The organism is Acinetobacter sp. V104_13, from assembly GCF_031798995.1.
GTDB classification, from domain to species: Bacteria; Pseudomonadota; Gammaproteobacteria; order Pseudomonadales; family Moraxellaceae; genus Acinetobacter; species Acinetobacter pittii.
Genome location: NZ_JAVQNP010000021.1, coordinates 170,718 through 228,388 on the forward strand (window position 1 = coordinate 170,718; position 57,671 = coordinate 228,388).

Sequence of the window (57,671 nt, forward strand, 5' to 3'; positions counted from 1 at the left end):
AATACCCATTTTATTTGCAAGTTCGCGTAATAACTCAGCTTTACGGGCACCATCAACAATTGCACCTTTTACTTCGCCTGTTACGAAGCCGTCTTGCACATCTAAAATGTTAGCGTGAACTTCATCAATACCGAGTTTGCCTTGTAAATATTCAGCAAAATACTGGAATCCACCAGATAAAATTGCCGTTTTATAGCCAAGTGCCTTTAAGGTCGAGATAAGACGTTCTGCACCTTCGGTAATGGTTAAACGCTCTGCAATTTTAGGTAAAACAGCAGCATCAAGTCCTTTCAACAATGCAACACGTGCACGGAAGCTTTGCTGGAAATCAAGCTCACCTTGCATTGCTCTTTCAGTAATTTCAGCAACTTGTGCACCTACCCCTGCTTCAATCGCCAACTCATCAATCACTTCTTGTTCAATTAATGTTGAGTCCATATCGAAACACACTAAACGGCGGTTGCGTCGATAAGCATTGTCTTCTTGAACAGCAACATCAATATTTAATTCGCTTGAAAGAAGTAAACATGCAGCACGCATGGCTTGTGCATCTAAAGTTGGGCCGCTACTTAGACCAAACTGTACACAGGCACGACGTGGGAATGCGCTATCCTTTTCAAAGTCGACACGACCTGATAAACGCGTTACTGTTTCGATGTTAAAGCCTTGGCTAGACACAATTTTTGTAACTGCTTGTAAGTGTGCCGCAGTGAGTTCTGGGGCTAAAGCCGTGACGATATAGCGAGTCCGACCACCTTCACTTACCCATTGATCGTATTCTGCGCCCGTGATTGGTTTAAAGCGCACTGTTAAGCCAATATCATGTGCTAAAATCAGAATCTCTTTCATTGCCAATGCGGTCGCAGTTTCATTATCAGAAGCGACCACAATGCCTAATGTAAGTTGATTATGAATAACAGCCTGACCTACATCCAGTATTTGCAATGAATGTACGGATAGTACTTGCATTAATCGGGTAAACTGGTTTGGTTGGTCCGGTCCTAAAAAGGATATAAGAATGATTTCTCGCATGAATTGACTCTAGTCTGAGTGACAACTATTGTAAGAATCATAATCGAATTTCAATATAATTGCCTTGGAAGTTTAACTTGATTGCGCCTAGACAAGGGCTATTTGCTAGCCTACTGATCGTTAGTTTTGCATTGCATACCTTTTTATTGGTCATTGCAACGACACACCAGCTTAATGAAAACCGTGCGAGTCAGGGTCAGCTCATGACCAGTCAGCTCGTTGCAGATAGCTTATCTGAGCTTGAACCTGCTAATACGGTGTCTTTAGCTCTGATTGCCAATCGCTATGCGACCAATCCAAGTGTTGCGTCTATTCGCATTCTTGATGCGAACAAACAGGTTCTAGCAACGAGCGGAATTTCAAAAACCCGCCAAGGCGAAATTTTTGCTCGTGATGCCCTTCAAAATGAAAAGAAAGTCGGATCTATCGAAGTTACGTTGATTCAGCCAAGTATAGGAGAAATTCTTCGTACTCAATGGCTTGCAATTTTAGCTTCTCTGTTTTTGCATGTTTTATTATGGCTTGCCTATCGCGCGATTGCTCGTCCAACACGAAGCGAATATTTGGCACGCATTAATGAAGAAAACCGCTTGAAGCATGAAATTCAGCAGTTAACTCAAGCATTGGCTCTAGAAAAACAAAATACGGTAACTTTGGTTGCACAAGCTCAGCAACAAGCTAAAGCGAAACCAGCAGCTCGCCAACAAGCCGAGAAAACTTCAGATTCAGCTGACCAACATACGTTGGCACTCAATATTCAGTTTTATGACCCTAAACAGTTATTAAGCAGTGTTAACCAATCGGTATCTGTTCCTTATTTCAAACTCTGCCAGCTCTTTTTAAACAAGAGTATTGAGTTATGCGTTAAGCACTATCAATTGAAGCTCACAGATATTGAAGTAGTAGATGAGTTTAATGCCGAAGGCGCGACACTTGCGATTTCAACCTCTCATACGCATGCCGTAGAATGTCTGCTTATGATTGGAACCGTATTCCAATTACTTTCAGATGTTTTATATAAACGTTATCGTGAAGATAAACGCTTTGCGCTACAAACTCGTAGTGCAACATGTAATGCTGTAGAAGCTATGCAAATCGATGCAAAAGAAGCTGCTCAACGTTTAGCACAGCATCTTCACGCTAAAGAATCTGCTTTATATCTTGAGAATGAACAGCTCAAAGCAATTCAAGACAGCTACCAACTTGTTGCAATGCCAAACCCAAGCAATGTGATGACACGTCATGCATTTATGATCAATGGTATGAATGCAGAATGTGCTGAACTTGCTCAAAATATCCGGACTGAAATTTTAATGGGGAAAAAATCAATCCCACAAAATGATAGTCCAAGTAGTGCAGCTTCATAAAAAGTAACTACGCGCATCAGAACCTAGCCTTTTGGCTAGGTTTTTTTATTTAAATTCATAGCTTTTATTTAAAACTACTCCTTTTTCTTATGATTTATTTGTATAAATAAATCTCGATCTATTCTTAGATGTCACAAATTTGGATAAATCAGAATCATAGGCAAAATTCTCTAAACAGCGTAAACTATGCAAAATTTATTAAATAGAAATTGTCTTACGACAAAAAAAGGTGAAAGCGAATGCCGCTGAGTCGTGTTGAAGATCTTGTCGCCGATATTCGTGCAGGCAAAATGGTTATCTTGATGGATGACGAAGATCGCGAAAATGAAGGTGATCTTGTCATTGCAGCAACGCATGTTCGTCCTGAAGATATTAACTTCATGATTACCCATGCACGTGGTCTAGTTTGCCTAACGCTAAGCCGTGAGCGCTGTAAACAGTTAAACCTTCCATTGATGGTTGACCAAAACGGTGCTCAGCACAGTACAAACTTTACCTTATCAATCGAAGCCGCTGAAGGGATTACCACAGGTATTTCAGCAGCAGAGCGTGCACATACAATTCAAGCTGCTGTCGCAGCGCATGCAAAACCAACTGATATCGTACAGCCGGGTCATATTTTCCCGTTAATGGCTCAACCAGGCGGTGTTTTACATCGTGCAGGCCATACCGAAGCAGGTTGTGATTTAGCTCGTTTAGCAGGCCTTGAACCGGCTTCTGTCATTTGTGAAATCATCAATGAAGATGGCACAATGGCGCGCCGTGCAGATTTAGAAATTTTTGCCGAGAAGCATGGCTTAAAAATTGGTACAATTGCGGACTTGATTCACTACCGCATGACCAATGAGCAAACGGTTGAACGTCTGGATCAAAAAACGATTCAAACAGAATATGGTTCATTTGAACTCTATCGTTATCGTGAGATTGGTAACCCGGACATCCATTTGGCTTTAGTCAAAGGCGAGCCAAAAGAAGGTGTTACAACAGTACGTGTACATGGTTTCAGTCCAATTCGTGATTTGCTTAAGCTAAATAAAGCTGATGGTGAACCTGCGTGGAATCTAGACCGTGCACTACAGACAATTGCAGCGAGTGATCGCGGTGTTTTAGTCTGGATCGGGCAAGATCATTTGCAAGACTTGGGACCAGCGTTGGATGATTTAAATAAACCAAAACCGGTGAAATCCAATGCAGCACTTTCACATCAATATCAAACCATTGGTGTAGGCGCTCAAATTTTGCGTGACTTAGGTGTTGAAAAAATGAAGCTTCTTAGCTCACCATTACGTTTCAATGCTTTATCTGGCTTTAATTTAGAAGTAGTGGAATATGTCACTGCTGATCAAATCACAACGAAATAATCGAGGTTGCTATGGCAATTCGCCGTATTGAAGGTTTATTACATCTCGCAAGCGAAGGTCGTTATGCGATTTTAGTGGGTCGTTTCAACAGTTTTGTTGTTGAACACTTATTGGATGGTGCAATCGACACATTAAAACGTCATGGTGTAAATGAAGATAACATTACTGTTATTCATGCTCCTGGCGCATGGGAACTCCCGATTGTTGCTAAAAAATTAGCTACATCAAATCAATTTGATGCAATCATCGCACTTGGCGCAGTTATTCGTGGTAGCACACCACACTTTGACTTCGTTGCTGGTGAATGTGCAAAAGGTTTAGGTGTAGTCGCGTTAGAAAGCAGCTTGCCTGTCATCAATGGTGTATTAACTACTGATAGCATCGAGCAAGCCATCGAACGTTCAGGTACAAAAGCAGGAAACAAAGGCAGCGAAGCTGCTTTAACTGCAATTGAAATGGTTAATTTATTAAAGGCAATTTAAAGCATGTCTCAAACACTGCAAGCCGCTTATGCAGCAAAACGCAAAGCACGTCGTTTTGCTGTACAAGGTATTTATGAGTGGCAAATGAGTCACAACCCTGTACATGAAATCGAAGCACGTACCCGTGCGGAAAATGCAATGCACAAGGTAGACTTAAACTACTATCACGAACTGTTAACACAAGTGATTGCACAGCACGAAGATCTTGATGCATTACTTATTCCGGTTCTTGACCGTGAACTTAGTGCACTTGATGGTGTAGAGCTAGCAACATTACGCTTGGGTGCTTACGAGTTACGTGATCATTTAGAAGTACCTTATCGTGTCGTTCTAGATGAAGCTATTGAACTCGCTAAACACTTTGGTGGAGCAGATAGCCATAAATACATTAATGGCGTTCTAGATCGTTTAAGTTCAACACTACGTAGTGCTGAAAAACAACAAGCAAACTAATAGGTTTGAAGTTGATATGGCTGAGTTTTCTATTATTGACCAATACTTTAACAGACAATCTTACACAGATGTCACCTTGGGTATTGGAGATGACTCAGCCTTAATTACCCCTCCCGCAAACCAACAATTAGTGATCTGTGCAGATACGCTAGTTGCTGGACGTCACTTCCCTCTTGATACTTCTGCCCATGCGATTGGCTGGAAAAGTGTGGCTGTCAATCTTTCAGATATTGCTGCCATGGGGGCAAAACCGCATAGTATTTTACTTGCGCTCAGCCTACCTACCATTGACCATGAATGGCTTAAAGGATTCAGTCAGGGAATTTATGACTGCTGTAATCAATTTGGGGTTGCTCTCATTGGTGGAGATACGACCCAAGGCCCTCATCTCACCATTACCGTCACAGCCATGGGCTGGATTGAAACTGGACAAGCTGTGTTACGTTCAGGCGCCAAAGTCGGTGACTATGTTTGTGTGAGTGGTCAAGTTGGTGATGCAGCGTATGGTTTACAGCACCTAGGTCATCCATTACAAAAAAGACTAGACTACCCGACACCACGTTGTCAGCTTGGACAACAGTTGAAGGGATTAGCTTCAAGTATGATTGATATTTCTGATGGATTAGCCCAAGATTTAGGCCATATTTTAAAAGCTTCAAAGGTCGGTGCCCGATTACTTTTAGAAAAGTTACCAATTGATTCAACACTACAAGAACTACCGGAACAGCAGCGCTGGCAATATGCGCTAGCTGGTGGCGATGACTACGAATTATGTTTTACAATAACACCGCAAAATTATGAAAAACTTTTGCAAAAACAACTAGACATTAAGATTACAATGATCGGAGAGATCGTTGAGCAAACACAACTAACTTTTGAGCATTTGGGTTCAGATTACCCATTGCAAATTCATGGATACCAACACTTTGCATAAGCCACCGATTCATTTTAAGGACATGTCTTGGTTCAACCGCTGCATCGTTTTCTGTGGAGTTGGTTTCGGATCTGGTCTCGCACCTAAAGCTCCCGGTACTTTTGGCTCTGCCTTTGCCCTACTTTTCGTTCCAATCTGGTTATCACTTGGCTTTAACTTAAGCTTGATCGCTATCCTCATCATGTCCTTGGTAGGAATTTATATTTGTGGTCAAACAGCAAAAGTTATTGATGTACACGATGATGGTCGAATTGTGTGGGACGAGTTTGCAGGTCAATCTATTACCTTTCTTCCTCTGCTTTATTTACAACAAATGAATTGGATGTGGGTGATTGGGGGATTTATATTATTTCGGATTTTCGATGTTTGGAAACCTTGGCCTATACGCGTTATTGATCGTCAAGTGCATGGTGGTTTTGGTATTATGCTTGACGATATTATTGCCGGTGTATGGGCTGCTCTTTGTACACTAATTATTATCCATTTGAGTTAAATCATTAGAGTTATTCATGTCAACTACCGTCATTATTCTTGCTGCAGGCAAAGGAACGCGTATGCGTTCTCAGCTTCCTAAAGTATTACAACCTTTAGCGGGTCGCCCACTTTTAGGACATGTCATTCAAACAGCAAAAAAAATACACGCAGAAAATATTATTACGATTTATGGACATGGTGGTGACCACGTCAAACAAACTTTTGCACAAGAAAAGATTCAATGGGTTGAACAAGCAGAACAATTAGGTACAGGTCATGCAGTACAAATGACTTTACCCGTACTTCCTAAAGACGGTATTTCATTAATTCTTTATGGTGATGTACCTTTAGTACGTCAAACAACGCTAGAGCAACTTGTTGAAGTTTCAAGTAAAACGGGCATTGGCATGATTACTTTACATGTCGACAACCCAACAGGTTATGGTCGTATCGTTCGTCAAGAAGGTAAGATTCAAGCGATTGTTGAGCATAAAGATGCAACAGAAGCTCAGCGTCAGATTCAAGAAATCAACACAGGCATTTACTGTGTTAGCAACGCAAAACTTCATGAGTGGTTGCCTAAACTTTCAAATGAAAATGCGCAAGGCGAATATTATCTAACTGACATCGTAGCAATGGCTGTTGCAGATGGCCTAGAAATCGCATCTATTCAACCAGAACTCGCTTTTGAAGTTGAAGGCGTCAATGACCGCTTACAACTTGCTGCACTTGAACGTGAGTTCCAGCAACAGCAAGCAAAAGAGCTTATGCAACAAGGCGTAACTTTTGCAGACCCTGCACGCTTTGACTTACGCGGTTCTGTAAAAGTTGGACATGACGTTCGTATTGACGTAAATGTGATTATTGAAGGTGACTGTGAACTTGGCGATTTTGTAGAAATCGGCGCTGGTTGTATTTTAAAGAACACCAAAATTGCAGCAGGCACTAAAGTTCAAGCCTATAGCGTTTTTGATGGCGCAGTTGTAGGCGAAAATGCTCAAATTGGACCATTTGCACGCTTACGCCCAGGCGCTAAATTGGCAAATGAAGTACATATCGGTAACTTTGTTGAAGTTAAAAATACAACGATTGGATTGGGTAGTAAAGCTAACCATTTCACCTATTTAGGTGATGCAGAAATCGGTGCTGAATCGAATATTGGGGCAGGTACGATTACTTGTAATTACGACGGTGCAAATAAACACAAAACCACTATTGGCGATGCCGTTTTTATCGGTTCTAATAGCTCGCTGGTTGCTCCGGTGACCATTGGGAATGGCGCAACAGTTGGTGCGGGTTCTGTGATTACGAAAGATGTAGCCGAACAAAGTCTCTCCTTTGAACGTGCGCAACAAATTTCAAAAGCAAATTATCAACGTCCCCAAAAGGTTAAAAAATAAGAGGATTGAAGTATGTGTGGTATCGTCGGAGGCGTTGCAGAACGTTGTGTAACCGAGATTTTAATTGAAGGTTTAAAACGTCTTGAATACCGCGGTTATGATTCTGCGGGTGTTGCTTTACTGAATAACGAACAAATTTTACGTGAGCGTCGTGTAGGTAAAGTTATCAATCTTGCCGATGCAGTTGCTGAACACCAGCTTACAGGGGCTATCGGGATTGCACATACCCGTTGGGCAACACACGGTAAACCAACTGAAAACAATGCTCACCCGCATATGTCTGGTAAGGTTGCTGTTGTACATAACGGTATCATTGAAAACTACCAAGAATTAAAAGATGACCTTCAAGCTTTAGGTTATGTTTTTACTTCTCAAACAGATACAGAAGTTGTCGCACACTTAGTTGCTGAAGCTCTAAAAAGCACAGATAGCCTTTTAGATGCTGTTGAAACTGTTGTACCTCAGCTTAAAGGTGCTTACGCGCTAGGTATTATCCATAGCGATTATCCGGATGAACTTATTACTGTACGTGAAGGTTCACCACTCGTGATTGGTGTAGGTATTGGTGAAAACTTTATTAGTTCAGACCAACTTGCACTTTTGCCTGTAACTAACCGCTTTATGTACCTAGAAGAAGGCGATATTGCACGTCTTACCCGTACTTCAATTGAAGTATTTGCAAATGGCGAACGCGTTGAGCGTCCAGTGCGAGAGCTTGATGCAACCGTAAGTAGTGCATCAAAAGGTGAATACAAACACTACATGCTCAAAGAAATTTATGAGCAACCAGAAGCAATCAAGCAAACGATTTCTCAAGCGCTTGATGGCAATAGCTTACGTGATGATTTCTTGAAAAATGCTGATGCAGATTTCAACAAAATTCAAAGCGTACAAATCATTGCTTGTGGCACAAGTTACCACTCAGGAATGATTGCGAAATATTGGTTTGAGCAACTGATTGGTGTGCCTTGTCAAGTTGAAATCGCAAGTGAATTCCGCTATCGCACTCCTGTAATTGTTGAAAATACACTTTATATTTGTATTTCACAGTCAGGTGAAACTGCTGATACTTTAGCGGCACTACGTGAAACTCAAAAGCGTGCGAAAGCAAACAATATCGATATTCAGACTTTGACTATCTGTAACGTTGCGACGTCTTCAATGGTTCGTGAAACCGATCATCACTTATTGACGCTTGCTGGTCCTGAAATTGGTGTTGCATCAACTAAAGCGTTCACGACTCAGCTTGCTGCGCTTATGTTGTTAATCTTGAAAATTGGTCAAGTTAAACAACGTATTAGCCCTGCTCTTCTTGAAGAAATTACACGTGAGTTATGGCACAGCCCGAAAGTTATTCTTGATACGCTTAAACATGATCCAGAAATTTTGCGTTTGTCTGAATTATTCGTTGAAAAAAATCACTGCTTATTCTTAGGCCGTGGTACGAATTATCCAATCGCATTAGAAGGCGCATTAAAGCTTAAAGAAATTTCATATATTCACGCAGAAGGTTATGCGGCTGGTGAGTTAAAACACGGCCCATTAGCACTTGTTGATAATGAAATGCCGATCGTCATTCTTGCTCCAAATGATGAAATGCTTGATAAGCTCAAATCAAATATGGAAGAAGTTCAGGCACGTGGTGGTGAATTATTTGTTTTCGCGGATGAAAATAGCGGAATCAGTGAAAAAGACCGTCAACACGTTGTACATATTCCAGCAGTAAACGAATGGTTAGCTCCAATCGTTTATAGCGTACCAGTTCAGTTGTTGTCTTATCACGTTGCTGTATTACGTGGTACAGACGTTGACCAGCCACGTAACTTGGCGAAATCAGTAACTGTAGAATAATAATCAGACATGCTATCTATGCCATAAAGGGTGTAGATCGCTTCTGTTGATTAGAAAGCCCGATATGCATTAATTGCCTATCGGGCTTTTTTATTGCGTTCATACCAGAACATAGAGAACTCCCCCTCAGGCCTCTGCATCTCTGCATCACAACAGAATTTTACTTTTACGCTGATTTAAAGTTTGAGAGATCATTGCGACACAGAGATAAAGGAGCTAAGCGAAATACTTAGCTCATTTCATTTTTGTCGCAGCGTTGAATGCTGCTGAACAAGTTAGGGGCAAAGTCCTGTGGGAGAACAGGACTTTGCAAACTGGTGTGTTTTAAACGTTGCACGATTTGAGGTGAATACACTTGCGCGAGCTGTTGGCAAACACAATTACAACTGGCTTGCATGTGTTCACCTGACAAGCAAATTCTTTTAAATTCCTGCTGAGCATTAGCGTCATCATTTGTAATACCGTAAGCACCGACCACAAGGTTTAAAACTAATATAAATTTATGAAGTTTAATATTATTCTCATGATTATTTATATCTTTAAATAAAATAAAAATATTATTTGTTTAAATATTAAAATAATTTTTTAAATAACAGTTAATCCTCCCATAAAAACAGGAAAATAAAATAATTAAGATTTTAAAATAAAAATAATTTATATATTTAAAAAATCAGGACATAGAAAATCCAAATTTTAAATAAATAAAATAGTTAAATGAGAGAGAAAATGAGTTTAAATTGTGGCATAGCCAACTCCTTAAAAATGGAGTCCTACCACCAAATCACCGTCAATTGATTAGGGTGGCAGAACGAAAGAGGGTTGACAGACTAGACTTAGCGACCAGCACGCGCGAACGCGTCCCCCTTCCGCCCTACCATAGAGAAAAAGGGGGCACAAAGGTTCCACATGGGAAATACTCAGAAAGTATAACCCATTTGCTAAGTACGGTCTGTCAAAACCGTCTGGCAATGTAGGCCAGCAACGAAATATTAATCTGTATAATAAAGAACGTCAATTTATTTTAATGAAAAAGTTTAAATATAATAATTTAATTAATGTTTATATAATATTTTCTTTATTTTATATTTATAGCTTTTAATAAAATTTAAAATATAAACATGAGTTATATATATTTAGTTAATAAAATAGATTAATCGTTAATTCTAATTTAACAGTCTATATAAATATATAGAGAGATATTGCCCGATTATGTAACTTGGCTAAGTCAGTAACTGTAGAATAATTTAAAAATATCGTGTTATGAAAGACACTTTGTTTTGATAATTCATCTATTAAAAAGCCTGATATGTCTTTGAAATACAAACTGGACTTTTTTATTACGTTCATGAAACTTTAGAAAATAGTGGTATCTTCTTCTTAAGATATTCCAATAAATGCAACCAAATCAATATGTTATATACAAAAACCAACAAAAACACTTGGATTTATATGTGAAAAATTATGGTATAAATCACGCTTCGAAATTTGCCTAATAACTATAAATTTCGACTATTACAAAAACTTTCTAATTATAAGGAGCAACTCATCATGGCTAATGGATTTCCAGGTGGAAACTTTAGAATCGTTAACAAAGAAACAGGTGCATGTATCGCAAGCGCATACGGTGGACAAACCCATGGCTTACAAGATGCTGTAAGTTCACTTGGAGAAACGGGTAAGATAGCTTACTCGCATACAAATGACCGACTATTTACAGTACATGACAAGGTTAAAAACATAGAAGAAGAACTTTGGTATTTTGACAGCCGCGACTATCGCAGTGGGCGAGAGAATAAGCTATACAACAAAGTTAAAGATATTCGTTCTAGTTGGGTGCTCGGTGCTTATGTTAAGACAGATGCGATTGCATATAAATTATTAGACAAGGACTTAGAGCATTTCCTTACTCTTTTACCAAAGCAAGATGAAGAAACACTCGCCCACTTAAGAACAAGTGATTGTCTTGATATCGTTAGTCTATTAGATACCTTTATTGATAGTAACGGCGAAGAAACGATTAAATCGGAGCTTGTTGGTAAACTTGATGAGACTAAGCTGAATGACTTTTTAGATGCAGTACTCGCTCATGAATCAATTCGTCGCATCGAACAAAAGTTCCATGAATATGCTTCCTCTCCTTTGCTATTTTTAGATATTCCTGAACTTAAAGATTTGCCTATGAATCCTTTCGCTCAGCATAATGAACAAATCTATAAGATCATTCTTGCCTCTGTGCAATTAGATGTCTTGGATCAAAAAGATTGGACTACAAGGTCAGAGTTCCGATTGCATTTACGCCATGACAATATCGATGCTCTACTAAAAAATATGAAGAAAGAGAGCATGGCGGAGCTTCATGTAAAAGCATATAAAGAATATGAAAATACTCAGGATCTTAAAAAAGAAGCAGTAAAGGTGCTTCTAGAGCTTAGAAAAACTCTAGATTTACATACGAATGAAAAAAATATGGATACGGTCAAAAAGATTTTAAAAGTCAGCTTAAAATCAAATGAATCTTTTGAACAACTGCAAACAGCATTGAACAGTACCAATGGTAAAGAAATAAAACCAGTTAATTGGCATAGTGGCGATGTTTTCTTACAAGGCGCGGGTCGTCAGTACCAAACTAATTGGGCATTTGAAGATGGTTATATCTTTGTAGAAGGCCAACCAGATGCTGTACTGACACATATCTGGGGTTCATCTGTAGGTATTAGTCAACGATCTGATGACCCAAAACAACGCTGGGAACTTAAAAGTGCTTAATTTGAGCTAGAACATAAGATGGTAAGAGAAAACTCTCTTACCATCCTTATAAAATTTATATTGCGATATCTTTTACAGGTAAATGCGTACCTAACAAAGAAAAACTAACATTCGCAACTTCCAACGGGTCTGAACTGGTCCAAATAATATGATTCCCCTCATTTGGGCTTTCAGAACTTAAATGATATTGATTGAGCTGCCGAATTAATTGCGCTGTTACAGCTTCCGAAGGCTCAATAATTTGTATATCACGGCCTACAATTTCCTGAATCGTATCTGAAACAAACGGATAGTGTGTGCATCCTAAAATAATCGTATCGACTTTTTGCTCGACTAACGGCGCCAAAATATTTTTTAAATAATCTTTAACTTCCGCGGTATGTGCTTTGCCCGTTTCGATTTTTTCAGCTAAGCCAATACACGGCACTAAAGAGACTTTAATATCTTGCGCATACGTTTCAATTAAACTCTTTAAGTTTTTGCCCTTCACCGTCGTTGCAGTTGCCAAAACCGCAATATGCTTGCTCATAGTCATTGCCACAGCAGGTTTTACGGCCGGTTCTATTGCAATAAGTGGAACATTAATTTGTGTTCTGATTGTTTCAATCGCTACAGCCGTCATGGTGTTACAAGCAACCACAATCGCTTTGCAATTCCCGTCATTTATAAGATTTGAGATTAAGTGAGTGGTTCTTGAAACAATCCAGTCGCTTTCTCTGTCGCCATAAGGAACATATTTCGAGTCAGCGAAATAGATAATGTCTTCATTCGGAAGAGCCTCCCGAATATGCTTAAAGAGAGACAACCCGCCTAAACCAGAGTCAATCATTCCAATCGGGTTGTTATTGTTATTCATGGTTGGTCCTGCATTTCATATATTTAGAAAAATTCTTTCATGGTTGCTAAGTCTGTTAGCACGACTTTGGGCTGAATGGTTTTTAATTTTTCAGCCGATGTATACCCCCAACCTACCGCAGCAAAATCAATGCCTGCCTTATGTGCAGCTTCGCCATCAGTCGTTTGGTCTCCGACATAAATGGCCTGCTCTTTATTTAAATTCAAAATGTTGAGAACACGCTTAATTCGTTTAGCTTTGCCAAATATAGACGAGCCACCATCAATATGGCTAAAAAGCTCACATAGCTCTGCACCCAAAAGATTTTGACAGTTTTCTTTAGAGTTTGAAGTAATAATTGCGAGCGTATATCCCCGCTTATGCAGTTCAATTAAGTGATCCCGCATGCCTTCAAACATGTAAACGTCTTGATCTCTTTCTTTCATTAAACGAATGAAATCTTTGGCAATCCAAGGCAGTTTCCACCTAGAAACATTCATCTCTTTCATAATTTCTTTTGGTGAAAGATGTTTGTACTGCTCTACTTCATGTAGCTCTACAGATTTAAATTTATACTTCTTGGCAAGCTGATTTAAAGCACCTAAAAAAAAGCTAAAGGAGTCGACTAAAGTACCGTCCATATCAAAAATAATAGCTTGGTATTCTTTTAAAGATTTTTCCATTTTAAAGTTCTGAAATAAAATATATTTTTTATAATTATATTCTGTTTTCTATCAGTTTTTAAATCAGGCCCAACGAGGACCTGACCTAAATTTCGATTTTTGTTTTAAGCTGCCGCTTTTTGTTCCTTAATCCAATTTTTAATACGTGCATCCAGAATATTTAAAGGCAATGTTCCTGCATTTAAAATCATGTCATGGAATGCTTTGATATCAAAACGATCTCCAAGCTCATGTTTCGCGAGCTCCCGTAGCTCTAAGATTTTTAATTGGCCCATTTTATAGGCTAATGCTTGGGCAGGAATAGCAATATAGCGATCTGTCTCTGCCTGAATATCTGGTTCATCTAAAGCAGAATGTTCTCGCATAAAATCAATCATTTGCTGGCGGGTCCATTTTTTATAATGTACCCCAGTGTCAACCACTAAACGACAAGCACGGAACAACTCACTCGAGAGTCTTCCATAATCTGAAAGCGGGTCTTTATAGAAACCAACATCTTTACCCAATTGCTCTGCGTAAAGAGCCCATCCTTCAATATAAGCGGTATGGTTGGGTTGCTTTCGGAACATCGGTAAATTTGGCAAGTTTTGGGCAATATCAATCTGCATATGGTGGCCGGGAATTGCTTCATGATAAGCAGTCGCTTCCATGGATATTTTTGAACGCTCAGAGAAATCCCCTGTATTCACATAAACTTGTCCAGGGCGCGAACCATCAGGCGTGCCTTGGTGATACTCCGCACCTGCCGCTTCTTTTTCTCGATATTGCTCTACAGGTAAAACTTCGACTTTATTTTTGGGTAATAAACCAAAGAGCTTCGGCAACTCTGGTTGCATTTGGGCAATATATCCCCGATAAATCTCTAAAATTTCTTCACGAGATTTTGGGAAAACAGCGGGATTTGTTTTTAAGGATTGTTGGAAACTTTTTAAGTCATTGAAACCTTGCGCTTTGGCAATTTTAAGCATTTCCGCTTCTATACGAGCAACTTCTTTTAACCCGAGCTGATGAATATTTTCAGGGCTTTCAGAGGTTGTCGTATTGTTTTCTACATAAAAGCGATAGAGCTCGTCACCGTTTGGCAAGCTCCATATACCCTCATGTTGTCGGCCATGGGGTAAGTAATCTTTCTGAATAAATGTTCCAAGTTTTTGATAAGCAGGGCGAACATTCTGATCTATGGCCTGTAGTATTTCACGGCTTAAACGTTCTTGTTCTGCTTTCGAAATGTTGTTTGGAAATTGCTTTAATGGAGAAGCAAACACACTGTCTTTCCCTGCTGGAGTTGCAATGCTATCAACCTGCTTCACCACTTTTTCAATTAAATATTTCGGTGGTATCAAACCATCTTTTTGTCCTTGTTTCGCTAACTGAATACCTTGATCAAGAATAAGAGGAATTTGTTTTAAACGAGCAATATAGTCTTGATATTGTTTAGCATTATTAAATGGAATCGAACTAATAAATCCCGGAAATTGTAAATGTAGGCCCCACATTTGATTGAAAGGCATCTCATAGAGTTTCAAATCATAATTTTTAAGAGTCTCTTTCAACTGATAAATCATTAAATCTTTATTTAATTGATCAGTTGCTGAAAATCCTGTGCTATCAATTGCTTCAAAACGTTTTAAAAAATTTTGCGTACTTTTTTTATCTTTCTCAATCTGATTTTTTGAAAGCTCTGTCCATCGATCGTTGTAGCGTAAATCTCCTAAAACGGTTGCAGTTTCAGGACTATTTTTCAAAGTATATTCCCACTGTTCCTGTAAAAGTTGGTTTAAAGCTTTCACCCGAACAGAGATATCACTCTTTTGTTTAGATTGTGATTTTTCGATGGTATTTGTATTTATTTCGGGGGTTGTAGCATTAGAAGAATGAGACATCCAAAATAAAACACTGATACAAGCCAATTGTAAGGTTCTGTTTTTCATTTAATTATCCAGAAATATTTAACAAAGGTTAAAATAAAGACAAAACAAATTACGTGCCAAGCAGTATATAAAATGGTGTAAAAATCGAGTATTTTTTTAACTCAATGATTTTATAAATTAATTTTCTTTTTAATTATATTATTTATAGTTGCTATCTATATTCCACATCTGACTTTAATAGACCAAGAACTTAAAAAAAGTGCACATGAACGATCTCAGTGCACTTTTTCATTTCTACATTAAAAATTGTTTCTCAAGAAAACAAATATTGATAAACAATATATGCAGCCAGTTTTGCTGTTCTATTGTCTAAATCAAATTTTGGATTGCACTCAGCAATATCTAAAAGTTTGATTTTCCCAGTCTCTTGAATATGCTTAAAAATTGCTTCAAAAGTAGCTAAATCAATTCCTTTTACAGCAGGTGCACTGACCCCTGGTGCAACCGCAGCCGTGAAGACATCTAAATCAATCGTAACGTACAAATAGTCTACTTTTTCAATAAAAGCATCAACCGCTGCAAGCACGTTTGATAGGTTAAAAATATTAACCTCATGATCGCGTAAATATGAACAATTCAGCGCATCAGCTGTATCAAACAAAACTTTAGTATTGGCATGGTTGGCGACCCCAATACATAAATAATTAAATTGTTTTTGATGCTGTTCTGAAAGTCGAGCTGCCTGTAAAAAAGGTGTTCCAGAAGTTGCATGCTCTGCTTCACGCAAATCGAAATGGGCATCGAAATTAATAATGCCTATTTTTTTATCTGGTGCGTGGGCTTGTACATAGTGGAACAGACCACTAAAGCTGCCAAAGGCAACCTCATGTCCACCGCCCAATACAATCGGTTTTAAACCATTTTGTATGCTGTTTGCGACTTGCTCTGCCAACTCGGTTTGTGCTTGCTCTAAATTGTCATATTCGCAGGTCACTGTACCCAAATCGACAATACTGACTGGGCGATGAATCGGTAAGTTAGCCAGTTGAGTACGGATTGCATCTGGTGCATCGGCAGCGCCAACTCGGCCTTTGTTACGCTTCACACCTTCATCAGAACTAAAGCCAATCAGGGCAAATTCAGCAGGTTGGGTTTTATTCATAATATGGTGAATACGTTGGTGTGCCTCACCCTCGCCATCATGTCGGCCTTGCCATTTAAATGTGTGATTCATGTGCCACCGTCTAAAAAATAACTTCTTGTCCATGCTGAACGACTCGCTTAGGCAAATCTCCGCCCAGCCAGTAAACAATTTCAGATGGATGCTCAATATCCCAAGCCACAAAGTCAGCGACTTTACCTTGCTCTAAACTGCCGTGTGTTTGCTCTAAACCGAGCGCTTGTGCAGCATGAATGGTGACACCTGCTAAGGCTTGCTCAGGCGTTAAGCGGAAAAGTGTGCTGCCCATGTTGAGCATTAAACGTAAAGAAAGTGCTGGAGATGTACCCGGGTTTAAATCACTCGACAGCGCAATACGCACGCCATGTTTAATCAGGCTTTCAATTGGTGGGTATTGCGTTTCACGCAATAAATAAAAGGCACCCGGTAATAACACTGCAACCGTGCCCGACTCTGCCATTGCTTTGACATCATCTTCGGTCATGTACTCTAAATGGTCGGCCGACAAAGCATGATAACGTGCTGCCAAGCTTGAACCACCTAGCGATGAGAGCTGCTCAGCATGAAGCTTAACGGGCAAACCTAATGATTGTGCTGTTTTAAAAACACGTTCAACCTGAGCTGGTGAAAATGCCAAATGCTCGCAGAAAGCATCAACTGCATCGACTAAACCTTCAGCATGTAGTTTAGGCAACATCTCTGTACAGATATGCTCGATATAAGCATCGCTTTGGTCTTTGTACTCTGGCGGTAACGCATGTGCAGCCAAGCAAGTGCTTTTTACCGTCATTGGTAAAGCTTCACCAATTTGACGGATCACACGCAGCATCTTGCGCTCATTTTCGTAATTGAGTCCGTAGCCAGATTTGATCTCGATAGTGGTGACACCGTCTTGTTGCATACAGCGAATACGTTTAAGTGCTGAATTTAATAGTTGTTCTTCGCTTGCTTCACGCGTTGCACGTACTGTACTGGCAATGCCACCACCGCTTGCTGCAATTTCAGCATAGCTCACACCTTGCAAGCGTTTTTCAAACTCAACACTACGGTTGCCACCAAAAACACTATGCGTATGACAGTCGATCAACCCCGGGGTTACCCAAGCGCCATTTAAGTTAACTGTTTCGGAATAAGTGTCGGCAGGAAGTTGTTGTTGTTTTCCAATCCAGTGAATCAGATGCCCTTCTGTGACGATTGCTGCATCTTCAATATAGGAATATTGCCCATTTTGCATGGTCGCAATGTGGCAATTTTGCCAAAGTTTTTTCATTCGCCTTTCCTCAAAACTGCCCAACAGTAAAGCTATTGGGCAGTTGACTTGTTAGCTTTCTATCTCGATATTTTGCGGAATTGAATTATTTTGCTTTCCCGAATTTTGCTGAGGTTTGACCCAAATACGATAAGCGATCATTAACAGAACAAGCCATGTGATTCCTACATAAATTGCAGGACGTGAATCTGGGAAATAACCCATCATGACTAAAATGAATACCATAAAACCAATTGCAAACGCAGGAGCATACGGCCAACCAATAACGGGGAAATCCAATGCCTTAATTTCAGCAGTAGACAACTTACGGCGCATCGCAACTTGCGAAAGCAAGATCATGAGCCACACCCAAACGGTTGCGAAAGTTGCAATCGAGGCAATGATCATGAATACATTTTCAGGAATCAGGTAGTTCAGCACTACACCAATTAATAGCACGCCAGCCATAACAACGACAGTCATCCATGGCACACCATTACGTGATAATTTCTGGAAAACTCGAGGCGCTTGACCACGGTTTGCCATGCCATAAAGCATACGACCAGCACCAAATACATCACTATTAATCGCTGAAACAGCAGCAGTAATCACGACAATATTTAAAATTGTAGCTGCTGATTGAATGCCCAAATTCTCAAAAATCTGTACAAATGGACTACCTTGGCTACCAATTTGATTCCATGGGAAAATCGACATCAGTACAAAAATGGTCAACACATAGAAAAGTAAAATACGTACTGGAACTGCATTAATTGCTTTAGGTAAGGTGGTTTTCGGATCTTGTGATTCACCTGCTGTAATACCAATAATTTCGATACCACCGAAAGCAAATACAACCACAGATAAACATGCAACTAAGCCTGCAATCCCATGCGGCATAAAGCCATCATAAATCCATAAGTTTTGAATACCCGGTACCACACTGCTATGGTCAGCATGGAAGCCGTAGAACATTAAACCGATTCCACCTAAAATCATGGCAACAATGGCGCTCACCTTGACAATAGAAAGCCAAAACTCGAGTTCGCCAAAGACTTTAACGTGAATGAGGTTAATTGCACCCAAGAACATAATCAGGGATAAAATCCAGATCCATCGTGGTACATCGGGATACCAGAACCCCATGTAAATACCAAAAGCAGTGACATCAGCCAACGCCACAATGATCATCTCAAAAACATAAGTCCAGCCTGTCGTAAAGCCAGCCAATGGACCAATGTACTGTGAAGCATAGTGGCTAAATGAACCAGAGACAGGGTTTTGGACAGCCATTTCACCCAATGCGCGCATAACGATATAAATTGCAATCCCTGCAACGATATACGCCAGTAATACTGAAGGCCCTGCCATTTTAATTGCAGTTGCCGAACCATAGAAAAGCCCAGTTCCAATTGCTGAGCCCAATGCCAAGAAACGAATGTGGCGGGTGTTTAAACCCCGCTGTAGTGTGGAGTTTTGTGACATTATAATCTCCAATCCTTGAGGATATTTAGTTAGATTCGGCCACTCCATGTGACCGTTTTATCAATCACACTTCAGATAAACTAGGGAGTAGTTTTGGAATAATTAACTCGTTTAAGCAGCCGCTTGAGAGTAATTCACTTGCTTGCTCAATATCAGGAGCAAAGAAACGGTCTTCACTGTAGTAAGGCACTTGAGCGCGCAAGATTTTACGAGCTTGTTCAAGTTTAGGCGAGCTTTTTAGGCCTTCACGGAAGTCTAGACCCTGACAAGCGCCTAACCATTCAACAGCTAAAATGCCACGGACGTTGTCAGCCATATACCAAAGACGTTTACCAGCATTCGGAGCCATTGATACATGGTCTTCTTGGTTGGCAGAGGTCGGCAAGCTATCAACACTTGCTGGATGTGCAAGCGCTTTGTTGTCACTCGCAAGAGCAGCAGCAGTTACTTGAGCAATCATAAAGCCTGAGTTAACACCACCATTTGCCACCAAGAACGGTGGAAGCTGTGACATATGACGGTCCATCATCATCGAAATACGACGTTCAGACAGTGAACCAATTTCAGCGATCGCCAATGCTAAATTATCTGCCGCCATTGCAACAGGTTCTGCATGGAAGTTACCACCAGAAATCACGTCACCTTGTTCAGCAAACACAAGCGGGTTATCCGATACAGCATTTGCTTCAATTTCTAATACTTCCGCAGCCTGACGGATTTGCGTTAAACATGCACCCATCACCTGTGGTTGGCAACGTAAAGAGTACGGGTCTTGAACTTTGCTACAGTCTTCATGTGAATGTGCAATTTCACTTGAGTCTGTTAATAGGTCACGATAAGCCGCAGCTACATCAATTTGACCACGTTGGCCACGTACTTCGTGAATACGCGCATCGAATGGTGCACGTGAACCCAACATTGCTTCAACGCTTAAGCCACCACAAACCGTTGCAGCAGCAAACAAGTCTTCAGCTTCAAACAAGCCACGTAATGCATAAGCAGTTGACACTTGTGTACCGTTTAAAAGTGCCAAACCTTCTTTAGCAGCTAAAGAAATAGGTTCTAAACCTGCAACTTTTAAAGCTTCAACGGCTGGTAACCATTCACCCTTATAACGTGCCTTACCTTCACCAAGTAACACTAAAGACATGTGTGCAAGTGGTGCCAAGTCACCTGAAGCACCTACTGAACCTTTCAGCGGAATGTGTGGGTAAACTTCGGCATTAATTAAAGCCAACAAAGCATCAATTACTTTACGACGAATACCAGAGAAACCACGCGCCAAGCTATTTGCTTTTAATAGAATAATTAAACGAACCATTGCATCATCAAGTGCTTCACCTACACCTGCTGCATGCGAAAGAACCAATGAACGTTGTAACTTTTCTAAATCTTCAGGAGCGATTTTGGTTGAAGCAAGTAAGCCAAAGCCCGTGTTAATACCGTAAGCTGTACGTCCTTCATTTACAATTTTCTCAACGCAAGCCACGCTTGCATTAATTGCAGATGAAGCACTCTCATCTAATTTAACTTTGATCGGGTTGAGGTACGCTTGACGTAAATCGGCTAAGGTCAGTTTTCCCGGTTGGATTAATAATTCCATGTTGGCTTCCTAATTTTTTGCACTATATTCTGCTGAGGCGGTGCTTTTCACAATTGCAAAAAGCACCGCCAGTTCTTCCGTGTATTTTTATTGCGTGATCATTGGCAAGTGGAGGCCTTGCTCTTTCGCACAGTTAATCGCAATTTCATAACCTGCATCGGCATGACGCATAACACCTGTTGCAGGGTCATTGGTCAGTACGCGAGCAATACGTGCAGCAGCTTCATCTGTACCATCACACACAATCACAACGCCTGAGTGTTGAGAGAAGCCCATACCTACACCACCACCGTGATGTAAAGACACCCAAGTTGCGCCGCCTGCTGTATTGAGCAACGCATTTAATAAAGGCCAGTCTGATACTGCATCTGAGCCGTCTTGCATTGCTTCAGTTTCACGGTTTGGACTTGCAACCGAACCTGAGTCTAAATGGTCACGACCAATCACAACTGGTGCAGACAATTCACCGCTACGAACCATTTCGTTAAATGCCAAACCAAGTTTTGCACGTAAGCCTAGACCAACCCAGCAAATACGCGCTGGTAAGCCTTGGAAGCTAATACGTTCACGTGCCATGTCTAACCAGTGATGTAAATGTTCATCATCAGGAATTAACTCTTTAACTTTGGCATCTGTTTTATAAATGTCTTCTGGGTCACCAGAAAGCGCTGCCCAACGGAATGGACCAATACCACGGCAGAACAATGGACGGATGTATGCAGGTACGAAGCCTGGGAAATCAAAAGCGTTTGCTACACCTTCTTCTTTCGCCATTTGACGGATGTTATTACCATAGTCAAAAGTTGGAACACCCATTTTTTGGAAATCAAGCATCGCTTGTACATGCTTTGCCATCGACTGTTTTGCAGCTTTTACAACAGCTTCCGGTTCAGTTTTCGCACGTGCACGGTATTCATCCCAAGTCCAACCTATTGGTAAGTAGCCATTAAGGGGATCGTGCGCACTTGTTTGGTCAGTCACCATGTCTGGACGTACACCACGGCGTACAAGCTCAGGTAAAATTTCAGCAGCGTTACCATGAAGCGCAATTGAAATTGCTTTACCTTCTTTTGTATAGCGGTCAATACGCGCTAAAGCATCATCTAAATCAGTCGCTTGTTCATCTACATAACGCGTACGTAAACGGAAATCGATACTTGCTTGTTGGCATTCAATGTTTAAAGAACACGCACCTGCAAGTGTTGCAGCTAAAGGCTGAGCACCACCCATACCGCCCAAACCAGCAGTAAGAACCCAACGGCCTTTTAAGTCACCGTTGTAGTGTTGGCGGCCTGCTTCAACGAAAGTTTCGTAAGTACCTTGTACAATACCTTGGCTACCAATGTAGATCCACGAACCTGCTGTCATTTGACCGTACATTGCAAGAGCTTTTGCATCTAATTCGTTGAAGTGTTCCCAGTTTGCCCAGTGTGGTACAAGGTTTGAGTTTGCAATTAAAACACGAGGTGCATCTTTATGAGTTTTAAATACACCTACTGGCTTGCCTGATTGAACTAATAACGTTTCATCAGTTTCAAGATTTTTTAAAGTATCTACAATTTTGTCGAAACATTCCCAGTTTCGTGCTGCACGGCCAATACCCCCGTATACAACCAACTCTTTCGGGTTTTCTGCAACGTCCGGATCAAGGTTATTCATCAACATACGTAATGGAGCTTCAGTTAACCAACTTTTAGCCGTCAATTCAGTGCCGCGTGGCGCACGAATTTCTACATCACGAAATTTTGTTGTCATTGTTGTCACAGGCGGACTCCTTCCTTTGAGCTTACATCAGCAGAACATCACTTGTTTCTGCATTTGTATAGTAATGTATTAACTTGTATATACATCTATATACTACACAAATATTTTTTGGCGTGAAGAGGTTTGCTCATATTTTTTTGAAAAATTTTAATAAGCTCATGAATTAAATTAATTTATTTTTATATCAAGCATAAAAAAAGCACATATCTTTTCACGAGACATGTGCTTTTGAATAAGCAAATTACTTAAGTTTTAACGTTGAATTAACTCAATGATATAGCAACTTTTGAGCTGTTTTTTTGAAAAATTGATTGATGTGACACCAGCATTTTTCTCAATTTTTAGCGTCTCGTGAGCAGCAATCTGAAAGGAATGATCATCAACATTCACTTCCGTTTCACCACCATGATTAAAAATAAAAATCAGATCTGCCGAGCTAATAAATGCCTGCTCCGCTGCATCATTCAACCACTGAAAACGAGCATGAAACTTTGCAGGATCATAAATTAAATTTAAATCTCGAATTATCCCATCGACCAGTTTACTTTGGACCTGACTTTCACCATGAAATGCAAAAATATCGCCCTGTTTCAGATTTTTGGCAGGAAGATCATCGACATGCAGTACCATGCCTTGTCCATCGAGTACGCTAATAATGCGCTGCTTATTGGGAAATAGCGAAAATGGCCCAGAAGTGGTCACGTCTGCCATCGAAATGCGCCACTCAAAGTCGCCTTCACCTTGGCTTCGCGCAATTTCTAAAGTAAAACCTGCACCATTTTTCCAAAGCATTTTTGTATATTGATCGGCCCTGATCAATTCAATCATGGGTTAAATTTCCCTTCGAGATAGTAGCGGCTACCCGGATAAATCAGACGCGCACTTGAAATGAGTTGTTTGTTTGACCATGTACGGCGACGGATCAGTAAGCATGGTTCAGCTTTGGTAATCTTTAACCATTTACACTCTTGAGGAGATGCTAAAACTGCCTCAACAATATGCTCACCTTCTGACACAGGTGCTTTTGCCATGAGGTAAGCATTCGGGGTAATGGTTTTAAAATCTTGTTCTAAATAATCTGGAATCAGTGCTGCATCAACTAAACGATCTTCGACCTGCACAGGTACATCATTTTCATAATGCACAATAATCGAGTGAAATAATCTTTGCCCTTCGCGAGTCTGCATTAACACGCTTTGCTCTGCATTTGCATAAATTTGTTCTAAAACCAAAACTTCAGCGTGGTGCTTATGGTTTCGTGCAATAATCTCATCAGCAATATTATTAATTTGAAAAAGTGCAGTCCGGCCTTGCCCTTCAGCAACGAATGAGCCAACGCCCTGAATACGAACGAGTAAACCTTCTGTTGTTAACTCACGTAGCGCACGGTTTACCGTCATGCGGCTACAACCGAGTTGATTAACGAGTTCACTTTCCGAAGGAATTTTTTTATTTACAGCCCACGAGCCTTCATAAATCTTTTGTGAAATCAGCTGTTTTACGCGTTGGTATAGAGGAACTGGACTATCAGCTTCAATCGAAAGCTCAGCATGTTCTTGTTTTGATGTTCTGGGCATAACAAATACTCAAAAAGGCAGCAGGCAAAAAGGTATTTTAGTTGACATGTTCTGTATATACAACCACATACAACATGTTAATTTATGAAATAAATAAATTTTAAAAAGTCTAAAAAACAAACATAGCTCGATAAGAGCTAATTTAAAGTTTTATGTAGAGAAATTCAAATATATAAAGGCTTTATCAATATTTATTTAATAGTTATTTTTGCTATGCCTGTGCTCAATTCAAGGATGTAAAAAGTATCGTCTTTTCAGGTTTACGAAATGATGCTTAAAATTTTTATTTAAAATAACTGATCAATAGTATTCTTCTGCCACACAGTATATTAATAAAACTGGAAGCACATCGAATGCGTAATTATAAAATAGATATTCTTCGAGGAATATCTATCCTTTTGGTACTTTTACATCATTTTAATATTCCCTATAAACTTAAAGATACATGGTTAGGTTTTGATTTTTTAGGTGAAGCATTTAGCACAGTCATCGCAAGAAATGGAAATTATGGCGTCACCATGTTTTTTGTGATTTCGGGTTTTTTAATTACCCATCACACTTTAAAAAGAGACAAACAATTCTCCGCAATTAACCTCAAACATTTTTATATCCGACGAGCAGCACGTATTTTACCGTGTCTGATATTACTCATTTTAGGTGTAAGCATACTTGGTTCGTTTGATTTAAAACCCTTTATGAACCAAGCCCCCAACGGCATTGAGGTTTCCTACCCCTTAACCATATTTGCAGCTTTAACCTTCTGGATGAATATCCTGATTATTAAATTCGGTTGGGTAAACTACGCTTTGGGCGTGCTGTGGTCGCTCTCTGTGGAAGAAGTTTTTTATTTTGTTTTTCCATTATTGTGTCTACTCACGCGCAGTAATAAGGTCTTTATTGCTGTACTTGTTGGCGTAATTTTATATGGCCCTTATTTTAGATCTCTGCATTTTGGAGAAGAAAGCGGTGCCTATTTATATCATTATTTTTCGAGTTTTGATGGCATAGCGATTGGCTGTTTAACAGCGATTTTCTCTCATAAATATCGACCAGACTGGACTTATAAAAAACCTCTTTCGTGGTTGATTATTTTTAGCATGACCGCTCTATATTTATATGCACCAATTAAAGAAGTGAGTACATGGGGTATCAGCTTATTTGCTTTTGCTACAGGTCTACTCATTTTGTTTTTTCAACATCCTTCCGAAACACAAGCACATAACCTATTTACCAAAGTGATGGTCTGGTTGGGGCAGAGAAGTTACGAAACTTATTTGTTTCATCTGGTTGTGCTGGGTCTTATGAAAGTTGTTTTTATTCCAGCTCAAACCGACTCTAGCATCAAAATTATGCTTTTAATTAGCTATCTGGTTTTGACTTTCATCATTAGCGCAGCGATTGAAAAATATTATTCCACACCACTTAACAGCTATATTCGAAAGATTTTCATTAAAGATAAATCATAAAAATAAGCCCCTTTAAAATAGGGGCTTTTTTAATTAAGCGATCAACATGGTTTCATCTTGTTGCTTAAAAGGATTAGACCAGCTCTGCCAAACTTGTGGTCCTAAAGCCATTTCCTCATCGTTTAACAGACAGTGATCCAAGCGTTGTATTAAAACTTGCTCATCCATTTGCATACCAATTAAAACCAGCTCCTGACGCGCATCACCTGTGCGGGCATCCCAATTTTTCTTAATTTCTTCAATACTGGCTAGGTCACTCGGCCAGTCTTCTTCTGCAACGGCGGCCCACCAATAACCTGCCAAGCCGTGTCGAGCCATTGCACCTGCTTGTGACCATGAATAAGCCAATGTCGGTTCGGCAGCCAACCAGAAAAAGCCTTTAGAACGCACGACTCCCGGCCATTCAGCCTGAACCAAATCATAAAAACGCTCTGGATGAAAAGGTCGACGCGCGCGGTAAACAAAGCTACTAATGCCATACTCTTCAGTCTCTGGCGTATGCTCACCACGTAACTCTTTTAACCAGCCTGGTGCTTGTGCGGCCTCATCAAAATCAAATAGCTGTGTATTTAAAATTTTATCTAAGGCAATCTTTCCAAATTGAGCAATTTCAATTCGGGCACGCGGATTTAGAGTTTTTAAAATGGCGATAAGCTGGTCTTGCTGAGCCCGATCAATCAAATCAATTTTATTCAGCACAATCACATCACAAAACTCAATTTGATCAATGAGAAGGTCAACCACAGTTCGCTCATCTTGCTCGCCTAGCGATTCGCCACGTTGTTGTAGGGAGTCGACTGAACTGTAATCTTTAAGAAAATTAAAAGCATCGACTACCGTGACCATGGTGTCGAGTCGAGCGAATTCATTGAGTGAGTTTCCATCTTCATCTTCAAAGGTAAACGTTTCTGCCACAGGTAACGGTTCTGAAATACCAGTTGACTCAATCACCAATTGGTCAAAGCGCCCTTCGTCGGCTAAACGTCTCACCTCAACCAATAAATCTTCGCGTAACGTACAACAGATACAGCCATTACTCATTTCAACCAGCTTTTCATCCGTTCTTGAAAGCTCTGCTCCACCTTCGCGTACTAATGCAGCATCAATATTCACCTCCGACATATCATTGACAATCACGGCAATACGGCGGCCTTCACGATTATTTAAAATATGGTTGAGTAATGTGGTTTTTCCTGCACCTAAAAAGCCTGATAAAACAGTGACGGGAAGCTTGGCAAATGAGTTGGCGATTGCAGTGCGCATGGCTTGATCTCTTCGAATAATATTTAAACTGATCATGGCTGGCCATCTAGGTATGGCCAGATCACAGGCGTAATCTATTTCTAAACCACAATAATGTTATGTTATAACATAACTATTGATCAAGTTTTTATTCCGCTTTTGTTTAAATCAATTTACTTAGTCGTTGAAAAAATTGCTTTTATAGTCCCTGACAAATTGAGGTTTTGTAGTGATGGTCAGGCCCCCATGCACGGAATCCTTGGCTATCAATATGAATTTGTCCCGAAGCATAAACACCTAGCCCCATATTAAGCGCTTGACCTTTTGTGGCCCAGAACTGACACAGTTTGGTTTTAGTTTGCTGAATATTGAACTGGTCTAAGTCGCTAGGCTGTTCTGGCCCAATTCGAAAATCAAGCGCTGCATTAAAGACATGTCGGGAAGCATCAGCACCACCTGCACAGCGGTTTAGAGATAACGCTCGGTAGACCGATGTCACTTCAAAATCATTAATTACACCATCGTCAACTAATGCTTTTAAAATGCTAAGTGTCGGAACAATATTGGACCAAATCTCGCGCGGAGGTACTGCATAAGGCTCAACTCCACATTTTTGCCAATCTCGAGCTGAGCTTAATAATTCATGGTCTGGAACTAAATTGGCAAGCCCTTTTTGCTTAAGAAATTGCTTGTAAGCTTGTACAGCCTGTCGATGGTCTGCTGAAGCTAACCACGCAACATACGCCTCGGGTTGAGGCTTTATTTTGACTACTGTTTTTGTAGGTTGAGGTAAAGGTGTTTGGGTATGCAGAGGGGTTGTTGGCTTGGGTGTTTGAGTGCTACATGCTGTGAGAGATAATAAAATTAAACCGAAATAACGCTTCATAAATATGCTCTATCTTCACCAAAAATGGGAAAATTGCTCATCATTAAATTAATGAAATGTTATATTATAACAATAATAAAATCCTTTAATTTCTGTTGCGAAATTTTAAAAATAAAAAGGACGCCTGTCAGACGTCCTTTTTAGATACAACTCAATAACTTATTAAATATCTGCTTTTAAGGCAGGTATAGACTGCTCAGCTTTTAATTTTCGGCGTTTAAATTGGTAAGCCACCATCAAACACAAGATCCAGCCAGGAATCATCATGACCGCAACACGCATATCTGGTGTTAAAGACATCACGACCAAAATACCCAGCATAAACAGTATGCATAGATAGTTGCTAAACGGATACATAAAGCTTGGGAACTTTGTTGTTTGCCCTTGGCGCTGCATATATTTGCGGAATTTTAAATGCGTCCATGAAATTACAACCCAGTTAATTACAATCGCTGCAACCACAAGCATCATGAGTAAACCAAATGCTTTTTCAGGGAAAATATAGTTTAACAGTACACATAAAATAGTGACTGCCGCAGAAAGGATCACTGCATTGGTTGGAATACCGCGTTTATTAATACGTGCAAATACTTTTGGTGCATTTCCTTGTTGCGCAAGGCCTAACAACATACGGCTACTGCAATAACTTGTCCCGTTATAAACTGAAACCGCTGCTGTCAAAATGACAAAGTTCAATAACGTTGCAATGCCTTGGCTATCTAAAGAAGCAAATACCATCACAAATGGACTGCCGCCTTGTGCCATCTGGTTCCATGGGAACAGCGAGAATAAAACAAAAAGCGTCGCAATATAGAAAATCAAAATACGGTAAATAATTTGATTCACAGCTTTAGGTAAAGTTTTATCAGGGTCACGTGCTTCAGCTGCAGTAATACCGAAAAGCTCAATACCACCGAAAGCAAAAATAATGACTGCCATTGCCATCACTAAGCCTTCAACGCCAAACGGGAAGAAACCGCCAAGTGCCCAAAGGTTCGAAATGCTTGCCTGTGGACCTGCTGTGCCTGTTGCAAGTAGATATGAACCAAAGCCAATCATTGCAAGAATTGCTAAGATTTTGACAATAGAAAACCAAAATTCCATTTCGCCAAAAAACTTAACGTGTAGCAGATTAATGCCATTAATTAAGACAAAGAAAGTTAAAGCAGATGCCCACGTCGGGATTTGCGGCCACCAATATTGAATGTAAAGACCAATTGCGCTTAGTTCTGCCATACAGACGAGTACATTGAGTACCCAATAGTTCCATCCTGACATGAACCCTGCAAATGGTCCCCAATATTTGTAGGCAAAATGACTAAAAGAACCACTGACTGGCTCTTCAACTACCATTTCACCAAGCTGACGCATCATTAAAAAAGCAATAAATCCTGCAATGGCATAACCGAGGATGACCGATGGACCTGCTAATTTAATCGATTGTGATATACCAAGAAAAAGCCCTGTGCCAATCGCCCCACCCAATGCAATAAGCTGGATGTGCCGATTACTCAAACCATGTTTCAGGTTTCCTTGCTCTTGTGCTGACATATGATTATTCTCATCCGTGTCACGTAATTTTTTTCCAATAAATTACGTATATCATAAATTGATCAAACTTTCATAGAGATTCATGAAAAAATAATTGCGTGACTTTTCTCATGACCGCGAATGAAAACAGAAAATACAAGAAATGACAATTATTATGAAATGTGTAATTAAATTATGTATTGCGTAATTTGATGAATTCAGTATTATAGAGACATGAAGCAATTGGTTGTGCTCGGTCTATATCAAACTCATAAGACAAAAGATGATCTAAGCAAAGGTTAAAACTTATTGAGTAGCTCAGTCCTAGACCGAACTTTTATTTGTATAAGACCCGAGATAAAGACAAGGAAGCGAAAATGGAACAAAAACTAAACTCTTTTATTGAAGTTTCACCTCAATCAGATTTCACTATTCATAATTTGCCTTACGGTGTTTTTAGCAGAGCTAACGAAAGTGAGCGTCAAGTTGGTGTAGCTATTGGTGATTGGGTGATTGATCTCGCTGCTCTTGAAAAGCACGGTCTTTTAAAACTTTCAGAACAAGACACATACTTTAACCAGCCTACTCTGAATAAATTTATCGATTCTGGCAAAGCCAACTGGTCAAAAGTTCGTAAGACACTACAGTCTCTTCTCTCGGTTGAAAATTTAACGCTTCAAGAAAATGAAGCATTGCGTCAGGAAGTTTTGGTTAAGCAAGACAGCGTTACTTTGCATTTACCACTTCAAGTATCTGGTTATACCGATTTCTATTCTTCTAAAGAACATGCGACCAATGTAGGCTGTATGTTCCGCGACCCTAAAAATGCTTTACTGCCAAACTGGACTGAATTGCCTGTTGGTTACAATGGCCGTGCTAGTTCTGTTGTCGTCAGTGGCACTCAAGTCGTACGTCCATCTGGACAAATTAAACTTCCAAATGAAGAGCGCCCAGTTTTCTCAGCTACGCGTAAACTCGATTTCGAACTTGAAACAGCCTTTGTTATTGGTAAACCAACAGAGCTTGGCCAGCCAATCTCAATTGAAAATGCTTGGGATCATATTTTTGGAATGGTATTACTCAATGACTGGTCAGCACGCGATATCCAGCAATGGGAATATGTGCCTCTAGGCCCTTTCAATTCAAAATCATTTGCTAGTGCCATCTCACCTTGGGTAGTCACACTTGAAGCACTTGAGCCATTTAAAGTGGAAGGCCCAAAACAAGAGCCTAAACCTTTAGCGTATCTACAAGAAAATATCGCGAATAGTTATGACATTAATTTGAGTGTTGAAATTCAAAGCCCGAAATCGGCACAAGCTGACGTGATTTGCCAAACTAATTTCAAATATATGTACTGGTCTATGGCTCAACAGCTTACTCACCACACCATTGGCGGCTGTAATGTTCAGGTTGGTGATTTAATGGGTTCAGGTACCATTTCAGGTTCTACACCTGACTCTTATGGCAGCTTGCTTGAGCTTACATGGAACACCACCAAGCCTTTAACACTTGCCAATGGTGAAACTCGTGGTTTCTTGCAAGACGGCGATACCCTGATCATGAAAGGTCATTGTGAGAAAAATGGTATTCGCATTGGCTTCGGTGAAGTTCGAAATACAGTCCTTCCTGCATTAAATTTCGATTTTGCAGAAACTTCGGAGCCTGACTATGAAGCTGTATAGTTACTTTCGTAGCTCTGCAGCCTACAGAGTACGGATTGGTCTGAACATTAAAGGTTTAGCTTATGAGACTGTTCCGGTTCATCTAGTAAAAAACGAACAGCAAAGCGAAGACTATTTAAAGTTAAACCGTAGTGCTCTGGTCCCGACTTTAATTGACGGCGATTTAACCTTGTCTCAATCGTTAAGTATTTTGGAATATCTGGATGAACAATATCCAGAAACCAAATTACTTCCAAGTGATGTGCAAGAGAGAGCCAAAATCCGTGCTTTTGCTCAAGCAATCGCTTGCGATATTCATCCATTAAATAACTTACGCGTACTGAAATATTTAAAAAATGACTTAAATGTTTCAGACGAACAAAAAAATTATTGGTATCAGCACTGGATTATTGAAGGCTTTCAAAATCTCGAACAGCTACTTCAAGATTCAAATGGACAATTTTGCTTTGGACAACAAGCAACAATTGCCGATTGCTGCCTGATTCCACAGGTCTACAACGCGAAACGCTTCAAGATTGATTTATCTGCGTTTCCAAAAATTGAATCGATTTATCACCATTGTTTGTCTATCCCAGCCTTTTATAACGCGGCGCCAGAACAACAACCAGATTGGGAATAGTAAAAAGGAGTTTTAATATGACATTTGCCATTAAAAAAATACATCACGTTGCATATCGTTGTAAGGATGCGAAAGAAACTGTTGAGTGGTATAAAAAAATGCTCAACATGGACTTTATTTTAGCTTTTGCTGAAGACCATGTGCCGTCAACTAAAGCTTTTGACCCATATATGCATTTATTCTTAGATGCTGGTCAAGGTAACGTTTTGGCATTTTTTGAATTGCCAACTCAACCAGAAATGGGTCGAGATGAAAATACGCCTCAATGGGTACAGCATATTGCTTTTGAAGTTGAAGACTTAAATGCGTTGATGGCTGCCAAGCAACATTTAGAAGAAAATGGCGTGAAAGTCTTAGGTGTAACTAACCATGGCATTTTCCACTCAATTTACTTCTTTGACCCAAATGGTCATCGTTTAGAACTGACTTATAATGATGCTCATGCTGAAGAAAAAATTGCAAAAATTACTGAAGAAATGAAAACTGAAATGTTAGAGGAATGGAGCAAAACCAAACGCGCTCCACACCACACTCATTTCTTACATGAAGAAGAGTTAGGAACCTAATTTTTAAAGAGCGCACTAAAAAATCGGCATTGATTAGAATTGTTTTAAGATCAGTTCTATATCAATGCCGATTTATATTATTTAAAACCGCTAAATTTCTAGAAAATTGCGCTATAAATAAGTAAATAGTGATTTTAGAAAATTGTTGGTTATTAAACATGTCAATTTCGCTAATAGAAAAAGGTGATTTCTATTTTTCACTAGGCTCAGGCATGATGTAAAACGCGCCAATTTCAATTTATGTTTTGATCGTCACTTTTTAACAGCTGAAGTAAATTTATTAAGGGTATTTAAATGATTGAAGAAAAAGTATCTGGGGGGGTTCAATCACTTGAAGTCGGTTTATCTGTACTAAACGCCCTTTTGGAACACAATCAACCTATTATTCTCAAAGATCTATCGAGCAAGCTAGAAATGCATCCTGCCAAGGTTCACCGCTATCTGGTCAGCCTTATTCGTATGGAATATGCAAAACAGCTTGATGATGGGCAATATGCTTTAGGTGATCAGGCATGGCGCTTAGGTCTCAACTGTGTTCAACATAGCGACACACTACAGCTGGTACAGCATTTAATTTACGACCTACAAAACAAAATTGGTTGCGGTATACAAATTAGTAAATGGTCACCAAAAGGCCCTGTCGTGGTTCAATCGATTGAATCAAACCACCCTATTTCGATTGTGACTAAAGTCGGCTCGATTATGCCTTTAGTCAATTCTGCTGCGGGACGTCTATTTGCTTCTTATCTTCCAGAACATTTTGTTCGTCCCTTAATGGAAGCAGAATGGCAAAAGCATCAAGAACTTGGTCTGCACATCGCACCACAAAACTGGCAAGCATTTACAGAGCTTAAAGACACTATTCGCCAGCAACAAATGTCGGCAGCGAAAGGCGATTTATTGACAGGAATTAATGCGGTAGGTTTACCTGTGTTTAATTCAAACCAAAGCATCGAGTTTTGTATTGTCGCACTGGATAGCGAAATGTTTTTACCAGTCGACCCTCATAGTAAAACGATTGAAATCTTGAAAAATGAAGTGAATCTCATCAATCAATATATTAAAAGTCGGTAATCAATAGCCATAAAAAAACCAAGAGATCAAACTCTTGGTTTTTTTAAGATCAGGAATAAAGCTCAGCTTATTTATTTAGTTTCTAAAACACCACGGCGAATCTGGTCACGTTCAATCGACTCAAATAACGCTTTGAAGTTACCTTCACCAAAGCCATCATCATCTTTACGTTGAATAAATTCAAAGAAAACTGGACCAATCATGTTTTCAGAGAAAATTTGCAATAAAAGCTTTTTCTGACCGTCTTTAGTATTACCATCAAGCAAAATACCGCGCTGTTTTAATTCATCAGTCGGTTCACCATGCTCAGGTAAACGATCTTCTAGCATTTCATAATACGTATTTGGCGGCGGTGTCATAAATTTCAGACCAAGGCCTTTTAACTTATCCCAAGTCGAGATTAAGTCATCACAAATAAACGCGATATGCTGAATACCTTCGCCATTAAAGTCAGATAGGAACTCTGCAATTTGGCCGTTTCCTTTGTCAGAATCTTCGTTTAACGGAATACGGATCTTACCGTCTGGTGCTGTTAATGCTTTAGACGTTAAACCTGTATATTCACCTTTAATATCAAAGTAGCGAATTTCTTGGAAGTTAAAGATTTTTTCATAGAAGTTTGCCCAATACTCCATACGGCCTTTGTAGACGTTATGAGTTAGGTGGTCAATTTCGTTTAAGCCTGCCCCTACTGGACGTTTCTCCGCATCATCAAAGAAAACAAAGTCATTTTCATAAATATCACGGTCAACTAAAAAGATTGGCATACCACCAATACCTTTAATTGCCGGAATGTTGAGCTCCATTGGCCCAACTTTTGAATACATTGGTTCAGCACCAAGCTCTACCGCTTTTTGGAAAGCTTTTGCTGCATCACGTGTTTTAAAACCCATCGCACAAGCAGATGGACCATGTTCATTAAAGAAGAATGAAGCATAAGATTCTGGCTGATAATTCAGGATAATATTGATATTTCCTTGACGCCATAAGTACGCTTCTTTCGATTTATGCTTGGCTACTTTTGAAAAGCCGATTGTCTCAAAAATTGGATCTAATTCATTTTCTTTTGAAACAAACTCAATAAATGCAAAACCGCATAATTCTAATGGGTTCTCTAAAATATCCATCTAGTTTCCCTCTGGTGATTACCTGTTCCGTTTATCTCTATTGCTGATGAACTCAGCTCCTTTCTCTATAGAATACGTAATCATTGGGTGAGTATTTGAACCGTCAAAATGCCTTAACCCAACGCATCCTATGAGAAAAAAACGAGTCATTAAAACGAAGATATGATGAGCGTAGAGCCTTTAATGATTAATTTCCGTTCCATGTGGCGTTTGTTTTCCATACACACTGTCCTTTGTTATCTAAAAGTACGATTGAGATTTTTCAATAAACTCTTAAAAATCGTCTTTTCCTAAAAATCATTTATAGATTTATGGAGACCAACATCCTTGTTGGATCTCCAATGGCCATTTACCTTGAATTAGATGCTACTAAAAACAAATAAATTATGCAATACATAACTTAATTATGAATTGCATAATTTTGGTAATCTTTTAATTTGCCTGTTTTTAAAATCAATTGTCATATTCGATATTCTGTTTATGATTCTTTATCTTCAAAAATCTCTCTTGCTTTGAGTTTGGAAAACTATGCTTTTAGTCAGCGCATGTTTAATTGGTGAACCTGTTCGATATGATGGTAAATCCTGTCCAAATACCCGACTTAAGCAGCTATTAATCAATAAAAAAGCCCAAGCATTATGCCCAGAGCTATTAGGTGGTTTTACCACTCCCCGTTTACCCGCAGAAATTGTGGGCGGAACAGGTCAAGATGTGCTTGATGGCAAAGCAAGAATTACTGATTCATCTGGTTTAGATGTGACAGAGTTATATTTAAAAGGTGCTTACCGCACCCTAGAAGTTGCACAGCAAATAAAAGCAACTTGTGTGGTTTTAAAAGAGAATAGCCCATCTTGTGGTAGTCAAAAAATTTATAACGGTACTTTTCAAGGTGAGAAAATTACGGGAGTTGGAATCACCACGGCGCTTTTGCAGCGCCATGGCTTTGAAGTAATTTCTGAAAATGAGATTGAAGATTGGTTAGTAGAACATCCTCTTTAAGAGTGTGTTGATCTACCTAATCAAAAACCTCTTAATTGTTTTCTAAAATGGAAACAGATGGCACTCATTAGACAAGCCACTAAATAACTTATGGCAGCCATCCACCAGAAGCCATAAATTCCCATCGCAGAAATCGAGATATCCTGCCAATGCAGTCCTTTATAGGCCATCCACCAACCACCGCCTAATCCGAAACATAACACCACGACCAAGAAAATCAGCATTGGTAAAATCGACACATCCCAACAACGCAGCAAAGAGGTCAATAACGTCATTAAGCCATCTAGAAAGTGAGACAGACACACAATCAACAACAACGATGCAGCCAAAATCTGCACGGCCAAATCGTCTGAATATAACGTGACAATTAAGTCCCTCTCCAGCCATAAACCCAGAGATAGACTGCCACTCACTGCCATAATCACCCATATACTTTGTCTGGCAATTTTGTTTGCTTCTTGCATGTTCCCGCTGCCCATAGATCGTGACACCAAAATGCTATAGGCCGAGGCAATTGATGAAGGAAAAATAAACATGAACCCGCCAGTGCTTGCGACAATTTGATGGGCTGCTGACACTACACTCCCAAAAGGCAAAATCAGAATGGCAACCGAACAAAATGCAACGACGTCCATCAACGCCATGATCGCAGTCGGTATACCTATTTTTAAAATCATACGCAGACTTTGGCAGCTATCTTCAACTGACTGCTCTGGTTGTTCAATAAAGATGTATCCTTTCTCTAGGAAAAACAGGTAATAAATAGCCAGCATAAACCACCGTACAATAAGGGTGGCTAACAAAGCCCCTATCGCACCGAGTGGCGGAATTGAAAATGAAGCGACACCATAAATCAAAAGATAGGACAAAATAATTTTAAGAATGAAGAAAATACTATCTGATAGTAAAACCTTATGCGCATTTTCAGTGACCTGAGACAAAGCTGTAAATAAGCGCATCAGTAAATGGGCAGGTAAAATAAATACCAAAAGCCAAATACAGTTTTTAGTAATTGACACAACATGTTCAGATGCACCAAATAATTTTGGTAAATCGCGGAACAAGTAAAGCAAGCCAATACTCAGCAATGCCGAACATAACATCAGCCAGATGCCTTGAATAAAAATTTGACGAATGCGTGGTATGTCATGGGAACCATAAGCTTCTGAAAGCTTGAGCATCACACCTTGCAGAATTCCCATACCAATGACATAAATCACTGTATATAAAGATAAGGTTACCGATAATGCTGCTACATGATCGTTACTAAAATGCCCTACATAAGCAATATCAATCAATCCACTTAAAACTAGAATTAAATTGCTTGAGAGCATGGGAATAAATAATTTAAAAATCTGATTCATCAAGGAAATGCCTTATTTTTCTTTACGATTTATACTCATATTCACGTTATTTTTAGTGCATAAATTCAAAGCAAAAGACATACCAGTTCTAGCTTTAGCTCCCCTAAAATATGCTTTAAATGAAAAGGCCAAACTATTCATTTGGCCTTCTTTCCTAATGAATGTTGTTTATACAGTTATTCTTGTTTGTGTTTACTTGCCCAATAAGTCGCAAGCGCAGGCCCAGAAATATTATGCCAAAGACTGAAAATTGCGCTTGGTACAGCTGTAATCGGAGAAGCAGCAAAATGGACTGCTGCAAGTGCAACACCTAAGCCTGAGTTTTGCATCCCCACCTCAATAGCAATCGCCTTACTGTCCGCATAAGGTAATTTAAAGAAACGCGCTGCGGTAAAACCTAATAAATATCCAAGCCCATTATGTAAGATCACCACTGCTAAAATAAGCAAACCAGACTGTAAAATTGCTGCTTTGCTTCCACCAATAATAGCTGCCACAATCGCTACAATTGCAATGACCGAAACTAAAGGCATCACTTGAATATAAGATTCGACCTGACGTTTAAGCCATGTTCTTAAAATCAAACCAACGATAATAGGTAGTAGCACCACCTGCAAAATCGAAATAAACATTGAAGCTGCATCAATCTTTAGCCATTGGCTGGCAAGCAGATAGAAAATCGCAGGGGTTAATACAGGTGCTAAAAGTGTTGATACCGATGTACAGGCTACCGATAAAGCCACATTGCCTTTGGCCATATAGGTAATCACATTTGAAGCCGTTCCCCCTGGGCAACAACCCACCAAAATGACCCCAACCGCAATTTCAGGCGGTAAATTAAATAATTTACATAAAACATATGCCAAGCCAGGCATTACGACAAACTGCGCTACCACCCCAATCAATACCGCTTTAGGGCTTTGTAATACTCCTTTAAAGTCATCGACGGTCATGGTCATTCCCATACCAAGCATAATAATGCCCAAAATCCATGGGATGTATGCTTTGAGCCAGACAAAAAGTTCAGGCTGCCATAGCGCTAATGCTGCAAAAACAATCACCCATAGGGCAAAAGTTTTTTGAATAAATTGGGTAAAGCGTAGGAATGCAGCCATACTTTCTATCCCTAAAAATTAAAATATGAAAGTTAAAAACCAGAGCAATATACTTAGCGCTTACTCAACAGATCAGTCGACTGAATACGGACAACACCTTGTTGTTGCATGGTTTGCCAAGCATGTTCTAACGAACCATTCAGATCAATCCCTTTACAAGCATCTTCAACCACTAAAGTTTTAAAACCTTGCTTAACTGCGTCTAAAGCAGTCCATGCTACACAAAAGTCCGTGGCAATTCCGACCACATAAACCGTATCAATACCGCGCTCTTTTAGATAACCCGTTAAACCCGTCGTTGTAGAGTGATCAGCTTCCATAAAAGCCGAGTAGCTATCAATATGAGCGTGAAAGCCTTTTCGAATAATCAGTTGAGCTGTCGGAATATTTAAATCAGGATGAAACTCGGCATCTTGAGTACCTTGTACACAATGCTTAGGCCAAAGCACCTGTGGTCCATAGTCGAGTTCAATGGTTTCAAATGGCTGCTTACCCAAATGATTGGCTGCAAAAGAGATATGATTATCCGGGTGCCAGTCCTGAGTCAGGACGACATTTTCAAAACAACCAGCAAGTTGGTTAATGGTTGGAATAATTATATCGGCATCGGCGACTGCTAAATTTCCACCCGGTGTAAAACCATTTTGTACATCAACTACGATTAAAACCGCATTTTGTGGTTGTTTATTCATTTTCATGTCATCTTCAATCCCAACTGGGAAATTGCATTCTATCTTGCCATAAAAAAAGCCCATATTAAGTAAGGCTCCGTCGAATCAAGTCGTATTGTTATGTTTACTGGGTATTCTTAGCGCGCAATAATGAAAACATCCTATCTTTTCCTCAAGTTTACATCGCGATTATCCGTTAGGCGTATTGTTCTTATGCGTCTGATCAGTCATAATTTGCATAATTGTCATTCAACAATCTGTTATTGTTAGAACTGGACAATCAAAATACTGCAACCATCCCACATTTTGTTTTTCTTACCTCAGATTCGGATGGATAAATAGGATATTTTTAAAAATGACTCAGCAAGCACAGACCATTCAAGGCTCAATCGTCGCAATCGTCACACCAATGTTGAAAGACGGCGGTGTAGATTGGAAGGGTCTTGAGAAGCTGGTTGAGTGGCACATAGAACAAGGTACAAACAGTATTGTAGCCGTCGGTACAACCGGCGAAGCCTCAACATTGAGCATGGAAGAGCACACACAGGTTATTAAAGAAATTATTCGTGTAGCCAATAAACGTATTCCAATTATTGCCGGTACTGGTGCAAACTCAACCCGTGAAGCAATCGAATTAACTAAAGCTGCTAAAGAGCTTGGCGCAGATGCTGCTTTACTTGTAACACCATATTATAACAAGCCAACCCAAGAAGGCCTTTACCAACACTATAAAGCGATTGCTGAAGCTGTTGAATTACCACTTATTCTCTATAACGTACCTGGTCGTACTGGCGTAGACCTTTCAAACGACACAGCTGTACGCTTAGCAGAGATCTCGAATATTGTTGGCATTAAAGATGCAACAGGTGATGTACCTCGTGGTAAAGCTTTAATTGAGGCGTTAAACGGCAAGATGGCTGTGTACTCAGGTGATGATGAAACAGCATGGGAACTAATGCTTCTTGGCGCTGACGGCAACATCTCGGTTACTGCAAATATTGCACCTAAAGCAATGAGTGAAGTATGTGCTGTTGCGATTGCCAAAGATGAACAACAAGCGAAGACGCTTAACAATAAGATTGCAAATTTACACAATATTCTATTTTGCGAATCAAACCCAATTCCTGTGAAATGGGCACTACATGAGATGGGACTGATTGATACTGGTATTCGCTTACCACTCACTCCTCTCGCTGAGCAATATCGCGAACCTCTCCGCAATGCCCTAAAAGATGCGGGAATTATTTAATAAGAGCAATTTATGATGCAATTACGTCTTGGTTTAGTCCTTGCAGTTTCAGCCTTAAGTTTAGCTGGTTGTGGTCGCTTCGCAATTAATAATCACTCTTTAGATTATAAAAATGCCAAGCAACTTGCCCCGCTTGAGTATCCTGCCGATGCAACTGTACGACCAGCGACACCTTTGTATCCTGCACCAACTGTAGAACAGCGCGCTATCGATAACGCACCGAAGTTTGAAAATAAGCGTGGCAACCGCTACGCACTGCCACGCCCTGAACAAACGCAAGGTAATGCGACACTAGATGCCTCTGCTCAAACGACGACTGCGCTTGGACGTCCTCAGCTTGTGACTGACGGTAATAAAAATCCGTTGTTAAAAGTTGATGGAAATACAGCCGAGATCTGGCAATACACCAAAGCTACGTTAAGTACTTTAAATTTCAACATCATCGCTCAAGGCAGTAATCAAGCGACGATTAAAGTAAATGACAATACTTATGTGCTTAAACTTACTGGTGTAGGTTCTAGTCATACTCTTGCTCTATTTAATGTAGATAACACTTTTGCAAGCCCAGATGTGGCTGCTGAAGTGTTAAACCAGATTTACCAAAATTGGCCAGCCTAGTCGTTTACTAGGCATTTTTTTTAAAAAGGTTCCCTCATGTTAAAACAAACCTTGCTCTATACTGGTAAAGCAAAATCTGTATATGAAACAGACAATGCCGACCATCTGATTTTAGTCTTTCGTGATGATGCCTCTGCGTTCAACGGCGAAAAAATCGAACAACTAGATCGTAAAGGCAAGGTGAACAACCGTTTTAACGCCTTCATCATGGAAAAACTTGCTGCTGCGGGTATTGAAACGCATTTTGAAAAATTGCTTTCTCCAACTGAAGTGCTTGTTAAAAAACTTCAAATGATTCCAGTTGAATGTGTAATTCGTAACTACGCAGCTGGTTCTCTATGCCGTCGCTTAGGTGTAGAAGAAGGTAAAGAGTTAACTCCTCCTACATTTGAATTGTTCTATAAAGATGACGGTCTAGGCGACCCAATGGTTAACGAATCTCAAGCGATTGCTTTAGGTTGGGCGACTGCTGAACAGTTAGAACAAATGAAAGTTTTAACTTATAAGGTAAACGATGTATTAAAAGCATTATTTGCTGAAGGCAACATGATTTTGGTGGACTTCAAGCTTGAATTCGGTGTTTTCCATGACCGCATCGTGCTTGGTGATGAGTTCTCTCCAGACGGCTGCCGTTTATGGGATAAAGACTCTAAGAAGAAACTCGACAAAGACCGTTTCCGTCAAGGTTTAGGCGGTGTTGTTGAAGCTTATGAAGAAGTTGCTGCTCGTTTAGGCGTAGATTTATCTGACATCTAATCAGTAAAACTTCATAAAAAAACCGGGCTAAAGCCCGGTTTTTTATATTCAGCGCCATGCACCCCAAACAATGTAGACAGATTTGTCTATTTCAATAAATTAACACTTGCATAATCTTAGTTTAAAACACTAAAATCTAAAAAAACACAAAGCACTTCACAATAATTAAATTTAAAAACTCGGATGAACCTATGGAATTATCTAAGCTTGAAAAGAGATTAATGAATCATCCAATCCATTTTGGTGAAAATCCTTTGGTCTTATTAAACAACTTTAGCACTTCTGCCTTAAAACAAGGCTGGAGTCAGGCAGAGATTGAATCTGTTATTGCTAAAGCCTCTCAAGGCGACTATATGGCACTCATCCGTACTTTAAGAGCTTATACTTTTCTTTGATTTTGTGATTGATGATCCAGCCATTGTGCATTCAATTTATAAAAAGACACATAAAGCTGTTATGAATAGACTAGATTTATCCTGAACACTGCCTTAACAATAAATAAAACAATAAATATAAGATATTTATACAGTGAGGAGTAAACCTGATGGACCATGAAATAGAGGAAAAGAAAGTCGAGAAAACTTTAAGCTGGCGTGAAAAAATGGCAGTCGAAGAACATGAGAAACTGTCACCCCGTCTGGTTTATGAAATTATCCGCCGTGATGGTGCCGAAGAGCTTGATCGTCCAACAACTGCATTGATCTTTTCAGGGATTGCCGCGGGTTTAGTCATCAGTTTTTCATTTGTATTTAAAGCGATTATTGCTGCTTATCTCCCAGCTGATGCAGTCTGGACCGATTTAATCACTAATGTTGGTTATACCATTGGGTTCTTGATCGCTATTTTGAGTCACATGCAACTCTTTACCGAGAATACTATCACCACAGTTGTGCCTTTATTTAATCCCTTTACTTTCGATAAATTACGAGCAGTGGGCCGCTTATGGGGCATTGTGATTCTATGCAACATCATTGGAACAGCTTTGGCGAGTTTATTTTTCCTAACTACTCACCTGTTTACGCCAGATATTGATAAAGCACTGGATGAACTCGCACATCATGTGGGCTCCTTTTCTGCCACTCAGAATCTGCTCAAAGGCATTATGTCAGGGCTGTTAATTGCTGCATTGGTCTGGATGTTGCCTTCAGTCAGTAATAAGTTTCTGCTCATCTTTTTCATGACGTATCTGATAGGACTGGGTGACTTTACCCATGTAGTGGTTGGTTCTACAGAAATGTCCTATCTGGTCTGGCAAGGAGAAGCTTCTATTAGCAAGTATCTGTTTACTTTCCTCATCCCTACCACTATCGGCAATATTATTGGCGGTACAGGCGTGTTTACTCTACTGATTTATGGTCAGGTCACTGAAGAGCTGGAATAGCATAAAGCAGGAACTATTGTTCCTGCTGCCATCTGCGTTGCTGTAAACGCTCACCTTCAACCTCACGCTTATTTCTTGCAGACTCATAGAGTTTGGTTCCCTTCAACTCAGGCGGCAAATAGTCTTGCAGCACAAAGTGCTCAGGGTAATCATGAGGATAGAGATAATTAATACCATAGCCTTGCTGTTTCATAAGCTTGGTTGGCGCATTTCTCAAATGCAAAGGCACAGGTAAATTTGCCGTTTTTTCAGCAAGTTCCAGAGCCTTATTAATCGCTAAATAAGTACTATTACTTTTTGCACTCGTTGCTAAGTAAACTGCTGTTTGACCTAGAATAATTCGAGCCTCAGGCATACCCACTGCTTGTACAGAGCGGAAACACTCACCTGCAAGCAATAGCGCATTTGGGTTGGAGTTTCCGATGTCTTCTGAGGCCGCAATCAGCATACGTCGTGCAATAAAAACCGGATCTTCTCCGCCTTTAAGCATACGAGCCATCCAATATAGAGTTGCATCTGGATCACTGCCACGAATTGATTTAATAAAGGCAGAAACAAGGTCGTAATGCTGCTCGCCCGATTTGTCATAACGCGCAATATTTTGCTGAGCGACTTTCACTACTACCGCATTGGTAATCGTGTTTTCAATTTCTGGTTCAAAGGTACTTGCAATCAAGTCCAGTAAATTAAGCGCTTTTCGAGCATCACCTGCTGCAAACTGAATCAGCGCATCATATTCTTCAATATGGATATAACGTTCTTTTAAGAATTTATCGCTTTGAAGTGCATTGTTGAGTAGTGTTTGAATTGCCTCACTGTCTAAACTATTTAAGGTATAGACCTGACAACGTGATAAAAGCGCACTATTGACTTCAAAAGATGGGTTTTCAGTGGTCGCACCAATTAAAGTAATTTTGCCTTTTTCAACTGCACCCAATAAAGCATCTTGCTGTGATTTATTAAAACGATGGATTTCGTCAATAAAAACTACAGGTGTCAGTAAATCACCACTTTCTGCAATCACTTCACGTAATTCTTTTACGCCCGTATTCAGCGCAGATAAGCTCACAAATGGACGGTCTATTGCCTGAGCCAAAAGCAAAGCAATTGTTGTTTTACCAACGCCTGGTGGTCCCCAAAAAATAATAGAAGGCAAATGACCCTGATCAATCATTTGACGTAAGGGCGCATGTTCACCTAATAAATGGTCTTGCCCAATAATTTCAGACAAGTCTCTTGGGCGCAGGCGTTCGGGAAGTGGAATATGGGTGTCTGACATCTCAAATGGCTTTATCGTCTTTTCACTATAGTCTATTGTGTCTCACAGAAATCTACAATTTGAATCTATGAGACACGTTCTTTATTTACAGGCTCTTGCTTAGCATTAAGAGGGTTTCTTACTCAGCTTGAGTAAACGCGCATTTGGGCCGTCTTCAATGACCCAAATCGAGCCGTCTTGTGCTTCACGCAATCCACGAATACGTTTTTTCATATCTAATCTTTGCACTTCTTTCACGGGTTTATGCTCTAAATCCACCACAATAATCGCTTCGGAAGATAACCCGCCAATTAAGGCTTTATTTTGCCATGCAGGAAATTGTTGTCCGCGATAAATGATCATACTCGATGGAGAGATAACAGGAGTCCAGTCAATTTCGGGTGCTTTAAACTCTGGCCGAGTGTGATGATCTGGAATAGGTTGGCCCGAATAGTGGTCTCCATTTGAAACGATTGGATAACCATAATTTTCACCTTTGGTAATAATATTAAGCTCATCACCACCTTTAGGCCCCATCTCAACCACCCACAACTGTCCTTGGCGGTCAAAAGCCATACCTAAAGGGTTACGGTGTCCAAGTGACCATATTTCAGCAGTAACCCCGCCTTGCTTATAAAAAGGGTTACCTACAGCCGCGGTGCCATCCTCATTTAAACGCAAGATTTTACCCAAGTTACTTTTCATGTTTTGGGCAGGATCAAACTTTTGTCGCTCACCTGAACTGACCCACAGCTTACCATCTGTACCAAAAAGCATGCGATGTCCATAATGGCCTTGTCCCGAGACTTTAGGTACTTGCTGCCAAATCTGCTTTATCTCGGTGAGTTTTGGCTGATTAGGATGAGATAAATCTAGTTTCGCACGTGAAATCACTGCGCCAGATCCACCTTGCCCTTTTGTCGCATAGCTGAGATAAACCCAATGATTCTTGGCAAAGTCAGGGTGTAAAATGACATCTCCTAAACCACCCTGTCCCCCATAGTTCACCGCTGGAACACCTTGCACGTCCAACATTTGCTTATTTTTTGGGTTAAAAATTTTTAATTTACCTTGCCGTTCAGTCACTAATAAACGCTGATCAGGCAGACTGGTCACAGCCCAAGGCTCATTAAAATGTGCGACTGCTTCAACCTGATAAGTTTGTTTGACAGCAACAGACTGATCTGCTTTTGCAGCCGTATTTTGTTCAGGATTTTTTGAATTGGTATTATTAGACCCACAGGCCATTAACAAAAAAAAGCTACTACATAATAAGGGGGCTGCTAATCGTCTCATCATTTTTATCTCCTTTTGTTTTTATTGTTATATAACGGAGATGAGCAAAAAAATTACGATAAAAGTGTTACTTTATTATACGCTGTAATCAAACAACGCCTTTTAAGATCTATTTAACGTACCCAACGTACTACATAATCTTCAAGATCATCTTCATGTACATCAACTTCAGAAATACAACGTCCTGCAACTGACTTTTTCGCCTTAACCACGCTTTGTCTAGAACCCGTATTTAAATAATGCCAAGAAGGTAGATTTTTTCCTTCATTCAAGCGCTTATAAGCACAGCTTGAGGGCAGCCAATGAATTGTTTTTAGAGACTCTACCGTTAATTGTAAACAATCAGGTACTTGCTGCTGACGATTTGGGTAGTCCGTACAACGCCCTGTACCACAATCGAGTAACTTACAAGCCACTTTGGTATAAGCCACCTCATGTGTATCTTCATCTTCTAGTTTGACCAGACAGCATAAACCACAACCATCACATAAAGCTTCCCACTCAAGTTGAGTCAGTTGCTCTAATGGATAATTTTTCCAGAAGAGTGGTCGAAGGGAGGTCTCGGTAGACATAATCTTTTAACAGCTGATGAGATAAAACGATGTATTAGTATAGCATTGAAGTGGCCTGTACTAAAAAAGAAGCTGTATTTCTGGCATCACAAAATGATTGTTTAATATACATTTCAACCACATAAACGACACATTCGGGCTAAAAAACACACTATATAGTTAAATGACAATGAAAAATAAGGAGGACAGCATTATGTTCCGTTGGGCGATAATTTTTGCAGTGATTGCACTCATTGCCAGTCTATTAGGGTTTGGTGGTGTTGCAGGACTATCTAAAGACTTTGCCGTGATTTTATTAGTTGTGGCTGTAATTCTAGCTGTAATTGGGTTCATTTCCCGAGGCCGGACTTAAATTTAATCATCACCATATAAAAAGAAGGAACTGGTTTCCTTCTTTTTTATTGCGTAGAAATATCTATCTTTTTATTTTGATGTAGTTTTTTACATAGTTCTTTATTTTACTTCTTATTTTTTATGCTTTAATCAAGCGTGTTTAAACCAAGTTTAATTTCAGGATTAATGTCATGAGTACAGCAATTAAAACCCGTGAAATTCAATATACTGCACCAGATGGCAGCCATTTAATTGGTTACTTTGCGGCTCCAGAGAGTGAAGAACCAGTACCAGGTATCATTATTGGTCCTGAGTGGTGGGGTCGTAATGAATATACTGAGCAACGCGCACGTGAGCTTGCTGAACACGGGTATGCAGCTCTTGCAATTGATATGTATGGTGATAAAAAAGTCACGACAACAGCAGCTCAAGCCTATGAATGGATGATGCAGACATTTGAAGAGTTAGACACGGTGACTGATCGTGCCAATGCTGGGCTTCAAACTTTAGCTGCTCAACCGGAAGTAAACAGTGAAAAAATTGCCGCTGTCGGTTACTGCTATGGTGGTAAAGTCGTATTAGATCTTGCGCGTTCAGGTGCTCCACTAAAAGCAACTGCAACTTTCCATGGCACATTAACGCCTAAAGCTCCTGCTCAAAAAGGCGACATTCAAGGTGAAGTTTTAGTTCTACATGGTGAATTAGACAGTATGGTCACCTTAGAAGATGTTGCTAATTTCGAAAAAGAGATGCAAGCTGCTGAGGTTAAACATGAAGTAGTGGTTTTAGAAGGTGCTAAACATGGCTTTAGTAACCCGCTTGCCGATGAAAGAGCTAAAGCGAACGGTGTAGACCTTGGCTACAATAGCGAAGCGGAAAAACAAGGCCTTGCTAAAATGTACGCTTTATTAGATCGTACGCTAAAATAAAAGAAGCAAATTTGGAGCAAATGATTTTTTTGCATTTGCTCCCTTAAATGTTTATGACTTTGCAATATTTTTACTGTATTTTTTAAACCATACTTCAATAACTATACTCCCGTTGAGCTAGAGCAAAGCCTAGTCTTATTTCCCGCACTCGGGGTTTAATGGAATAACATGAGAGGATACAACAATGACTGACAAGAAATGTCCGTATTGCGAATTTGATGAATATGACATCATTGATAAGAATGAATTTGCCGTAATTTTGCCTGATTCTAATCCGTTATCTAAAGGCCACTGTGTAGTAACACCACTGCGCCATGTTAGTTCTTTTTTTGACATTACGTCTAAAGAACATCAAGGCTTGCTTACACTTCTTGAAATTGCTCGTCATGAAACCCAGCTTCGTCATCAACCAGATGGCTTTCATATTGGCTTTAATGATGGTGAAGTTTTTGGAAAAACTTCAGATCATTTCCACATTCATGTCATTCCTTACTATAAAAACCAGCCGTTGAAACTTGATCAACTTTGGGGTGTACAAAAGGATTAATCCTTTTTATACATGAAACAGAGGTTGCCCATTATCAGGTAATCTCTGTTTTAATATACTCTCGCTGTTCGCCTGCTTTAAACAAAATTTCATCTAAATTTCAGCTATAATTTAGCCCTTACTTCTCTTCTATAGCTGTTCATGCCTGAATTTTCTTTTTCTGATGCCCTCTTAAACTGGTTCGATCAACATGGTCGTCACGATTTGCCTTGGCAAGTTGCCGATGATCCATACAAAGTTTGGGTTTCTGAAATTATGTTGCAGCAAACTCAGGTGAAAACGGTTCTGCAATATTTTGACCGCTTTATGGAGCGCTTTCCAACAGTAGACGCTTTAGGTCATGCAACTTGGGATGAAGTAGCACCTTATTGGGCTGGCCTCGGTTACTACGCTCGTGCACGCAATTTGCATAAAGCGGCTGGTCTTGTCACGCAGCAAGGTAAATTTCCTGAAACGCTAGAAGAATGGATTGCGTTACCTGGCATTGGTCGCTCTACTGCAGGGGCGCTCATGTCTTTAGGTTTACGTCAGTACGGCGTCATTATGGATGGCAACGTGAAACGCGTTTTAGCTCGCTTCTTTGCCATTGAAGATGACTTAAGCAAACCACAGCACGAGCGTGAAATGTGGAAACTCGCTGAAGAGCTTTGCCCTACACATCGCAATCATGACTACACTCAAGCGATTATGGACTTGGGTGCAACCATTTGTACTCCTAAAAAACCGCTATGTTTATATTGTCCAATGCAAGCTCATTGTCAGGCTTATCAGCAAGGGTTAGAACAAGAATTACCTTTTAAAAAACCGAAAAAAACACCACCTGTTAAAACAGCAGATGTTCTTATTATTCAGTGCGAAGGTGAATGGTTCTGGCAACAACGTCAAGCTCATGGTCTATGGGGCGGTTTATTCTGTTTACCTATTTTAGAAAATGAACATGAACGACTGAGCTTAAGCCAACAATTTAAACTACAGCCTCAAGCACAAACTTTTCAGATCAGTCATAGCTTCACTCATTTCACATGGTTACTTAATGCTCATGTGTTCCACGTGGAACCTGATCAAAAAGAACATCTGGCTATTGAACTTGAAGGCCAATGGTTGAGTCCGGAACAAGCCATTGCCAAAGGTGTTCCAACCGCCATGAAAAAATTGATCTCGACAAGCCGTTCATGACATAGTGAGTAAAATAATTTTGATATGGCTGTGACAGGGAGTATTTTGTGCGACGTTTTGTTTCTCATTTCTCACTTGGTTTTCTGATTATTCTTTTGGCTGCCTGTGCCAGTGCACCTAAAAAACCTGCCCCACTTCCACCCGCTCAAGTCATCAAACTCAAAAGTATGCAGCTTCCAAATCGATTGCCTGTACCTGTAAAAGGTATTGACCGTGATGAGTTAAAAGACACATGGGGAGCTGCTCGGAGTCAGGGCCGTAGTCACGAAGGAATTGATATTTTGGCTCCACGTGGAACCAAAGTGTACAGTGCAACCGAAGGTCTCGTTGCAGATCTTCGCAATAACAACTTAGGTGGCAAAGTCATCTGGATTTTAGGTCCAGCCGGGACATGGCATTATTATGCTCATCTTGATGGTCATAAACGTGGCTTAAATGTGGGTGACTATGTCAAAAAGGGCGACCTCATTGGCTATGTCGGCAATACGGGCAATGCACGTTATACTTCACCTCATCTTCATTATGGTCTTTACTTAGATGGTAAAGGTCGTGGTGCTGTTAATCCTTATTCATATTTACGCTAGGAACATTTTATGTCGGAAGCGCTGATCAATCGCTTAGTAGAGTTTGCCGAGTCTGGCAACCAGCAAAAGATCGTTTTAAATGGCAATAGCTATCAAGGCTGGATCATGGAAATCAGCGATGATGCCCTACTGATCAGTACCGGTTTTTCAGACAAAGTTGGCAAAGACTTTTGGCTAAAGTTTGAAGACTTAACACAAGCAGAACTGTATTATTGGGATACTCGCCCGAATGAATGGGTGTTATTTAAACTTTAAAATTCTAAGATAAATATAAGGAGCATTATCATGAAAACTCAACGTTGCGGATGGTGTTCCGACGATCCACTCTATATTGCTTACCATGATGAAGAATGGGGTAAACCTGAACACGACGAAGCACGATTATTTGAAATGCTCTGTCTTGAAGGTCAGCAAGCAGGCCTCTCATGGATTACCGTACTGAAAAAAAGAGAAAGCTATCGTCAGCATTTTTTTAATCATCCGATTGCAGACATTGCTTCATTTACAGATGATTTTCTAGAACTAAAATTATCCGATGCTGGCTTAATTCGTCACTTTGGTAAACTCAAAGCCATTCGTGATAATGCTATTGCTTGGCAAGCGCTCAAAGTACAAGTCGGTGATGTTCCTACATGGCTTTGGCAGTTTGTAGATGCAGCTCCACAAAACAATGATGTTGTAGATTATCGTAAGGCCCCTGCTCAAACCGAACTGAGCGTAAAACTTTCCAAAACTCTTAAAAAGAATGGTTTCAAATTTGTTGGCCCAACCACCTGCTATGCTTTTATGCAGGCAGTAGGCATGGTCGATGATCATGAAAACGATTGTCAATTTAAAGCTTCATAACCCACCAGAACGGTTCAAAGCCGCTTAAGGAGTTTCCGATGAGCAATAATACGATTCAAGCTTATGCTGCAATGCAGGCAGGTGAAAAACTGGTTCCCTATCAATTTGACGCAGGTGAATTACAACCGCATCAGGTTGAGGTAAAAGTTGAATATTGTGGTTTATGTCATTCTGATATTTCTGTTTTAAATAATGAATGGCGTTCGACCGTGTACCCTGTGGTTGCAGGTCATGAAATTATTGGACGAATTGTTGCTTTGGGCTCAGAAGCCAAAGGTCTACAAATTGGACAGCGTGTCGGTATTGGTTGGACAGCTGAAAGTTGCCAAGCCTGTGATGAATGTATTGGTGGTCAGCAAGTACTTTGTACAGGTGGAAATATTGCAACAATCGTCGGGCATGCTGGTGGCTTTGCTGATAAAGTCCGTGCAGGTTGGCAATGGGCCATTCCCCTCCCCGAAGATTTAGATGCTGAAAGTGCAGGTCCTTTACTTTGTGGTGGAATTACCGTTTTTGATCCACTACTCAAACACAAAATACAGGCAACGCATCATGTCGGTGTAATTGGTATTGGTGGTTTAGGTCATATAGCCATTAAGCTACTTAAAGCATGGGGCTGTGAAATCACTGCTTTTAGTTCTAATCCTGACAAAACAGAGGAACTCAAAGCAATGGGAGCCGACCATGTGGTAAATAGTCGCGATACAGAGGCAGTAAAAGCTCAAAAAGGTAAATTCGATTTATTGCTAAGTACCGTGAATGTGACTCTAAATTGGTCTGCTTTTATTGCAACACTGGCACCAAACGGAACCTTACATTTCTTAGGTCTTACGCTTGAGCCTGTTCCTGTTTCTGTTGGCTCTCTTATTGGTGGTGCTAAGTCAGTGACTGGTTCACCTACGGGCTCACCTGCTGCACTACGTCAGCTTTTAAAGTTTGCTGCACGTAAAAAAATTGCACCTCAAATTGAGCTATTTCCAATGTCACAGCTCAATGAAGCAATTGAACGTCTACACTCGGGTCAGGCACGCTACCGCATTGTGCTTAAGGCAGACTTTGCAGAATAAGACTAACTCGCTGTTTTAATCTGTTGCCGTGACCAGTCCGCTAAGTCTTTAATTGCTTGGCGGACATCTGCTGTTAACTCATGACCTGCATTTAAACGAATAAAATGCCGATAGCGTTCATCCTCACCAAAAACATGCCCGGGAACTACGGTAATTCCGTGAGATTTTGCAGTGTAATAGAGCGCCAAACTATCTACAGTTTTAGGTAACTGCATCCATAAAGCATAACCCCCTTCTGGTTGGCTCAGTGCAATTGGAATACCTTCAAAGACATTTAAAATACAACTACGATATTCCTCGACTTGCCGCATCAAATTCGGTCTTAACTGCTCTAAATGCTCCCTGTAACCACGACTATAAATAAAATCAGCTAGGCCTAATTGTAGCGGTGTATTGACCCCTATATTACTGGCTACCAGCTCAAGCCTTAAATGTTGTAGCTTCGCACTTAAACAGAACCACCCTACGCGATACGCACTCGACAATGACTTAGAAACTGACCCACACCAAATTACATAGCCCTCACGGTCCCAATAGCGTATAGGCAATGGCCGCTCACCACTGTAGCCACACTCTCCATAAATATCATCTTCAATAATAAAGCACTGATACTTTGCTGCTAATTCGGCAATCTTTTGTTTTTCTGCATTACTTAAACAATATCCCAATGGGTTCTGATAGTTGGCTGTCATTAAACAAACCTTAGCCAAACCTTGCTTCATAAATGATTCTAAGCGCTCAAGATCGATACCACGATGATGCGCTGGAATTTCAATAATCTGCCGTTTTAAACTGGCTATAAGCTGTAGTTGTCCATTAAAAGTAGGCGTCGGAATTAAAATACTATCGCCTACTTCTGTTAGATGTTGAATCACCAAAGACAAAGCAGGCATGCAGCCATTGGTAATAAAAATATCTTCTACCGCGATAAAAATCCCATCTTCACGCCAATGATAAGATAACGCTTTTCTTAATTGCTCATGCCCTTGTTTATTACAATAAAGAAAGTCTTGAGGCTGACAATTTTTTAAAGCCCGTTGAATAGAACGACGTAAACCTTCCACAGGAATAAAATGAGGCGTTAACTGAATAGAGCCTAATGGTACAAGATGGCTTTGTAAGGCAGCTTCCTGAATTTGATTATGCAATTCCAGATTTGAGACTTGTCGAGGTAAAGACAAGAAATCTGGACTTTCAGGAATGGGACCCGATTGTGCACGAGCAACTACAAAATAACCTGACTTCGGCTTTACATAAATAAGCCCCCTCGCCTCAAGTAACTCATAACAACTTTTTGCTGTACTTAAACTAATGCTGTGTTGACGAGCAAAATCTCGTAAAGAAATAAGTTTCTGATGAGGTTTAAGCTCATCTTGATAAATACGATGTGCTAATTGATTGGCAAGAACCTGATATTGGAAAGTCATTCTGTGCTGCTTTTTTAAAAATTTCTGTATCTGTACTGGTTTATAGAACACCTTTAGGCTATAGAAATCAACTCAGAAAGTAGCAAAGTCATGAAATTAAAAGCTATATTGTTATTTACTATTGTTTTAGCTGGTTGCCAACAACAACCAAAAGATGAGCAGTACAGACATACGGTTTGCCAAAGTCTCATAGAAGGTTATTTAAAAATGACAAATCAACAAGACTATAAAATGGAGCAACGCACTGATGAAAAGACCAGTACGATTTCTCATTATCAATATAAGCGTAATAGCTCAAATGAAGTTGTAATGGTGAACTCGGTTTATTCGACTTTGTATTTTAGCTGCCGAGAACATCAAAAAAGCTATTTTCTGTCTCAACATTCATCACAAGGACAAACGACCCCACTTTTAGAAGTTCATTTTCCAACTGACAGTTACACTACTTTTAGAGAGCGTTTTTAAAACCGTCTTTTAACTGTTCTGCCAAAAACTCAATAAATAAACGAATTCGTTTTGGTAGATGCTCTTGTTGATAATACACAGCATGGATGCTTTGGTATTGATGTTCAATTTGGTCCTCAAATAAAGCAATCAATCGTCCTTCTTCAATATCTTTCCAAATTTCAAATTCAGATAGTCGTGCAATACCATGTCCTCTAATCGTCAGCTGACGTACTGTCTCCCCACTTGATGCTTTAATTTTTGATTGTGCAAAAAAATATTCATCACCAACTTTAATCGGCCAACTATTGATATATGTAGGTCTGGTAAAACCAATCAAATCATGTTGTTCAAGCTGTTCAGGTTGTGTCGGTGTACCCTTAATTGCTAAATACTCAGGGCTTGCAACGATAAATAAGCGACTTTTACATACTAATTTGGCATGAAGACTTGAATCATTGAGCTCCCCAAACCGAAATGCGACATCAGTTTTATGTTGCAGCAAGTCAATCACCTGATCATTACTATTTAACTCAATTTCAATATTTGGATAGCACTCACGAAACTTATGCATTAATGGCGCAATTACGTGTAAGACAAACGGCGTTGCTGAATCAATGCGAATGAGCCCCGCAGTGCCCTGATCAGACTTTTGCAGTTCTTCTTCAGCCGCATTTAGCTCATTTAAGATTTTACGGGCCTTTACCAGAAACTGTTGTCCTTCTTGAGTGAGTTTCAATTTACGTGTAGTTCGCTCTAACAAAGTCACATCTAACTTAGCTTCTAAGCGTGTTAAAGATCGACTGACTCCTGAAGGCGTTTGTTTTAAATGTTCTGCCGCCGCAACAAAAGAGCCTGTATCAACGATTGCGATAAACGCGACCAGCTCTTCAATTGTTGATTTCATGTCTTATTCCATTATTGACTAATGATCAAAGATATTTTGCTTATTCATCTATTTTTTCGCAACAATAAAAAAAGCAAAATGCACATCAAGTTAAATGATTATTCAAATTTAGGTAAACACATGAATATCCCACGTTTTGGTCTAGGAACTTTCCGTCTTAAAGAACAAGCAGTTATTGATTCTGTTAAAACTGCTTTAGACGTAGGTTACCGTGTCATTGATACTGCTCAAATTTATGATAATGAAGCAGCGATTGGTCAAGCCATTGCCGAAAGCGGTGTATCACGTCAGGACTTATTTTTAACCACAAAAATCTGGGTAGATAATTTTGCTCAAGATAAGTTCATTCCAAGCTTAAAAGAGAGCCTACAAAAGCTTCGTACTGACCATGTTGACCTCACATTGATCCATTGGCCAGCACCGGACTTAGGCGTTTCGATTCCTGAAGTTATGAAGCTTTTACGTGAAGCAAAACAACAGGGCTTAACTGAACAAATTGGTATTTCAAACTTCAATATTGAGCTTACTCAACAAGCAATTGACACAATTGGTGTAGAACATATTGCAACGAACCAGATTGAGCTAAGCCCTTATCTTCAAAACCATAAGCTTGTAAATTTCTTACAAGAGAAGAACATTGATGTCACTTCATACATGACGCTTGCCTACGGCAAAGTGCTTCAAGACCCAGTTCTCGCTGAAATTGCAGCAGCACATAAAGCAACGACAGCGCAAATTGCACTAGCGTGGGCATTGCAACGTGGTTTTGCAGTCATTCCATCTTCGACTAAACGTGAAAACCTGATTAGCAACTTAAAAGCACAGGATATCGAGTTAACTTCAGCTGAAATGCAAATGATTGCTGAGCTCGACCGCAACAGTCGTGAAGTTAGCCCAGAGCCATGGGCACCAGTTTGGGACTAAACTCATGAACACTCAATCAAATACGGCGTTCTCGTTATTGGCATTGGCAATTGGTGCCTTTGCCATTGGCACCACTGAATTCTCACCAATGGGATTGTTGCCGAATATCGCTAATGATTTAGGGATTTCAATTCCAACGGCCGGAATGTTAATTACAGGTTATGCACTTGGTGTCATGCTAGGTGCCCCATTCATGACCCTGTGGTTTGGTGGTTTTGCTAGACGTAATGCGCTTATTTTGCTGATGGCGATCTTTACGATAGGTAACCTAATCGCAGCGTTTTCACCAAGTTATATGAGCTTATTAGGTGCACGTCTTATTACAAGCCTGAACCACGGTGCCTTTTTCGGGATTGGCTCTGTTGTAGCGGCAAGCATTGTGCCCGCACATAAACAGGCCAGTGCTGTAGCCACCATGTTTATGGGCTTAACCATTGCTAATATTGGTGGTGTACCTTTAGCAACATGGGTTGGGCAAAACATTGGCTGGCGTATGTCTTTCCTTGCGATTTCTTTGCTTGGTGTGATTACCATGCTCGCTTTATGGAAAGCGCTCCCACAAGGTATGGTTGCCCAAAAACCAAATGTGAAAGCTGAGTTGAAGGTATTAACGCGTACTCCTGTGGTCCTTGCGCTACTCACCACCGTACTCGGTGCAGGTGCAATGTTTACGCTCTACACCTATATTGCGCCAAGTTTGACTGAGTTTACCCATGCTTCACCTACCTTCATTACGTTCATGTTGGTGTTGATTGGTGTCGGTTTCTCAATTGGTAACCATTTAGGCGGACGTTTTGCAGATTTGTCCATTAACAAAACTTTGATTGGTTTCTTGGTTCTGTTGATTGTGATGATGGTGACTTTCCCAATTCTTGCGCAAAGCCAGATTGGAGCAGCCATTGCATTAGTGATCTGGGGTGCAGCAACCTTTGCTTTAGTACCACCTTTGCAAATGCGTGTAATGTCAGTCGCTCATGAAGCACCGGGACTTGCCTCTTCAGTAAATATCGGTGCGTTTAACTTAGGTAACGCAGTAGGTGCAGCAGCAGGCGCGTTAGTACTCGATCTAGGTTGGGGTTATAGCGCAGTATCATTTGCTGGAGCATTACTGGCTGGCTTAGGTTTGCTATTGGTTTTATTTCAAATCAAACGCGAAAGTAGCCCTGCACAAGCTTTACAGCAGTGTTCAGATTAATAAAAAAAGCGCCTGAGATCAGGCGCTTTTTTTAAGGTATTTATTTTAAAATATCTGGTAATTTAGGGTGTTCATAAATCGGACTAGTCACTTCCCGCTTCATTTTAAGCAACATCTGATAAGGTTGCTGTTGAACAAACATATTTACAAAGCTCAACGGAATTGCACCAGCAGGGTCAGCGTAACCACTGGTCGTTACTTTCACCTTATTATTTGCAATTTTCTGGAATGTCCAATCCCCTTCATAGCGTGTTAAGCGCACTACATCAGGTTGTATCGGATAATTTCCACTAATTGCAGTATTTTTAATTGTCACAATGCCATTTGCAGCCTTGCTCATTTTTCCTTTTACAACCACATCGCGATCTTTCAAAGGAAACGGAAAATCCAACACCATATACAGTGTGAACTCACCTTTTTTCTCATCTTGAGACAACATTTCAACTTTGCCCATATAAGGCACCCACTGGTCAGCACGATTTACATCTAAAATCACAGCAACAGCGCGTTCAAGTGGCACATCAAATGTGGTTTCTGCTTTATATTGAAAGACTGGATTATCAGTTTTTTGATAGGTCCAGACTTTAATATTATTGCGGTCTAAGCTGAGTTTAGCTTTTTCTGTAGAAGCAGCCCCCGTCCAGAGGCTGCTTAAGCAAAGAAGAGTGGTCAAAGCAATTTGTTTTTTATTCATGTTCTGCTCTATCTTGTTTTTCTCGCTACACATGGAATACGGACAGGGTTTTAAACCTGTACGTCGTTCAATCCTAAAACATCTTTCATGTCATATTTACGCGCTTCACGGCCCACAACCCATGCAGCAGCTCGTACTGCACCAGCAGCAAAGTTCATACGGTTAGTGGCTTTATGAGTCACTTCAACGCGCTCACCTTCACCAATAAACATGACTGTGTGTTCGCCAACAATGTCACCACCACGAATAGTTTCAAAACCAATCGTTTGACGGTCACGTGGGCCTGTATGCCCTTCACGGCCATACACAGCAACTTCTTTTAAGTTACGGCCTAAAGTATCTGCAATTGCTTCGCCCATCATTAATGCTGTACCTGACGGTGCATCTACTTTATGACGGTGATGCGCTTCAATCACTTCAATATCTACTGTATCGCCAAATACTTTTGCTGCAAGCTCAAGTAACTTGATTGATACATTTACGCCCACTGAATAGTTCGCAGCGTAAACCACTGGGGTATGCGTAGCAACTTCGTCTAACTCAGCTTTTTGCTCATCTGACATACCTGTTGTACCAATAACCATGGCAACCCCAGCTTCACGGCAAAGCTTTAAATGCTGAGCCGTTGCAACTGGTGCAGTAAAATCAATGATTACATCGCAGTCTTTAAGAACTTCTGCCAAGTTTCCTGAAACCTTCACACCCACTGAACCAATACCAGCAAGCTCACCTGCATCAGTGCCCACCAAACTACTTT

General features: G+C 40.1%; 57 protein-coding genes (2 of these 57 cut by a window edge). 31 read left to right on the forward strand and 26 right to left on the reverse strand.

The annotated features are described in order from the left end of the window. Positions 1-1,032, reverse strand: partial view of a phosphoserine phosphatase SerB gene (gene serB / locus RMB06_RS06745; RefSeq protein ID WP_005804373.1) — the 5' portion only. It extends 192 nt beyond the left edge of the window; 1,032 of the gene's 1,224 nt are visible here — the first part of the coding sequence; its start codon is at positions 1,030-1,032; its stop codon lies off the left edge, out of view. A gap of 59 nt (positions 1,033-1,091) precedes the next feature. On the opposite strand from serB, the gene RMB06_RS06750 reads away from it, so the two are divergent. From RMB06_RS06750 to glmS, 8 genes are all read left to right on the forward strand, one after another. Beyond that, positions 1,092-2,399: a hypothetical protein gene (locus RMB06_RS06750; protein ID WP_014207968.1), complete on the forward strand. Its 1,308-nt coding sequence runs from the start codon at positions 1,092-1,094 to the stop codon at positions 2,397-2,399. Between the two features lie 239 nt (positions 2,400-2,638). After that, entirely contained in the window at positions 2,639-3,760 is a 1,122-nt protein-coding gene (gene ribBA / locus RMB06_RS06755) for a bifunctional 3,4-dihydroxy-2-butanone-4-phosphate synthase/GTP cyclohydrolase II (protein ID WP_002119278.1), read from the forward strand. Positions 3,761-3,771: 11 nt separating this feature from the next. After that, complete coding sequence (gene ribE, locus RMB06_RS06760; RefSeq protein WP_002119264.1) at positions 3,772-4,242, forward strand: 6,7-dimethyl-8-ribityllumazine synthase; 471 nt, start codon at positions 3,772-3,774, stop codon at positions 4,240-4,242. 3 nt (positions 4,243-4,245) lie between these two features. Beyond that, positions 4,246-4,695, forward strand: a complete 450-nt coding sequence (nusB, locus tag RMB06_RS06765) for a transcription antitermination factor NusB (protein ID WP_002119137.1) — start codon at positions 4,246-4,248, stop codon at positions 4,693-4,695. A gap of 16 nt (positions 4,696-4,711) precedes the next feature. After that, complete coding sequence (thiL, locus tag RMB06_RS06770) at positions 4,712-5,629, forward strand: thiamine-phosphate kinase (protein ID WP_104080005.1); 918 nt, start codon at positions 4,712-4,714, stop codon at positions 5,627-5,629. Further along, on the forward strand, positions 5,607-6,122 hold the full coding sequence (locus RMB06_RS06775) for a phosphatidylglycerophosphatase A (protein WP_016143831.1): 516 nt from the start codon (positions 5,607-5,609) through the stop codon (positions 6,120-6,122). The genes thiL and RMB06_RS06775 overlap by 23 nt, the downstream gene beginning before the upstream one ends. A 16-nt stretch (positions 6,123-6,138) precedes the next feature. After that, on the forward strand, positions 6,139-7,503 hold the full coding sequence (gene glmU, locus RMB06_RS06780) for a bifunctional UDP-N-acetylglucosamine diphosphorylase/glucosamine-1-phosphate N-acetyltransferase GlmU (RefSeq protein ID WP_032005035.1): 1,365 nt from the start codon (positions 6,139-6,141) through the stop codon (positions 7,501-7,503). A 12-nt stretch (positions 7,504-7,515) separates the two neighbouring features. After that, positions 7,516-9,354 carry a glutamine--fructose-6-phosphate transaminase (isomerizing) gene (glmS, locus tag RMB06_RS06785; RefSeq protein WP_311078888.1) on the forward strand — a complete coding sequence of 613 codons (1,839 nt, stop codon included), beginning with the start codon at positions 7,516-7,518 and terminating at the stop codon, positions 9,352-9,354. 229 nt (positions 9,355-9,583) lie between these two features. On the opposite strand, the gene RMB06_RS06790 is transcribed toward glmS, so the two are convergent. Continuing rightward, on the reverse strand, positions 9,584-9,868 hold the full coding sequence (locus RMB06_RS06790) for a hypothetical protein (protein ID WP_075383266.1): 285 nt from the start codon (positions 9,866-9,868) through the stop codon (positions 9,584-9,586). A gap of 1,034 nt (positions 9,869-10,902) precedes the next feature. On the opposite strand from RMB06_RS06790, the gene RMB06_RS06795 reads away from it, so the two are divergent. Beyond that, complete coding sequence (locus tag RMB06_RS06795; RefSeq protein ID WP_223238745.1) at positions 10,903-12,120, forward strand: hypothetical protein; 1,218 nt, start codon at positions 10,903-10,905, stop codon at positions 12,118-12,120. Between the two features lie 55 nt (positions 12,121-12,175). Here the strand turns inward: RMB06_RS06795 and murI are convergent, their stop codons facing one another. The 10 genes from murI to hutC all read right to left on the reverse strand — a co-directional run bounded on the left by murI (position 12,176) and on the right by hutC (position 24,367). After that, positions 12,176-12,976, reverse strand: a complete 801-nt coding sequence (gene murI, locus RMB06_RS06800; protein WP_311078889.1) for a glutamate racemase — start codon at positions 12,974-12,976, stop codon at positions 12,176-12,178. A gap of 23 nt (positions 12,977-12,999) precedes the next feature. Continuing rightward, a complete protein-coding gene (locus tag RMB06_RS06805) occupies positions 13,000-13,638 on the reverse strand; it encodes an HAD family hydrolase (RefSeq protein WP_057069128.1) in 639 nt (212 codons plus the stop codon). 104 nt (positions 13,639-13,742) lie between these two features. Continuing rightward, positions 13,743-15,569: a DUF885 domain-containing protein gene (locus RMB06_RS06810; protein ID WP_311078890.1), complete on the reverse strand. Its 1,827-nt coding sequence runs from the start codon at positions 15,567-15,569 to the stop codon at positions 13,743-13,745. A gap of 253 nt (positions 15,570-15,822) precedes the next feature. Next, a complete protein-coding gene (gene hutG, locus RMB06_RS06815; RefSeq protein ID WP_311078891.1) occupies positions 15,823-16,743 on the reverse strand; it encodes a formimidoylglutamase in 921 nt (306 codons plus the stop codon). Between the two features lie 10 nt (positions 16,744-16,753). After that, on the reverse strand, positions 16,754-17,959 hold the full coding sequence (gene hutI, locus RMB06_RS06820; RefSeq protein WP_284115812.1) for an imidazolonepropionase: 1,206 nt from the start codon (positions 17,957-17,959) through the stop codon (positions 16,754-16,756). Positions 17,960-18,010: 51 nt separating this feature from the next. Next, complete coding sequence (locus tag RMB06_RS06825; protein WP_005804358.1) at positions 18,011-19,423, reverse strand: amino acid permease; 1,413 nt, start codon at positions 19,421-19,423, stop codon at positions 18,011-18,013. Between the two features lie 64 nt (positions 19,424-19,487). Continuing rightward, a complete protein-coding gene (gene hutH, locus RMB06_RS06830; RefSeq protein WP_000421598.1) occupies positions 19,488-21,026 on the reverse strand; it encodes a histidine ammonia-lyase in 1,539 nt (512 codons plus the stop codon). An 87-nt stretch (positions 21,027-21,113) separates the two neighbouring features. Further along, positions 21,114-22,781 carry a urocanate hydratase gene (hutU, locus tag RMB06_RS06835; RefSeq protein WP_079284276.1) on the reverse strand — a complete coding sequence of 556 codons (1,668 nt, stop codon included), beginning with the start codon at positions 22,779-22,781 and terminating at the stop codon, positions 21,114-21,116. A 261-nt stretch (positions 22,782-23,042) separates the two neighbouring features. Further along, complete coding sequence (locus tag RMB06_RS06840) at positions 23,043-23,618, reverse strand: HutD family protein (RefSeq protein WP_311078892.1); 576 nt, start codon at positions 23,616-23,618, stop codon at positions 23,043-23,045. Next, positions 23,615-24,367, reverse strand: coding sequence for a histidine utilization repressor (gene hutC, locus RMB06_RS06845; protein WP_068929678.1), 753 nt, complete (start codon positions 24,365-24,367; stop codon positions 23,615-23,617). The genes RMB06_RS06840 and hutC overlap by 4 nt, the downstream gene beginning before the upstream one ends. Positions 24,368-24,720: 353 nt before the next feature. Between hutC and RMB06_RS06850 the strand changes: the two genes are divergently transcribed. Further along, positions 24,721-25,833: an acyltransferase gene (locus tag RMB06_RS06850; RefSeq protein WP_311078895.1), complete on the forward strand. Its 1,113-nt coding sequence runs from the start codon at positions 24,721-24,723 to the stop codon at positions 25,831-25,833. A gap of 33 nt (positions 25,834-25,866) precedes the next feature. On the opposite strand, the gene zigA is transcribed toward RMB06_RS06850, so the two are convergent. The 3 genes from zigA to RMB06_RS06865 all read right to left on the reverse strand — a co-directional run bounded on the left by zigA (position 25,867) and on the right by RMB06_RS06865 (position 29,512). Then, a complete protein-coding gene (gene zigA / locus RMB06_RS06855; RefSeq protein ID WP_311078896.1) occupies positions 25,867-27,132 on the reverse strand; it encodes a zinc metallochaperone GTPase ZigA in 1,266 nt (421 codons plus the stop codon). 142 nt (positions 27,133-27,274) lie between these two features. Then, complete coding sequence (locus RMB06_RS06860; protein ID WP_311078898.1) at positions 27,275-27,961, reverse strand: D-Ala-D-Ala carboxypeptidase family metallohydrolase; 687 nt, start codon at positions 27,959-27,961, stop codon at positions 27,275-27,277. 162 nt (positions 27,962-28,123) lie between these two features. Next, positions 28,124-29,512, reverse strand: a complete 1,389-nt coding sequence (locus tag RMB06_RS06865; protein ID WP_311078900.1) for an amino acid permease — start codon at positions 29,510-29,512, stop codon at positions 28,124-28,126. A gap of 356 nt (positions 29,513-29,868) precedes the next feature. On the opposite strand from RMB06_RS06865, the gene fahA reads away from it, so the two are divergent. The 4 genes from fahA to RMB06_RS06885 all read left to right on the forward strand — a co-directional run bounded on the left by fahA (position 29,869) and on the right by RMB06_RS06885 (position 33,435). Then, positions 29,869-31,176, forward strand: coding sequence for a fumarylacetoacetase (gene fahA / locus RMB06_RS06870; protein WP_311078901.1), 1,308 nt, complete (start codon positions 29,869-29,871; stop codon positions 31,174-31,176). Further along, positions 31,163-31,795, forward strand: coding sequence for a maleylacetoacetate isomerase (maiA, locus tag RMB06_RS06875; RefSeq protein ID WP_005066626.1), 633 nt, complete (start codon positions 31,163-31,165; stop codon positions 31,793-31,795). Before fahA ends, maiA begins: the two co-directional genes overlap by 14 nt. A 17-nt stretch (positions 31,796-31,812) precedes the next feature. Beyond that, the gene (locus RMB06_RS06880) at positions 31,813-32,361 is read left to right on the forward strand and encodes a VOC family protein (RefSeq protein WP_002119119.1); all 549 of its coding nucleotides are present in this window, start codon (positions 31,813-31,815) and stop codon (positions 32,359-32,361) included. Positions 32,362-32,655: 294 nt separating this feature from the next. Further along, positions 32,656-33,435: an IclR family transcriptional regulator gene (locus RMB06_RS06885; RefSeq protein ID WP_002119135.1), complete on the forward strand. Its 780-nt coding sequence runs from the start codon at positions 32,656-32,658 to the stop codon at positions 33,433-33,435. A 71-nt stretch (positions 33,436-33,506) separates the two neighbouring features. Here the strand turns inward: RMB06_RS06885 and hppD are convergent, their stop codons facing one another. After that, positions 33,507-34,562 carry a 4-hydroxyphenylpyruvate dioxygenase gene (gene hppD / locus RMB06_RS06890; RefSeq protein ID WP_005066617.1) on the reverse strand — a complete coding sequence of 352 codons (1,056 nt, stop codon included), beginning with the start codon at positions 34,560-34,562 and terminating at the stop codon, positions 33,507-33,509. Between the two features lie 528 nt (positions 34,563-35,090). Between hppD and RMB06_RS06895 the strand changes: the two genes are divergently transcribed. Next, positions 35,091-35,561 carry a DUF523 domain-containing protein gene (locus tag RMB06_RS06895; RefSeq protein ID WP_068929670.1) on the forward strand — a complete coding sequence of 157 codons (471 nt, stop codon included), beginning with the start codon at positions 35,091-35,093 and terminating at the stop codon, positions 35,559-35,561. 20 nt (positions 35,562-35,581) lie between these two features. Here RMB06_RS06895 and RMB06_RS06900 read toward each other — a convergent pair whose 3' ends face one another. The 3 genes from RMB06_RS06900 to pncA form a co-directional block, all read right to left on the reverse strand. Beyond that, positions 35,582-36,925: an MATE family efflux transporter gene (locus RMB06_RS06900; RefSeq protein WP_057090030.1), complete on the reverse strand. Its 1,344-nt coding sequence runs from the start codon at positions 36,923-36,925 to the stop codon at positions 35,582-35,584. A 176-nt stretch (positions 36,926-37,101) separates the two neighbouring features. Beyond that, entirely contained in the window at positions 37,102-38,040 is a 939-nt protein-coding gene (locus RMB06_RS06905; RefSeq protein ID WP_032006642.1) for a bile acid:sodium symporter family protein, read from the reverse strand. Between the two features lie 53 nt (positions 38,041-38,093). Continuing rightward, a complete protein-coding gene (gene pncA, locus RMB06_RS06910) occupies positions 38,094-38,738 on the reverse strand; it encodes a bifunctional nicotinamidase/pyrazinamidase (protein WP_311078905.1) in 645 nt (214 codons plus the stop codon). Between the two features lie 328 nt (positions 38,739-39,066). Between pncA and dapA the strand changes: the two genes are divergently transcribed. The 5 genes from dapA to RMB06_RS06935 all read left to right on the forward strand — a co-directional run bounded on the left by dapA (position 39,067) and on the right by RMB06_RS06935 (position 42,715). Beyond that, the gene (gene dapA, locus RMB06_RS06915; RefSeq protein WP_002119253.1) at positions 39,067-39,960 is read left to right on the forward strand and encodes a 4-hydroxy-tetrahydrodipicolinate synthase; all 894 of its coding nucleotides are present in this window, start codon (positions 39,067-39,069) and stop codon (positions 39,958-39,960) included. A 15-nt stretch (positions 39,961-39,975) separates the two neighbouring features. Next, positions 39,976-40,578 (forward strand): hypothetical protein, encoded by a 603-nt coding sequence (locus RMB06_RS06920; RefSeq protein ID WP_002119179.1) that lies wholly within the window; start codon positions 39,976-39,978, stop codon positions 40,576-40,578. A gap of 36 nt (positions 40,579-40,614) precedes the next feature. Beyond that, entirely contained in the window at positions 40,615-41,334 is a 720-nt protein-coding gene (gene purC / locus RMB06_RS06925) for a phosphoribosylaminoimidazolesuccinocarboxamide synthase (protein WP_002119240.1), read from the forward strand. A gap of 191 nt (positions 41,335-41,525) precedes the next feature. Continuing rightward, positions 41,526-41,729 carry a hypothetical protein gene (locus RMB06_RS06930; protein WP_002119286.1) on the forward strand — a complete coding sequence of 68 codons (204 nt, stop codon included), beginning with the start codon at positions 41,526-41,528 and terminating at the stop codon, positions 41,727-41,729. A 149-nt stretch (positions 41,730-41,878) separates the two neighbouring features. Further along, complete coding sequence (locus tag RMB06_RS06935; protein ID WP_002119112.1) at positions 41,879-42,715, forward strand: formate/nitrite transporter family protein; 837 nt, start codon at positions 41,879-41,881, stop codon at positions 42,713-42,715. A 13-nt stretch (positions 42,716-42,728) separates the two neighbouring features. Here the strand turns inward: RMB06_RS06935 and RMB06_RS06940 are convergent, their stop codons facing one another. The 3 genes from RMB06_RS06940 to RMB06_RS06950 all read right to left on the reverse strand — a co-directional run bounded on the left by RMB06_RS06940 (position 42,729) and on the right by RMB06_RS06950 (position 45,841). Next, positions 42,729-43,994: a replication-associated recombination protein A gene (locus RMB06_RS06940; RefSeq protein ID WP_017481876.1), complete on the reverse strand. Its 1,266-nt coding sequence runs from the start codon at positions 43,992-43,994 to the stop codon at positions 42,729-42,731. Positions 43,995-44,099: 105 nt separating this feature from the next. Next, the gene (locus RMB06_RS06945) at positions 44,100-45,272 is read right to left on the reverse strand and encodes a PQQ-dependent sugar dehydrogenase (protein WP_311078910.1); all 1,173 of its coding nucleotides are present in this window, start codon (positions 45,270-45,272) and stop codon (positions 44,100-44,102) included. Positions 45,273-45,382: 110 nt separating this feature from the next. After that, positions 45,383-45,841: a YcgN family cysteine cluster protein gene (locus tag RMB06_RS06950; protein ID WP_032063516.1), complete on the reverse strand. Its 459-nt coding sequence runs from the start codon at positions 45,839-45,841 to the stop codon at positions 45,383-45,385. A gap of 193 nt (positions 45,842-46,034) precedes the next feature. On the opposite strand from RMB06_RS06950, the gene RMB06_RS06955 reads away from it, so the two are divergent. The 8 genes from RMB06_RS06955 to RMB06_RS06990 all read left to right on the forward strand — a co-directional run bounded on the left by RMB06_RS06955 (position 46,035) and on the right by RMB06_RS06990 (position 51,323). Further along, positions 46,035-46,193, forward strand: a complete 159-nt coding sequence (locus RMB06_RS06955; protein WP_002053759.1) for a DUF1328 domain-containing protein — start codon at positions 46,035-46,037, stop codon at positions 46,191-46,193. 172 nt (positions 46,194-46,365) lie between these two features. Continuing rightward, complete coding sequence (locus tag RMB06_RS06960; RefSeq protein WP_161282626.1) at positions 46,366-47,103, forward strand: dienelactone hydrolase family protein; 738 nt, start codon at positions 46,366-46,368, stop codon at positions 47,101-47,103. A 184-nt stretch (positions 47,104-47,287) separates the two neighbouring features. Continuing rightward, positions 47,288-47,650: an HIT family protein gene (locus RMB06_RS06965; protein ID WP_002119132.1), complete on the forward strand. Its 363-nt coding sequence runs from the start codon at positions 47,288-47,290 to the stop codon at positions 47,648-47,650. Between the two features lie 141 nt (positions 47,651-47,791). Next, complete coding sequence (gene mutY / locus RMB06_RS06970; protein ID WP_204085649.1) at positions 47,792-48,826, forward strand: A/G-specific adenine glycosylase; 1,035 nt, start codon at positions 47,792-47,794, stop codon at positions 48,824-48,826. A gap of 47 nt (positions 48,827-48,873) precedes the next feature. Beyond that, positions 48,874-49,410: a M23 family metallopeptidase gene (locus RMB06_RS06975; protein ID WP_044099683.1), complete on the forward strand. Its 537-nt coding sequence runs from the start codon at positions 48,874-48,876 to the stop codon at positions 49,408-49,410. Between the two features lie 9 nt (positions 49,411-49,419). Next, complete coding sequence (locus tag RMB06_RS06980; RefSeq protein ID WP_005066589.1) at positions 49,420-49,665, forward strand: hypothetical protein; 246 nt, start codon at positions 49,420-49,422, stop codon at positions 49,663-49,665. Between the two features lie 30 nt (positions 49,666-49,695). Next, on the forward strand, positions 49,696-50,256 hold the full coding sequence (locus tag RMB06_RS06985; RefSeq protein WP_032057150.1) for a DNA-3-methyladenine glycosylase I: 561 nt from the start codon (positions 49,696-49,698) through the stop codon (positions 50,254-50,256). Between the two features lie 38 nt (positions 50,257-50,294). Beyond that, complete coding sequence (locus tag RMB06_RS06990; RefSeq protein WP_068613269.1) at positions 50,295-51,323, forward strand: NAD(P)-dependent alcohol dehydrogenase; 1,029 nt, start codon at positions 50,295-50,297, stop codon at positions 51,321-51,323. A gap of 2 nt (positions 51,324-51,325) precedes the next feature. Here the strand turns inward: RMB06_RS06990 and RMB06_RS06995 are convergent, their stop codons facing one another. Next, positions 51,326-52,750, reverse strand: a complete 1,425-nt coding sequence (locus RMB06_RS06995; protein WP_206258662.1) for a PLP-dependent aminotransferase family protein — start codon at positions 52,748-52,750, stop codon at positions 51,326-51,328. Positions 52,751-52,840: 90 nt separating this feature from the next. Here RMB06_RS06995 and RMB06_RS07005 point away from each other — a divergent pair, with 90 nt between their 5' ends. Then, positions 52,841-53,215 carry a hypothetical protein gene (locus tag RMB06_RS07005; protein ID WP_033849206.1) on the forward strand — a complete coding sequence of 125 codons (375 nt, stop codon included), beginning with the start codon at positions 52,841-52,843 and terminating at the stop codon, positions 53,213-53,215. On the opposite strand, the gene RMB06_RS07010 is transcribed toward RMB06_RS07005, so the two are convergent. After that, complete coding sequence (locus RMB06_RS07010) at positions 53,199-54,101, reverse strand: LysR family transcriptional regulator (protein ID WP_057069173.1); 903 nt, start codon at positions 54,099-54,101, stop codon at positions 53,199-53,201. The two genes, RMB06_RS07005 and RMB06_RS07010, sit on opposite strands and share 17 nt — an antisense overlap. A 120-nt stretch (positions 54,102-54,221) precedes the next feature. Here RMB06_RS07010 and dkgB point away from each other — a divergent pair, with 120 nt between their 5' ends. Together dkgB and RMB06_RS07020 are read left to right on the forward strand one after the other, a co-directional pair. Beyond that, positions 54,222-55,025 (forward strand): 2,5-didehydrogluconate reductase DkgB, encoded by an 804-nt coding sequence (gene dkgB, locus RMB06_RS07015; protein ID WP_311078916.1) that lies wholly within the window; start codon positions 54,222-54,224, stop codon positions 55,023-55,025. A gap of 4 nt (positions 55,026-55,029) precedes the next feature. Next, positions 55,030-56,220, forward strand: a complete 1,191-nt coding sequence (locus RMB06_RS07020; RefSeq protein WP_057075425.1) for an MFS transporter — start codon at positions 55,030-55,032, stop codon at positions 56,218-56,220. A 40-nt stretch (positions 56,221-56,260) separates the two neighbouring features. Here RMB06_RS07020 and RMB06_RS07025 read toward each other — a convergent pair whose 3' ends face one another. Both RMB06_RS07025 and dapB read right to left on the reverse strand, forming a co-directional pair. After that, positions 56,261-56,914: an START domain-containing protein gene (locus RMB06_RS07025; protein WP_206258664.1), complete on the reverse strand. Its 654-nt coding sequence runs from the start codon at positions 56,912-56,914 to the stop codon at positions 56,261-56,263. 50 nt (positions 56,915-56,964) lie between these two features. After that, positions 56,965-57,671 carry the 3' portion of a 4-hydroxy-tetrahydrodipicolinate reductase gene (gene dapB / locus RMB06_RS07030; protein WP_002119175.1) on the reverse strand. 115 nt of this gene lie beyond the right edge of the window, so the window shows 707 of its 822 coding nt (coding positions 116-822); its start codon lies beyond the right edge, outside the window — the gene reads right to left on this strand; it ends in the stop codon at positions 56,965-56,967.

Bases quoted from the DNA above. Each gene is read 5' to 3' on its own strand.
- ribBA (WP_002119278.1), top strand. From the start codon at position 2,639: ATGCCGCTGAGTCGTGTTGAAGATCTTGTCGCCGATATTCGTGCAGGC.
- ribE (WP_002119264.1), top strand. From the start codon at position 3,772: ATGGCAATTCGCCGTATTGAAGGTTTATTACATCTCGCAAGCGAAGGT.
- nusB (WP_002119137.1), top strand. From the start codon at position 4,246: ATGTCTCAAACACTGCAAGCCGCTTATGCAGCAAAACGCAAAGCACGT.
- thiL (WP_104080005.1), top strand. From the start codon at position 4,712: ATGGCTGAGTTTTCTATTATTGACCAATACTTTAACAGACAATCTTAC.
- RMB06_RS06775 (WP_016143831.1), top strand. From the start codon at position 5,607: ATGGATACCAACACTTTGCATAAGCCACCGATTCATTTTAAGGACATG.
- glmU (WP_032005035.1), top strand. From the start codon at position 6,139: ATGTCAACTACCGTCATTATTCTTGCTGCAGGCAAAGGAACGCGTATG.
- glmS (WP_311078888.1), top strand. From the start codon at position 7,516: ATGTGTGGTATCGTCGGAGGCGTTGCAGAACGTTGTGTAACCGAGATT.
- RMB06_RS06795 (WP_223238745.1), top strand. From the start codon at position 10,903: ATGGCTAATGGATTTCCAGGTGGAAACTTTAGAATCGTTAACAAAGAA.
- murI (WP_311078889.1), bottom strand. From the start codon at position 12,976: ATGAATAACAATAACAACCCGATTGGAATGATTGACTCTGGTTTAGGC.
- RMB06_RS06805 (WP_057069128.1), bottom strand. From the start codon at position 13,638: ATGGAAAAATCTTTAAAAGAATACCAAGCTATTATTTTTGATATGGAC.
- RMB06_RS06810 (WP_311078890.1), bottom strand. From the start codon at position 15,569: ATGAAAAACAGAACCTTACAATTGGCTTGTATCAGTGTTTTATTTTGG.
- hutG (WP_311078891.1), bottom strand. From the start codon at position 16,743: ATGAATCACACATTTAAATGGCAAGGCCGACATGATGGCGAGGGTGAG.
- hutI (WP_284115812.1), bottom strand. From the start codon at position 17,959: ATGAAAAAACTTTGGCAAAATTGCCACATTGCGACCATGCAAAATGGG.
- RMB06_RS06825 (WP_005804358.1), bottom strand. From the start codon at position 19,423: ATGTCACAAAACTCCACACTACAGCGGGGTTTAAACACCCGCCACATT.
- hutH (WP_000421598.1), bottom strand. From the start codon at position 21,026: ATGGAATTATTAATCCAACCGGGAAAACTGACCTTAGCCGATTTACGT.
- hutU (WP_079284276.1), bottom strand. From the start codon at position 22,781: ATGACAACAAAATTTCGTGATGTAGAAATTCGTGCGCCACGCGGCACT.
- RMB06_RS06840 (WP_311078892.1), bottom strand. From the start codon at position 23,618: ATGATTGAATTGATCAGGGCCGATCAATATACAAAAATGCTTTGGAAA.
- hutC (WP_068929678.1), bottom strand. From the start codon at position 24,367: ATGCCCAGAACATCAAAACAAGAACATGCTGAGCTTTCGATTGAAGCT.
- RMB06_RS06850 (WP_311078895.1), top strand. From the start codon at position 24,721: ATGCGTAATTATAAAATAGATATTCTTCGAGGAATATCTATCCTTTTG.
- zigA (WP_311078896.1), bottom strand. From the start codon at position 27,132: ATGATCAGTTTAAATATTATTCGAAGAGATCAAGCCATGCGCACTGCA.
- RMB06_RS06860 (WP_311078898.1), bottom strand. From the start codon at position 27,961: ATGAAGCGTTATTTCGGTTTAATTTTATTATCTCTCACAGCATGTAGC.
- RMB06_RS06865 (WP_311078900.1), bottom strand. From the start codon at position 29,512: ATGTCAGCACAAGAGCAAGGAAACCTGAAACATGGTTTGAGTAATCGG.
- fahA (WP_311078901.1), top strand. From the start codon at position 29,869: ATGGAACAAAAACTAAACTCTTTTATTGAAGTTTCACCTCAATCAGAT.
- maiA (WP_005066626.1), top strand. From the start codon at position 31,163: ATGAAGCTGTATAGTTACTTTCGTAGCTCTGCAGCCTACAGAGTACGG.
- RMB06_RS06880 (WP_002119119.1), top strand. From the start codon at position 31,813: ATGACATTTGCCATTAAAAAAATACATCACGTTGCATATCGTTGTAAG.
- RMB06_RS06885 (WP_002119135.1), top strand. From the start codon at position 32,656: ATGATTGAAGAAAAAGTATCTGGGGGGGTTCAATCACTTGAAGTCGGT.
- hppD (WP_005066617.1), bottom strand. From the start codon at position 34,562: ATGGATATTTTAGAGAACCCATTAGAATTATGCGGTTTTGCATTTATT.
- RMB06_RS06895 (WP_068929670.1), top strand. From the start codon at position 35,091: ATGCTTTTAGTCAGCGCATGTTTAATTGGTGAACCTGTTCGATATGAT.
- RMB06_RS06900 (WP_057090030.1), bottom strand. From the start codon at position 36,925: ATGAATCAGATTTTTAAATTATTTATTCCCATGCTCTCAAGCAATTTA.
- RMB06_RS06905 (WP_032006642.1), bottom strand. From the start codon at position 38,040: ATGGCTGCATTCCTACGCTTTACCCAATTTATTCAAAAAACTTTTGCC.
- pncA (WP_311078905.1), bottom strand. From the start codon at position 38,738: ATGAAAATGAATAAACAACCACAAAATGCGGTTTTAATCGTAGTTGAT.
- dapA (WP_002119253.1), top strand. From the start codon at position 39,067: ATGACTCAGCAAGCACAGACCATTCAAGGCTCAATCGTCGCAATCGTC.
- RMB06_RS06920 (WP_002119179.1), top strand. From the start codon at position 39,976: ATGCAATTACGTCTTGGTTTAGTCCTTGCAGTTTCAGCCTTAAGTTTA.
- purC (WP_002119240.1), top strand. From the start codon at position 40,615: ATGTTAAAACAAACCTTGCTCTATACTGGTAAAGCAAAATCTGTATAT.
- RMB06_RS06930 (WP_002119286.1), top strand. From the start codon at position 41,526: ATGGAATTATCTAAGCTTGAAAAGAGATTAATGAATCATCCAATCCAT.
- RMB06_RS06935 (WP_002119112.1), top strand. From the start codon at position 41,879: ATGGACCATGAAATAGAGGAAAAGAAAGTCGAGAAAACTTTAAGCTGG.
- RMB06_RS06940 (WP_017481876.1), bottom strand. From the start codon at position 43,994: ATGTCAGACACCCATATTCCACTTCCCGAACGCCTGCGCCCAAGAGAC.
- RMB06_RS06945 (WP_311078910.1), bottom strand. From the start codon at position 45,272: ATGATGAGACGATTAGCAGCCCCCTTATTATGTAGTAGCTTTTTTTTG.
- RMB06_RS06950 (WP_032063516.1), bottom strand. From the start codon at position 45,841: ATGTCTACCGAGACCTCCCTTCGACCACTCTTCTGGAAAAATTATCCA.
- RMB06_RS06955 (WP_002053759.1), top strand. From the start codon at position 46,035: ATGTTCCGTTGGGCGATAATTTTTGCAGTGATTGCACTCATTGCCAGT.
- RMB06_RS06960 (WP_161282626.1), top strand. From the start codon at position 46,366: ATGAGTACAGCAATTAAAACCCGTGAAATTCAATATACTGCACCAGAT.
- RMB06_RS06965 (WP_002119132.1), top strand. From the start codon at position 47,288: ATGACTGACAAGAAATGTCCGTATTGCGAATTTGATGAATATGACATC.
- mutY (WP_204085649.1), top strand. From the start codon at position 47,792: ATGCCTGAATTTTCTTTTTCTGATGCCCTCTTAAACTGGTTCGATCAA.
- RMB06_RS06980 (WP_005066589.1), top strand. From the start codon at position 49,420: ATGTCGGAAGCGCTGATCAATCGCTTAGTAGAGTTTGCCGAGTCTGGC.
- RMB06_RS06985 (WP_032057150.1), top strand. From the start codon at position 49,696: ATGAAAACTCAACGTTGCGGATGGTGTTCCGACGATCCACTCTATATT.
- RMB06_RS06990 (WP_068613269.1), top strand. From the start codon at position 50,295: ATGAGCAATAATACGATTCAAGCTTATGCTGCAATGCAGGCAGGTGAA.
- RMB06_RS06995 (WP_206258662.1), bottom strand. From the start codon at position 52,750: ATGACTTTCCAATATCAGGTTCTTGCCAATCAATTAGCACATCGTATT.
- RMB06_RS07005 (WP_033849206.1), top strand. From the start codon at position 52,841: ATGAAATTAAAAGCTATATTGTTATTTACTATTGTTTTAGCTGGTTGC.
- RMB06_RS07010 (WP_057069173.1), bottom strand. From the start codon at position 54,101: ATGAAATCAACAATTGAAGAGCTGGTCGCGTTTATCGCAATCGTTGAT.
- dkgB (WP_311078916.1), top strand. From the start codon at position 54,222: ATGAATATCCCACGTTTTGGTCTAGGAACTTTCCGTCTTAAAGAACAA.
- RMB06_RS07020 (WP_057075425.1), top strand. From the start codon at position 55,030: ATGAACACTCAATCAAATACGGCGTTCTCGTTATTGGCATTGGCAATT.
- RMB06_RS07025 (WP_206258664.1), bottom strand. From the start codon at position 56,914: ATGAATAAAAAACAAATTGCTTTGACCACTCTTCTTTGCTTAAGCAGC.